Here is a 53,945-nt window from a genome sequence, read left to right as displayed (position 1 = left end):
TGGATCTCATTGCGAGCAAACACCTTCGCCGCGTTGACAACATCGCCAAAGCCGCCCGCGTTCGCAGGCACCACGCCCATGAGCTGCGGGGGCACGCGGTGGGCGGCCAGCTGGTCATCACGGCTCACGTTCTTGATGTTGAAAAACTCGTCCTTTGCAGCGGCCTCGCCGATGGGGATCAGCTGAATCCCTTTTTCTTTGCCGTTGGGCGAGTAGTAAAAGAGGTTGCGGAAGTTGCCCACGCCTTTGGAGCTTTTGAGGGCCGCGCGCATGGCGTCCACGTCATCCTGGTTCTGTGCGGGATCCGTGAGGTAAAGGATGAAACCCGCGTGGCTGCCGTTGTTGTAATAGCGGCGCCGAAACAGCGTCGCCGACTCATTCAGCCAGGCCGACTGCAGCGCGGCCAGGTACTGGGGCAGCCCATAGATCTCCTGATTCACATCCGGCTCGATCACATGGCAGATGGAGCCCGCTGGGAATTCGTGTTCCTGCTGCCAGCCGCGCACGAACCAGTAGCTGCCCGCCGCCTTGCCGCGTCGCGTGTACCGGGCCAGCGAGTGGCGAAACTCCATCGTGTCGCCCAACCGGCTGGGCACCCGTTCAAGGTAGCAATTGCCAAAGGTGATGAAGTCCAACGCCAACTTGTGCACCGTGCCACGCGACAGCAGTTTGTGCGGGCGGAAAGTGCTCGCCAACACCTGGGCCTTGAAGTGCACCGCGCTGCCGTGGTGCGTTGCAGCCCGCAGGCTGCGCGCCAAGCCATCGAAAGAAATCGGAGTTTCGTACCAGTTGCCGTTCAGCCAGCACTCCACGTAATCGAGGATCTCGCGGCGATCCATCACCGCTTCGGGCTCACCAAAGGTAAAGGCCTGCGGCGCCGCTGAGTTTGTGGCAGAAACTGGCTGTTCAGCCTTTGCAGGCGTGTGTTCAGTGCTCATCTAGTTGATCTCCAAAATGCTGCGAACAGCCCCGCCCGTGGCGGTGACTTCCAGCGGTTCCATATCCAGTGCGTTCATGCAGGCCCAAGCCAGATCAGCGTGGCCCGCGTCATTGCTGCGCCCGGCCGCGTAGGTAACGCCGCGCCCGCTGCCCGTCACCTCGCGTTTGATTGCCATGAAGCTGCGCTGCAGATCCACATCGCCCGCGTCAAACTGCAGGCGACCCGCACGAATAACGCTCTGCGCCTTCAACACAAGGCGCGCCTTGGAATCCGCCGAGTAGCGCAGGCCACGCACGGCCGGGAAAAACTGCTTCACGATCTGGAACACCCCTTCGCCCAGGCCAGTGGTATCGATCACGATGTTTGCCACGTTGTAGCGAAGGGTCACCTTCCTGATCTCTGCGGCCTGAGCCTCGAAATCGGCGCCCTTGAACTGCATGCGCTCCAGCACCCGAAATTTCCCACCCGGCTGCTCTGGCGGCGCCAGTACCACCAGGCCCGCCGCGTCGCCCGTGTGGCTGGGGTCATAGCCAACCCACACCGGCTTCCACGCCAGCGGGCGCTGGGTGTGCGGCTTCCAGTCAGTCCACGCTTCCCAGCTGTCCACATGACAGCGCAGCAGTTCGGCCAGGGGAAACGAAGAAAACGATTCGTCCACGAACCCGCACATCAGCAGGTTGTCGAACTCCTCGTCGCTGTACTCAAAGCGAAGTTCGTCCAAGTCAAAAAGATCGCAGCCGCCCGCCTCTGCGTCCAAGATCGTGACGATCTGGCGCCAGATCTTGTCCTCGCCGGTGAATCCCCTGGACAGCCTGTCGTGGGTGATGTCGATTTCGATGCGGTCAGCCTTGGAGCGCTTGCGGTTGATCCGCTCGCCGCTCCAAAACTCATACGCCTGGTGCTGGATGCTGCTGGGCGTGGAGAAGTAGGTTTTGCGCCACTTCTTGTGCATGGACATGCCGCTGGCAACCTTGTTCAGCTCTGTGAAATTGTGGGTCCAAAAGAACTCATCGAAGTAAAGATTCCCGTGGTAACTCTGCGCAGTGCGGGCGCTGGTGCCCAGGAAGTGCAGTTCCGCGCCGTTGCTCAACACGATGGGATCACCAGCCAGCTCAACATCACAGACTTGATGGGCAAACGACCGGATGTATTGCTTGAAGACGTGGGCCTGGGCCTTGCTCGCAGATAGAAAAATCTGGTTGCGCCCAGTCTCTAGCGCATCTATCAAGGCCTCGCGCGCAAAGTAGAACGTGGCCCCGATCTGGCGGCTTTTCAGAATGGCCCGCGTGCGCTGCAGGATGTTCTGCCACCAGGTCAGCTGATAGCCGAACAGCTCATCAAGGAACGCCTCTTTCAGCTTTTCCACCTGGTCTTCGGTGAAGTGGTTGCGCTCTGGCCGCTTCTTGGGTCCATCGTTGCGCTTGCGGATCTCCGGGTTCAGGTCCGATTCCTTGCCCGTTTTTTCGTAGTGGTGCACCCGGGCCATGCGCTCGATCTGGCGGCCCAGTAAGTCGATTTCCTTGAAGTCGCCGCCCGTCTTGCCATCCTTGTTGATAAGCGCGCACAGCCGGGCTTCCAGCGTGCCTTCCACCCTTTCCAAGGGCTTCGCCTCTGCCCACTTTTCCGACTTCGCCCATTCATGCAGCGTGGTGCGGGGCACGCCCAGGTAATCGGCGATGTGGGTGATTCGCCACCCCATCCAGTACAGGGCGCGGGCATGCCTGCGCGACCCTGCGCCACCGTCCACCAGATCGCTGAGCAGCTGCGCGCCCGCCGGGTCAGAACCGGCAGAGCCGACATCAGCGGGAAACGGAAATGGATTGGCGTGGGCGCCCGGGGCGGCCGTGGTGGCAGTCATAAGCCATGGAGCGTAGGGCGCACCCCGCGCGCGCGCACCCCCTTAGCACTGTGCAAAGCGCAGCCACAGGGCAAAGCGATTGCCGCAGCACAGGGGCCGGGCAACCATAGACACCTGCCCGCAAACCGCAACGTGTGGGCCATTTAGCAACCAACTACCGGACCCACCAACATGGCAAGCAAGTCGAAATTTTTCCGCGTGGCAACCGAGGGCGCCACCACTGACGGCCGCAAGATCGAACGCAGCTGGATCGATCAGATGGGCAAGAACTTCGACCGTACAAAGTACGGTGCCCGCGTTTGGCTGGAGCACTACCGGGGCACCGTTCCCGGCGGCCCGTTCGACGCCTTGGGCGACGTGATCGCGGTTGAAGCCCGCACCGTTGAAGACGGCAAGCGCGCGCTGTTCGCACAGATCGAGCCGCTGCCCGCCCTGGTGGAGCTGAACAAGAAAAAGCAGAAGCTCTACACGTCCATCGAAGTCCACCCCGAGTTTGCCGACAGCGGCGAAGCCTACCTGTCCGGCCTGGCCGTGACGGACAGCCCCGCCAGCCTGGGCACCGAGATGCTGGCGTTTGCTGCAGGCGCCAGCGCCAACCCTCTGGCCGCCCGCAAGACCGACAAGGCAGCGCTGTTCAGCGAAGCGGTGCCCCTGGAGCTGGAATTTGAAGACGCGGCACCGGCAGGCGAAAGCGGCGCACTGGCCGCAGTCGTCGCCATGTTCAGCAAGACACTGGAAAAGATCACCGGCACCCAGCCACCAGCGGACCCCAAACCCGTGCAGCACAGCGCTGGTGTGGTGGATGCCAACGTGCAGGCAGCACTGACGCAGGCCACCACGGTGATGCAGGCATTTGCTGAACAGCAGGCCAAAGACGCCACTGCGCTGAGCGATCTGACCGCGAAGTTCAACAAGCTGCAGTCCGACTTCACCGAGACGGTGAAGAAGCTCAACAACACCCCCGGCGGTGCAAGCCGCCCAGAAGCCACAGGCGGTGCAGGTTCCGTGCTGGCCGACTGCTGAAAACCCGAACCACCCAATCGATTCACTACCCGAGAGCACCACACATGCGCAACCCTACCCGCCTCGCCTTCAATGGCTACCTGGAACAGCAGGCAAAACTCAACGGTGTGCCCAGCGCCACTGAAAAGTTCGCGGCCTCCCCCAGCGTGCAGCAGAAGCTGGAAACCCGCATTCAGGAATCCAGCGAGTTCCTGAAACGCATCAACATCATCGGCGTGAGCGAACAGACCGGCGAAAAGCTGGGCCTGGGCGTGTCCGGCACCATCGCCAGCCGCACCGACACCAGCGGCAACGGCACCCGCACCACGCAGGACGCCACCTCGATTGCCGATGATGGATACGCCTGCAAGCAAACCAACTACGACACGCACCTGCGCTATGCCACGCTGGACGCCTGGGCAAAGTTCCCTGACTTCCAGAACCGCGTGCGTGATTCGGTCCTGCAGCGCTGCGCGCTGGATCGCATCATGATTGGTTTCAACGGCACCAGCGCAGCCGCCACCACCAACCGCGCCGCGAACCCGCTGCTGCAGGACGTGAATATCGGCTGGCTGCAGAAGCTGCGCGCCAACGCCGCCGCCCGTGTGATGAAGCAAGGCGCTGTCGCCAACAAGGTGACCTACGGCACTGACCCGAGCGCGGACTACAAGAACCTCGATGCGCTGGTCTACGACGCCTACAAGCAGCTGCTGGATCCGTGGTTCGCAGAAGACCCGCTTCTGGTAGCCATCGTGGGGCGCGACCTCATGCACGACAAGCTGTATCCGCTGGTGGCCGACAACGACGCGCCCACCGAACGCCTGGCCTCTGACATCGTCATCAGCCAGCGACGCCTGGGCGGCCTGCAGGGCATGGTGGCGCCTCATTTCCCGGCGGGCAAGGTGCTGGTAACGCGCCTGGACAACCTGTCCATCTACTACCAAGACGGCGCCCGCCGCCGTGCAGTGGTGGACCAGCCAGAACGCGACCGCGTGGCGTTCTTCGAGTCCAGCAACGACGCTTACGTGATCGAAGACTACGGCCTGTGCGCCCTGGTGGAAAACATCGAAGTGTTGGACGCACCGGCCCCCTGAGCCGGTACCGCCTGACCTGATCGCCATCTGAAACCCTGGGCCGCTTGCCACCTGTGCGGCGGCCCAACCTGTGAGAAAGCCCTATGCGTCAAACACCAGCACAACGGCACCGGCTCATGGTGCTGGCCGCTGCGGCCGCCGCCACTGGCGCCGAAGATCCACACGGCGAGCCAACCGGCACCGCCTACGAACTGATGAAAGCCCAGCTGTACGCGCACATGCGCACGCTGAAAAATATCCAATCGGTGGAACGCAAGATCGAAGCCAAGCGAACCATGCTGGGCGACTTTGAAGCGTACCTTGACGGGGTGCTGCAGGCCGACGCTGGCGGCCAGGATGTGGTGGTAGGAACCCTGCTGGTGTGGCACATCGACGTGGGCAACTTCGCGCAGGCGCTCGCCCTTGCGGAATACGCGCTGCGCCACGCCGTGGCCCTGCCAGATCAATACCAGCGCACGCTGCCCACCCTGCTACTGGACGAAGTGAGCGAAGCCGCCATTGCTGGCAAGTTGACCGGCCCCGACGCGCTGGCCTACCTCGCCAAGGTGGACATGCTCACCCAGGACCATGACGCGCACGACCAGGCCCGGGCGAAGCTGCACAAGGCCATCGGCTGGGCCTGCATGGGCAAGACCAGCACGAACGACGCAGACCCCAAGGATCTGCCGCCAGACGTTGCCGGTATCGCCCTAAAGCACCTGCGCCGCGCCATGGATCTGAACGACAAGGTGGGCGTGAAAAAGGATATCGAGCGCCTGGAGCGCGCCGTGGATCAGCTCAAAAAAGCTGACTCCCCCCCCAACGATGGAGGGCCGGACAAGGGCGCCAGCGCCTGAACCCGGCCATCCCAAAAGAGCGTACCCCGCACCCTGGCGGCTCGGGGGCCGCGCAAGTGCCAGCACCCCGGTGCATCAACACCTGCAAGGCCCCCGACCACCGCCAACCTGATTCCCCATCATGTCCTTTGTCGCAACGATCAACCCACCCAAGCCAGCAGCAGAACCCACCGTGCAAAACGATGGGTGGATGCCTGACATGGACCCCGCTGCAGTGCGTGCCGCGTGCCTGCTGGATGGCACCGTCACGACTGCCAGGCTGATTCCCGCGCTGCAGGCTGCAATGCTGGCCGTGAACGGCGAGCTGCAGGCCTGGGCCACCGAACAGCGCACGCGCTGGGGATATGCGGCCCTGGCTGATGTGCCTGCCCCGCAGGTGGGCGGCGAATCGGCACAGGTGCTGCGCTACCGGCGGGCCGTCCATGCGTGCCTGCAGGCAGACCTGGCAGAAGCCAACCGCGCACAGGACACCTTGCCCGCAGGCATGGGAAAGGAAGCCCGGGTGCTGGAGTCCCTGCAGGTGCAGATCGATGAACACCGCCGCCGCCAGCGGTGGGCCATCAGCGACATGCTGGGCATTGCGCGCAGCACCATCGAGCTGATCTAACCCATGGCAAGCGCCACCACCCCCACCACCACCGTGCGCGCGCATGAGCACGACACGCTGGCAGGCCTGTGCCATCGCCATCTGGGCCGCACCGCTGGCACGGTGGAGGCCACGCTGGCCGCAACGCCAGGCCTTGCCAAGCGCGCCGCTGGGCTGGGTGCAGGTGAATCCGTCACGCTGGTGGCCGCGCCCGTGGCCCCTCGCAAACTCATACAACTTTGGGATTGACCCCATGGCAAGAGAAGTAATCAAGGACGCGCTGACCGAGGGCGTCAAAGCTACCCCCCCGCTGGTGGTTCTGGGCAAGTCCATTGCGGAAGGCTGGACCATCAACCACACAGTGGCGGCCCTGACCATCGTTTATCTGCTGATGCAGATCGGCTGGCTGGCATGGCGCTGGCGCCGGGCTGCGCAGGGCGTAGAAGTGAAGGCCGAGTGATGGACGGGAACTGGAACAAGTGGTGGCTGTGGCCGCTTGCGCCCTTCATCCTGCTGGTAGTCGGCCTGCTCTGGATGTACGACTGGATCAAGCCCACCAAGGGGGGTAAGAGATGACCACGAAACAAGCCATTGCACGCATTGCCGTCGCTGCCCTCACCCTGTCGGCCGCAGGCTTTGCGGCATGGCAGCAAGAAGAAGGAGACGGCCCCACCAGCGTGCGAGCCGATGGCGCAGTGGTGCATCACCCCTACGTGCCCACAGCAGGCGACGTGCCAACCATCGGCCACGGGTCCACCCGCTACGAAGACGGCACGCCCGTGCGCCTGTCAGATGCCCCCATCACGCGCGAGCGTGCCCAGCAGCTGGCGCGCAACCTGCACAGCGAGGAAGAAACACGGTTCAAGGCCAGCTTGCCCGGCGTGTCGCTCTACCCGGGCGAATATGACCTGTATCTGGACTTTGTCGGCCAGTACGGCATTGGCAACTGGCGCACCAGCTCCATGCGCCGCCACCTGCTGGCCGGGGAATACGTGCGCGCCTGCCAGGCCCTGCCCGCTTGGCGGTTTCAGAACGGCCGGGATTGCCGCCTGCCCCAGAACTGGGGGCCGAAGGGCTGCAAGGGCGTGTGGACCCGGCAACAAAAGAGGCATGCGGACTGCATGGCGATGCAATGAAAAAAATCCTCAAGACCCTGGCAGTAGTTGCCCTGGTGGTGGTGGTGCTGGCTGCCACCGCCCTCACGGCTGCCTATTTCACATTCTGCGGCGGCCACCCGCACGGGATCTGCTGACATGCTCACCACCCTACGCGCCAACGCCTGGAAATATACCGCGCTCGCCCTCGGGCTGGGCCTGGGGTTCGCCTTGGCAATGCAGAGCATCCGCCTGGCCGAAGCACGGCTGGAAACCGCCCATGCAGAACGCACCCTGCATGCTGAGCGCGCGGCCACCGCCCAGGCAGCGCTCACCACATCGGAACGCTATCGAAAACTCGGAGACACCCACCGTGATGAAGTTGCCCAGATCCACGAAGATGCACAGGCCGCCCTTGTTGTTGCTGATGCTGGCCGCGTGCGCGCTGTTGATGCTCGCAACCGGCTGCAGCGCGACCTTGCCGACTACCTCACCCAGCACCGTGCCGCCGCCCAGGCTCGCGCCGCTGCAGGCCAGTGCACGCCAGACACCGGCCCCGCCGATCTGCTCGCCGAGCTGCAGCGACGCGCTGACGACAGAGCGGGAGAGCTGGCGCACATCGCTGATACCGCCCGCGCCCGTGGCCTCGCCTGCGAGCGCGCCTACGACAGCGCCCGCGCAATGATCGAGGCTGCAAATGCTCAAGCTCAATAGCTTGAAAGCACTGCTAACCCAGTGCCTGCCAGATCTCGCCAGAGATCCAAACCGCTTGATCGTGCTGGCGGAAAACGGCACTGTAGTGAGCACAGGAACCACCAGCCTGTCATTCGAGTGGCGGTACACGGCCCGGGTGATCGTGCTCGACTACGACGGGCATGCAGACGCGGTGATAGTGCCCATCATCGCCTGGATGAAGCGCAATCAGTCCGAGCAGATGGACAACCCCGAGCGCTGGGGCAATGCCATCAAGTTCCGGGTGGAGCCGCTGACCCCCACGACGATGGACTTTGGCATCGAGCTGCAGCTGACCGAGCGGGCCATAGTCAAGCCGGATCCAACCGCCCCACCAGACGCCCCCCACCGCCTGGTGGTGGAACACCCAGAAGAGCCTTGCCACATCGGCACGGTGTGCAAGCCAGAGCACTGGGAACTGTGGCTGCGCGACGAACGGATGCTGGCCGCGTGGGATCTGACACCGCCACCCGCTAAGTCCTGGTTTAGCCCATGAGTGGCGCAACATCGATGCAGGCGCTGGAGCACTGGGCGGGCGCGCTTCTGCAGCGCCTTTCCCCAGTAGAGCAGCAGCGCCTGGCATTGAACGTGGCCCGGCAGCTGCGGCGCAGCCAGCAAAAGAACATGCGATCCCAGCAGGGGCCAGACGGCACCGCCTGGGAGTTGCGCAAAACGCCCGCCAAGACCCTGCGGGACGCCAAGACAGGCCCCATGATGCGCGGCCTGGCCGCCGCCAAATACCTGCGCGCCCAAGCCACACCGAGCGAGGCCACCGTGTCGTTTGCCGACCGCGTGCAGCGCATTGCGCGCGTGCACCACTACGGCGAAACCGACGCTGTGAACCACCCGGATCCGCCGCAGTACGACTACCCCGCGCGCCCGCTGCTGGGCATATCCGACGCCGATCTGCAGGCCATCACCCAGCTGCTGATGAAGCACCTGCAGGGCTGACCATGTGCAGGCGCCTGCCACACGCCTAAGCGCTGGCGCTATCACGCGCGCGCGGACACCATCAGTGGATGGATTCGCCCACCCCACAACCCGAAAGCCCGTATGAAACCCAGCGGCGCATGGAAAACATCGTGCGCAAAGGAACGGTGGCGGCCGTGCGCCTGGCCGCACCTGCTCGCGTTCGCGTCAAGACGGGCGACAACACCACAGACTGGCTGCCCTGGATCGCTCTGCGCGCTGGTGGCGTTGCAGGTGGCCGAACTTGGAATCCAGCTGTTGTAGGCGAACAGTGCACCGTGCTGGCGCCCGGCGGCGACCTGGCCCAGGCCGTGGTGCTGTTGGGCCTGTATAGCGACGCCATGCCACAGGGCAGTGAGCAAGCCGCCTGCGACCGCACCGACTGGGACGAAGACAACTATTTCGAGTGGCTGCGCGGCGCGCTGACGGCGTACTGCATGGAGTCCATCACCCTGAGCACGCCGAACACCAGCGTGCACATGGAAGGATCCACCGTGACGATCACCGGAGGCGGCGCGGTCCTCACCATCGGCCCCGACCGGATCACATCGAACGTGGATATCGTGGCCCAAGGCGTGAGCCTTGTGCACCACAAGCACACCGGCGTGACGAAGGGCTTTGACCTGACAGGGGCCCCAACATGATGGACCGCACCACCGGCAAGGCCATCGGCGAACTGGCACACCTGCGCCAAAGTGTGGGGGACATCCTCACAACCCCTATCGGCTCGCGCGTGATGCGGCACGAATACGGCAGCCAGGTGCCCATGCTGGTGGATCAACCGGACAACCAGATCACCCAGCTGCGCCTTCTGTCAGCTGCCGCCAGTGCCTTGATGCGCTGGGAACCTCGCCTGGCCGTGTCGAACATCGAGATCGAGCGCGAGCCATCCACCCCCGGACGCGCGCTGGTCACCGTGTACGGCAGCTACCTAAGCCGTGCAGCTGCTCGACCCCAGGCGCTGAGCCTCACTGTGCCAGCAGGGGGTGCGGCATGAGCAGCATTCTGGACACCAGCGCCCTGCCATCCCCCGCAGTGGTGGAGCTGCTCGACTTCGAGGCCATCGTGGCCGATATCAAGGCGGATCTGCTGGCGCGCTACCCAGAGGCAGCCACGGTGCTGGATCTGGAATCCGAACCTCTGGTGAAGCTGCTGGAGTCGTTCGCGTTCCGCGAGCTGCTTTTCCGCGCACGGGTGAACGACGCAGCCCGCGCCCACCTGCTGGCATTTGCGACCGGCGCCGATCTGGACCACCTGGGCGCCCTGTTCGGGGTCTCGCGCATGCCGGGCGAGCACGACGAGCGCCTGCGGGTGCGGATCCAGCTGCGCATTGCCGCCCTTTCGGGCCAGGGCACGGGAGAGCACTATGCACTGGTGGCAATGACCGCCAGCGCCAACGTGCGCGCAGCGTATGCCATCCAGCCCCGCCCGGGCTATGTGCACGTGGTGCTGTGGCTGCACTCCATGGACACCGAAACACCCGCCGCCGTAGCGGCTGCGATCAACTCTGCAGGCACCCGCATGCTGGGCGTGGTGGTCACGGTGGGCACGGCAACGCCCCGGCCGGTGAACATCCATGCGCGGATCTGGCGTACAGCCGACGCATCCCCAGATCTGCTGCAGAAACTGCAGCAGCGCCTGGCAACCGGCTTTGCAGAACGCGCAGCCCTGGGCCGCAGTGTTGCCCGCAGTTGGGTTACCACCTTGCTGCATGCCGATGGAGTGGCGGCCGTGGACTATGTAGGCGAAGACGCGCCACCAGCCAGCACAACCCTGTTCAGCGATCAATTCCCGACCCTGGGAACTGTGCAGCTGATCGACGCGGGGCTGATGTAGCCATGGCTCGACACATCCTGCCCCCACAGTCCACCGAGCTAGAACGCGCGGTTGATGAATCCATGCCGTCCTGGGGTGACATGGCAGACGCCATCGAACCGGCAAAGGTGCGCGCTGACCCGCAATTCCAGCCATGGCTGGCAATGCAGTGGCAGGTGGCAAAGTTCGCCCCCTACTTCCCCAGTGTGGATGCGCTTTTAACAGCAGGCTTGCCCTGGCTGCTGGAACGCGGAACGGCTGCCAGCGTGCACCGTGTGCTGGGCTGGGTGGGCTTTCCAGACGCCCGGATCAGCGAGGCCGGTGCATTCCTGCACATCGACCTGGGCAGGCCTGCCACGGCCGCAGAGATCTCCCGCATCGCCCACGTGGTGCGCGCTTCGGTTCCGGCCCATGTGCGCTTCTGGCGCGTGTACTGGGCGCACGACCGGCGCCCGCTGCGCCTCGATGGCGGCCAGCCGCTGGACAAAGCCCAGCTCGATGAATCCTCGGGCGTGTGGATCAGCGTGGAAACCGGCGAACCGGTAAAGGCCAGCTTTGGCATCCGCCACACCGGCACCACCACCAGCACTGCAGGCCAGCCGCAGGCCGGTGCCCTCGCCGCCTATGTCGCCAAGCTCACCCGCAACGACAAGGCCGTGCTGGACTGCTGGCGCCTGGACTCCCGGCTGCTCGCCAATGAGTTCGGCGGCCTGGGCGAGCTGATGCGGGGCGAGGCCCCCGCCTATGTGCGCGTTCAGGGTGAAGGCGGTGTGCCAGGCATCGCCACCCAGGACGAAACCCCATGGAGCGCCCCGCCTGCCGAGCTGGCAGGCACCGCCGACGCCATGGACGAACTGCCCCCCGCCCTGCCCCAGCCGCAGGGCTGGAACGGAACCTGGGGCGCCATGCGCTGGCGCCCTGTCTTCATCGAATCGAAATCAACGGAGAGCAACTGATGGCAACCCTGCAAGACGATGGGCGCATTGCCCTGGCCATGGCCATGGCCGCACAGCCCGTGCATTTGGCCTGGGGCCGTGGCCTGCCCGCCTGGGACGCCGTGGCCGAGCCCGAGCCCAGCAACGCCACCGCCCTGGTGGATGAGGTGGGCCGCCGCCTTGCCACGTTTGTGGGCTACGTGGAGCCCAACCCGGCCGGAGAAATCGAGCTGCCCAGCGGCAGCAAATACGCGGTGGTGGCTGGCCCCACCCGGTGGCTGTACGTGCGCGTGGTCTTCAATTTTGAAGACGCGGACGGCGAAACCATCCGGGAACTGGGCATCACCTTCGGCGCGGCCCCGGTGGGCGGCCTGCCTGCGGGCCAGCGCTACTTCACGCCCGCGCAGATCGCGCAGCCCGGCCGCCTCTACACCCTGGAGCGCGTGCCTGCCTTCACCCGCAATGGCGCCGTGCGCCAGACCTTTGAATACGTCCTGCCCTTCTGACCATGAGCGCAAACCCACTCGCCATCTATGACCGGTTCGACCCGGCCAAGAACTACGACCGCCACCTGTTCCGCGCCGACAAGGTGCTGCAGAGTGCCGAGCTGAACGAAATGCAGCGCGCCATGCATGCCCGGCTCGCGGGTATCGCGGGCATCCTGATGAAGGAAGGTTCCATCATCAGCGGCGCGGGCATCATCGTGAACCACGACACGGGCGCCACCACCTGCGAGAGCGGCGCCATCTACGTGGCGGGCGCCGTGCGCGGCGTGCCACCGGCCGCGCTGGTGATCGCCACCGTGGGCGTGGTGTTCGTGGGCGTGTACCTCACCCGCGATGTGGTCACCGAGCTGGAAGACCCCGAGCTGCTGAACCCCGCCGTGGGGACTGACGGCTACAAGGAACCCGGCGCCGCACGCGAGCGCGTGCAGCTGGCCTGGGGCGTGCAGGGCAGCGGCCAGGCCGGGGAGTTCTTCCCGGTGTGGACCGTTGAGGATGGATGGGTGCGGCCGAAGGAAGCGCCACCCAACATCGACGCGGTAACGACCGCGATCAAGGCCTATGACGTGGCGAGCACGGGCGGCACCTACATCGTGCGCGGCATGGAGCTGCGCATGGCGGCCGACCTGCCCACGGGCGAACAGGTCTACAACCTGGGCGAAGGGGCAGCCCGCATCAACGGCGCCGCGCTGGAGCTGCCCAGCGGGCGGCGCGTGGTGTTCAACGCCCTGCCAGACCTGCAATGGATCGACAGCGAACCCCACCTGTCCACCACGGACGGCGCGCAGCGCATCGACTTCGACCGCTGGCCCATGGTGGGCGTGCCGCAGGTGCGCATCATCAAGCGGCGCACGGTGGACGTAGTGCACGGTGGCTTTGTGGGTGCGGCCGACCCGCTGCCCGACAACAGCGTGCAGCAGATCGAGCTGATCCAGCAAGGCGGCACCACCTTCGCCAACCCCGCCGACTACAAGCTGACGGCCGGGCAGGTGGACTGGGCTGCAGGCGGTGCAGAGCCTGCACCTGGCAGCACCTATCAGGTGACTTACCTCTATATCGCCGTGGTTGCGGCCACCGAGGTGGACTCGCGCGGCCTGACCGTTACCGGCGCCGTAGCGGGAACCACCGTGCTGTTGTCCTATAACTTCGCGTTGCGCCGCATCGACCGCCTCACGCTGTCGGCCGATGGGGATATTGCGTGGGTGCGCGGTGTGCCTGCCCCCTGGATTCCCATCGCCCCCCAGGTTCCCGGCAACGTGCTCACCATCGCTTCGGTGTACCAGACCTGGGACGCGCAGCGCCGCGTCACACTGGACGGCGTGCGCATGGTGCCCATGTCGGAGATTGCGGACTACCGCGCCATGATCTCGCGCATCCTGCTGGACCAGGCCGAGCTGCGCCTGGCCGTGGACATCTCGGGCCGGTACTCGGGCATTAAAAAGGGCCTGTTTGCAGACCCCATGCTGTCCAACGCCATGCGCGACGCAGGCCAGCCGCAAACCGCGCTGATTGCGGCCAGCGCCCTGCGCCTGCCGATCAACTTCACGGTGCACCAGATCGGCACGGCCATCAAGACCCGGCAGAGCCCGGCCTATGCCCACCGCGCCGCCCTGTCGCAGCTGGCGCGCACGGGTTCCATGTTGGTGAACCCTTACAGCGCGTTCGACCCGCTGCCCCGCCCCGTCACGCTCACGCCTGCGGTGGACCGCTGGACGGACGTTTACGACACCTGGGGCCTTCCCACCAGCGTGGCGATCAACTGGTTTGCATCCACCGCGGGCATGGACGAAGCCAAGGTGCGCAGCCAGACCACATCGCCGCTGGAATACCTGCGCCAGATCGATGTGCGCTTTGATCTGAACTTTGGCCCCGGCGAAACCCTGCAATCCGTCACGTTCGACGGCGTAGCGGTGGTGCCCGAGCCACTGCCAGGCGGCACGTTGGTGGCGAACGCACAGGGCGTGCTGTCGGGAACCTTCCCCATCCCGGCCAACGTGCCCGCTGGCACCAAGGCTGTGGACTTCCGGGGCACGGGCGGCAGCGCGGCTTCTGCCCTGTTCACCGGCCAGGGCGAGCGCACCGACCGCGAAATGTCGCAGATCATCTACTTCCGCGTGCAGCCCGTGGACCCGCTGGCACAGACGTTCATGCTGGACGCGCCCGCGCACAACACGGGGGTGGACCTGTGGTTCACTGCCAAGGGCACCACAGGTGCGCTGGTGCAGGTGCGCGAGGCAGAGAACGGTTTCCCAACGGCGCGCATCCTCACCGAAACCCGCCTGCTGCCCGCCGCCATCAAGACGGACGGCACCGCCACCCGGGCAGAGTGGAGCCCTATCGTGCTGCAGGCCGGGCGCGAATACGCCCTGGTGGTGCTGAGCGACGACGACACCACGGCGCTGAGCCTGGCGCAGTTGGGCGGCTGGGATGCCAACGCCCTGCGCTGGGTCACATCGCAGCCCTACCAGGTGGGCGTGATGCTTTCCAGCTCCAACGCCAGCACGTGGACGGCGCACCAAGACCAAGACCTGACCTTTGCCCTGCTGGCGGCCAGCTACAGCGAGGCGGAACGCGTCATCGACCTGGGCACCGTCAACGTGGTGGACGCCACCGACCTGTGCGTGCAAGCCTATGCCCACCAGCCCAGCACCGCCGCCGCGTGCGTGTTCGACATTGCCGCCACCGGCATTGCCCACACCGTGCAGGCCGCCCCCGGCCAGGTGGTGGAGCTACCCAGCCGCTACACCGGCCCGGTGAATGTGAAAGCCCGCCTGCGTGGGGACGCCAACTTTGCCGCCGTGCTGGAACCCGGCATGCAGCTGGTGGTGGGCTCGCTGCAGGATGCGGGCGACTACATCAGCCCGATGCTGGGCGCGGGCGGCATGGTCACGGTGCGCGCCACCTTGGAAGCCTATCTGCCCGCAGGCACCTCGCTGCAGGTGCATGCCAAGGCCGACGCCCCCGGCGCCGCCTGGGTGGAAGTGCCCTACCTGTCATCCAGCGCGATGACGGCCGGGGTCATGGAGCTGACCTACGAGCTGCAGGACTTCGCAGCCGAGCGGCTGCGCCTGCGCGTGACGGTGCACGGCGGCTTCAACGCCCGGCCGTGGGCGACCAACCTGCGGGCGGTGGTGCTGTGATGACCGATGACCGCACCCCCGCCCTTGGGCTGCAACTGCCCCACCCGCAGAACCTGCTGGAACAGGACGTGTTGCGCCTGCGCGCTGCCTTCGCATCGGTGGACAGCGCCTGTGACACCCTGGCAGCGCTGATCGAAGGCCGCGTGACGGATGCCGAGCTGGCCGCCGCCGTGGCCGCGCTGCAGGGCAGCATCGGCAACCTGAATACCACCGTCACATTCCTGACCGCCAGCAAGGTGGGGGTGGTGAACGGCCAGCCAGGCCCGGCCGTCACGCTCAAGCCTTCGCACCTGGGCCTGGGGCCAGCCAACGGCCCCAGCCTGCAGACCATCACCCGCGACGGCCTGGGCCGCATCGCCACCCTGTCCACCACCGTGGGCGGCCAGGTGGCGCTGCAGACGCTTGCCTATGACGCCGAAGGCCGCCTGGCCACCGTGGTGACGGTCTATGACGGCCGCACCCGAACCGAAACCCTGAGCTACACGGGCGGCGCCCTGTCGGGCCTGACCGCCGTGGAGGAAATCACCCCATGACCATGGACATTGCAAACCTGTCGGAAACCATGCGCCAGGGCGAGGCCACGCGCGCCGCCCTGGGCGTGCAGATGCGCGCCCGGCCACTGTGGAGTGGCGCAGGCCGGTTCACCGGCGTGTCTGTGCGCTATGTGGCCCCCTATCGTCTGCGCGGCGCGAACTCGCCCGAGTTGCTGTACGAGAACATCCAGCACAACGGGGCTTTGTACGTGGCCGAAGGTGGCTCAAGCCTCAACGTGTACACGTCAGCGGACCTCAAGGCATGGACTGCGCGGCCGGTGGACGCGTCCAGCGCGCTGCAGGCCGGAAAACTCACGGCGGTCGGTTCGCTCTTGATGACAGTGACACAGTATTCGAACAACTACGCGTTGCGTACTTCAATCGACAACGGCGTGACGTGGGTCTATCAGGCCAGCGTCGGCGCCAATGAATCCACTTGTTCGGCAGGTGGAATCGGGTATGTCCTGAGCGGCTACGGATACAGCACATTCCGCACCCACACGCCCGCAAACGCTGCAGGAACCGCCCGAGACTTTGGAGTGGCACAGATGTGGCGCAAGGTACTGCACAACGGCGCGCGCTGGCTGGTGGTCAACGAGGCCGGAACCCTGGCACTGTGGAGCGCAAACGGCCTCGACGGGTGGGCCAACTCCGCAGGGCTGGTTGCAGCAGTCACCAATCTGCCAACAGGCACGCGCCATAGCTTCACGCTGGGCGGCCGGTTCATCGTGGTGACCATGGCAGAGGGCACGCTGTCGGCCATCTATTCCGACGATGCCAACGCCTGGACGGTGGGCACGGTGGGCGACATGGAGCCCACCGGCCTGCGCGTCACTGCGCTGGGCGCGAGCGCTGCAGAAATGGGCGGCGTGCTTTACATCCCCGTCAAGCTGACCGATGGCACCAGCTACTGGACTGCGCTAGTGGCGACTGATGGAACCAAGTTCAAGTGGTTGCCCGCCTTTTGGCGCGGCCTCGAAGCGTTGCCCACTATCCGCACGCGGGTGGGCGGTGGCGGCCTGATCTTTAACGGGACGAGCCAAGCGGGCATGCCCGCAGCCGCGCGCTTTGAATCTAACCCCGACGCACAGGAGGTGTACCTTGCCGTTTGAATTCGACTTGCACGGCTGGTTCGCGGGTGGCACTGCCGCCGATGGCCTGCGCTCCGTGCCGATGGCGCCGCCATCGCAATCCACCACCACCACCGAAGGCCAGCCGCGCGCCAACTGGACCGGGACGGCCTGGGTGATGCGGCCCTACGTGGCGCCGCCACCAGAGCCCGAGCCGCAGCCGGTGGAGGTGTCGCGCATCGTGTCGGTGTTGGGATTCCGGCGCCGCTTCACCCCTGCTGAGAAAGCCGCCATCGAGTGGGCGGCCGTGGACCGCCCCGACCAGCCCGAGGCCCAGCGCATGCAGGCCGCCGCGTTGCGCGCCACGCTGGCAGACCAAGCCGCCGCCCAGTTCATCCACCTCGACGACCCCGCCACCGTGGCGGGTGTGCAAGGCCTGGAAGCGCTGGGAATCATCGAGCCAGGCCGCGCCCTGGAAATCCTCACCGCCCCCATTCAACCGGAAGAATTGCCATGAACCTGCTGTTGTGCCTGTCCATCCTGGCCGCTGTCGTCGTCATCTGGTGCACCGTGCCCGCGCTGTGTGTGCTGTGCCTGCCCGATGTGCCCACGGCGCACCGCCGCGCCGCTGCCCTGTGCTTCGGCCGTGCATCCCTGCGCGGCCTGGTCATGCTGCCCGCTGACCTGCTGGCGCCGCTGGTGGTGCCCTTCGCCCTGCTGCGGACCCGGTGGGAGGATGACGAGCTGCCGCGCTGGGCCAGGTGGTGGGGCAATGACGTGGGCATCAACGGCGACAAGTTCACGTGGGTGATTGACCCGGCCACCGGCCAGGGCGTAGCCCTGCCCATCCCGCTGGATGACACGCCCGAGGCGCGCGCCCTGTGCTACTGGGCGCCAGACCACCACCCGCGCAGCCGGTGGGCGCGCTGGGTGTGGCTGGGCCTGCGCAATCGTGCGTCAGCGCTGGCGGTGCAACTGGGCCACCCGACCGACTACGCCAAGCCCGTGGACGTGTGGGGCGACCCAGCCACCAGCCGCAGCCGCGCGGGCTGGGTGCTTCGCCACCACAATGGCGTGTACCAGCTGCACGCCACGCGGCGCCTGGGGCGGTTGTGCCTTCGCACCAATTACGGGTACAAGGTGGACTTCACCACCTGGCAGCGCGGCACCATGCCGGTGGTGTGCATCGCCATCAGTGCGCTGTCGTGGAAGGAACCGGATCCACTGCCCGCCAGCTGACACAGCACGTCACCAACCAACGCCCGCCCGGCAATGCGCCCGGCGGGCGTTTGTACGTGTGCAAGCGCGCCCCACAGGCACCACCAGTGGCTTTGCGCGCGCGAGTGGGTGACCATCAGCAGATCGCCCATCAGCCCACACAGAAAGCTCCATCATGTCCCTCGCTGGCTACCACCACGGCGTGCGCGTTTCGGAAGTAAACACCGGAACGACCACCCTGCGCATTGTCTCGACGGCCGTTATCGGCCTCATTGCCACAGGCCCAACGGCCGACGCTGCCGCGTTCCCATTGAACACCCCTGTGCTGTTCACCAACATCGCCAAGGCGCTGGACAAAGCGGGCGTGGACGGCACCCTGCCCGTAGCCCTGCGGGCCATCGCAGAGCAGGCCCGGCCCGTGGTGGTTGTGGTACGGGTAGGGGTGGGCGTTGCCAGCGGCGAAGGTGAAGACGCTGTGACGGCCGAAGCCGCGCAAACCAGCCTAGTGATCGGCACCAACACCGGCGGCAACCGCACGGGCATTCAGGCCCTTTTGACCGCCCAGCAGAAACTGGGCGTGAAGCCCCGCATTCTGGGTGCGCCTGGCCTGGACACCAAGCCGGTAGCCGACGCCCTCACCAGTGCAGCCGAGCAGCTGCGCGCTATGGCCTACGTGTCGGCACACGGCGCGGAGGATGTGAGCCAGGCCCTGGCCTATGCAGAAGGGTTTGGCAAGCGCGAAACCATGGTGATCTGGCCGGACTTCAAGGCCTGGGACACCGAGGCAAACGCAGCAGTGCCAGTGCCTGCCGTGGCCTACGCGATGGGCCTGCGCGCCAAGATCGACCGGGAACAAGGCTGGCACAAGAGCCTGTCGAACGTGCCCCTGAACGGCCCGGTGGGTATCACCAAAGACGTGTACTTTGACCTGCAGAACCCTGCAAGCGACACCACGCTGCTGAACGAAGGCAACGTGACCACGCTTATCAACTACCAGGGCTACCGCCTGTGGGGGAGCCGCACCTGTTCCACCGAAGAACTGTTCCGGTTCGAGACTGCCACCCGCACCGCGCACGTATTGGCCGATACGGTGGCAGAAGGGCATTTCGAGTTCATCGACAAGCCACTGCACCCCAGCTTGGTGAAAGACATCATCGAGGGCATCAACGCGCGGTTCCGTTCGCTCAAGGCACAGGGCTACATCCTCGACGGCAAGGCCTGGTTTGACACCGAGGTGAACACCACCGAGACCCTCAAGAGCGGCAAGCTGGTGATTGACTACGACTACACACCCGTGCCGCCCCTTGAAGACCTGGGCTTTCAGCAGCGCATCACGGACAAGTATTACGCCGACTTCGCGCTGCGCGTGGCAACCGGCCAATAACCACCCAACTTTAGGAGCACACCGCCATGGGACTGCCACGCAAACTTACCCACTTCGCCACCTTTGTGGATGGCACCAACTACATGGGCGAAATGCCCGAAGTGACCCTGCCCACCCTCACCCGCAAGATGGAGGAATACCGGGGCGGCGGCATGAACGGCCCCATCGATCTGGACATGGGCCAGGAAAAGATGGAGGCCGAGCTGAAAGGCGCAGGCTGGATCAAGGGCCTGATGAGCAAGTGGGGCGCAGGCAAGCACGACGCGCTGATGCTGCGGTTTGCTGGCGCAGTGCAGACCGAAGAGGACGAAGCGCCCACCGTCGTGGAAGTCGTCATGCGCGGGCGCCTGTCCGAAATGGATCCCGGCAGCGCCAAGGCTGGCGAGCTGATCGAGCAGACCTACAAGTACGCGCTGACCTACTACAAGCTGACAGTGGACGGGGAGCAGATTCTGGAAATCGATCTGGTGAACCTGGTCGAAATCGTTCACGGCGAAGACCGCCTGAGCGCCGTTCGCGCGGCGCTGGGCGTGTAAAGGCACAGTTTTCAGGGGGGCCTTTGTGAGAAGGCCATTTGCCGCTGCCCTGTAGCCAACGCGGGGCAGCGGCCTTTTTTTGATTGCATGAAATGACCACCAACACCGACACCACCGCACCTGCAGCACCGGCAAACACCGCCGCCACTGTCACGCTGGAATTCCCCATCACCCGGGGCGCCAGCACCATCACCCAGCTGCACCTGCGCAAGCCCAAGGCGGGCGCACTGCGCGGCATCAACCTGGCCGAGCTGCTGCAGCTGCGCGCCGAAGCCGTGATGCTGCTGCTGCCTCGCATCACAGAACCGCCGCTGCTCAAGCACGAGGTGGAGGCCATGGAACCTGTGGATCTGATCGCCTGCGCAACGGAGGTGGTTGATTTTTTGGTACCGCAGGCGACTCTGGCGAAGGCTCACGCCGCCCAGAAGGAAGCGGCATTCCTCAACGAGTAGAGGAAGCCATGGCCGATATTGCGGCCGTGTTCCATTGGCGCCCGGCTGACATGGATCCCATGGAGCTGGGCGAGCTGATGCACTGGCAGGCACTGGCTATCGACCGATTCCAGCAGATGAACACCACCAAAAGCTGAGCACCATGGACAAACTCAAATTGCAGGTGCTGCTGGACATGGCAGACCGCGTTTCAGCCCCCCTCAAGCGGATTGGATCCGGCGCCCGTACCCTGGGCCGCGATCTGGACGAGGCACAGAAGGCCCTGCGGGGCCTGGAGCGCCAGCAGGCTGCCGTCGCAAGATATCGGGGCATGCAAGAGGGCTTGCGCGAAACAAAGGCCCGGCTGGAAGCTGCGCGCACTGCCCAGCAGGCGCTGGTGGCAGAACTCAAGAAAGGCGGCGACGCGGCCAAGGCCGTGGGCGCCCAGTACCGAGCATCGAACGACGCGGTGAACAAGCTCACCCAGGCCTATGCCCGCCAGCTCGATCAGACCCGGCGCATGCGCCAGGGCTTGGCAGGCATGGGCATTACCAACGCGGCAGCGGACGAAAAGCGCCTGGCCGACGCGGTGGACCGCACGACAAAGGCCATAGAGCGCAAGCGAGCGGCCCAGGCACGCCTGGAGCGGCTGGAGGCGTCCACCAAGAAGGGCGCGGCCATTGGCGCCGGGATGGCCGCAGCGGGCGGGGCAAGCATCTATGCAGGCCGCCGCACCATGGAGGCGGGGGCAGCGCCCGCACGGTCTTTCATGGCGCACGAAGACGCCATGCTGGGCGTTGCGCGCCAGGTGCCAGGGGCGCGCGATGAGATGGGCAAGCTGACGGCTGTGTATTCCGCCATCGAAGAACAGGTGCGCGCGCTGTCGCACAAGATCCCGCTGGCAACAACGGCAATTGCATCGATGTTCACGGCCGCCGCCCGCATGGAAGTGCCGACCGACAAGCTGAGCGAGTTCGTGCTGATGGCCTCAGAGATGGCAACCGCCTTCGACGCGGTGCCGGATGAGATCACAGAGTCCATGGGCAAGGTTGCCAAGAACTTCAAGATCGAGCTGACGAACATTCGCGGCCTCGCCGACACGATCAACTATCTGGATGACAACGCCATCAGCAAGGGCGCGGACATCATCGATTACCTGAACCGTACCAGCGGTGTTCTGTCCACGGTTGCCATGAGCGCCCAGAACGCCGCCGCCCTGGGCTCCACCCTGCTGACACTGGGCGAACGGGCCGAAACAGCCAGCACGGCCACCAACGCGATCATGTCCAAGTTCGCGGCCGCCACCAAAGGAACCAAAAAGTTCCAGTCGGCTATGGGCGAGCTTGGGCTGAGCAGCGAGGCTATCGAGCGCTCTATGACCAAGGACGCCGCCGCCACGCTGATGCAGGTGATGGAAGCCATCGCCAAGGCGCCCGAGGCAAAGCGCATGGGCATCATGGTGGAGCTGGTGGGCATGGAGCACGCCGACACCCTTGCAAAGTTGGTGGACAAGCCGGACGAGCTGCGCCGCCAGATGGCCCTGGCAGGCAGCAAAGAAGCTGCCGGATCCATGGCCCGCGAGGCATCAGCGCGCAACGCCACCATGAGCGCGCAACTGACCATGTTCAACAACCGCATGTTCAACCTGAGCGCGATTGTGGGCAGCAACCTGAAAAGCGCCTTCGCGGATCTGCTCACGGTGGTGAACCCGGCTCTGGAACGCCTCACCGCCTGGGTGCAGGCGAACCCGGGCCTGGTGGGTGGGGTTTTGAAAGCCACCATCGTGCTGGGCGCCCTGATGGCCGCAATGGGCGCCATCCTTGTTCCCCTGGGCCTGCTCTGGGCAAAGGCTGCACTGTTGCGTTTTGTGCTGGTTAAGTTGGGCATGAGCCTGAGCGTGCTTGGACCGGTGACCCGGTTTGCTGGTGCTGTCCTGGGACAGCTGGCGCGGCTGGGGCCAGTGCTCGCTGCTGCATGGCGCATGGCGCTGCCGGTGATCTTCATGGTGGGCCGGGGCCTCATGGTGCTGGGCCGCTTTCTGCTGGCTACCCCTTTGGGCCTTGCGCTGTCGCTGCTCGCCACGGCCGCATACATGGTCTACAGCCGGTGGGCCGACATGAAAGGCGGCGCTATCGCGCTGTGGACAGATCTGGTAGCCCTGAAAGATCGGTTCTTTGCAGCTGGCGCGGATCTGATCGGAGGCCTGGCAAACGGCGTTACGTCACGACTGGCCGCGCTGCGCGACACGGTGGTGGGCGTAGCCAGCAGCGTGGCTGCGTGGTTCAAGGAAACGCTGGGCATCAACAGCCCGAGCCGGGTTTTCATTGAGTACGGCGGGTGGATCTCCGAGGGGGCCGCCATCGGCATGCAAAAGGGCCAGCACCTGGCCGCAGCTGCGGCCGTGGGCCTGGCAGCCACCACAGCGGCCCCCATGGCACTGGCTGGGGGGTCAGCCTTGGCAAGGCCTTCAGGTGCCGCCATGGCCGCGCCAGCGGCTGGCAGCACCTACCAGATCACCATCAACGCCGCCCAGGGTATGGACGGGCAGGCCATAGCCCAAGCTGTACGCGCGGAAATCGAGCGCATGGAGGCGGCAAAGCGCCGCAGGGTGAACAGCCAGATGAGCGACATGGAGTAAGCGCACATGAGCACCATGATGGCCCTGGGCCAGTTTGTTTTCGGCATGGATACGCTGGCCTATCAGGAGCTGCAGCGCAGCACGGAGTGGCGACACCCGACAAACAGCCGGGTGGGGGCGCGGCCCGCACGCCAGTTCATTGGAGTGGGTGAAGACACCATCACCCTCACCGGCTTGCAGGTGCCTGAGTTTCGCGGGAACCGGCGCAGCCTGGACGATGTGCGCGCCATGGCCGATGCAGGCAAGGCTTACGCACTGGTGGGCGGCACGGGGGTGGTGTTCGGGGCCTGGGTGATCCAACGCGTTCAAGAAACGGGGAGTGTGTTCATTGCCGAGGGCATCGCCCGGCGGACTGACTTCACGCTGGAGCTGGCCCGGGTGGATGACTACCTGGCCGACCCAGCGGGCGGGGCAGGATCCGGCGGCAACCCCGATGCCGACGACGACGACTTTTGGCAATGGTGGATGCTGTGACAGCTGCTGCACAAAAACCGGACTACCACCTGGTGGTGAACGGCCAGGACATTACCCCCCGGCTTTCGAGCCGCCTCATAGATCTACGCCTGCGGGAGAGCCGGGGCGACGAAGCCGACCAGCTGGAGATCACGCTGGACGATTCAGACGGGCGCATGGCGATCCCGAAAAAGGGGGCCACCATTGCCCTGCGCCTGGGATGGGAGGCAACCGGCCTTGTGGACAAGGGCACGTTCATCGTGGACGAAACCGAGCATCAGGGCACGCCCGATCAGATCCACATCACGGCACGCAGCGCGGACATGGCGAAGACCCTGCGCACCCGCGCGAGCGGCAGCTGGCACGACACCACTGTAGGCCAGGTGGTGCGGGACATTGCCGCGCGCAACAACCTGCCCGCGCGCATTGACCCGCAACTGGCAAGCCGCAAGGTGCAGCACATCGACCAGACCAACGAAAGCGATCTGCACTTCTGCACCCGGCTGGCCCGCCAGCATGACGCCGTGTGTACCGTTAAAAAGGGCACGCTGGTGTTCCTGCGGACAAACTCACGGACCAACGCCAGCGGCCAGGCCTTGGAGGCTTTGACCATCACCCGGGCAAGCGGCGATCAGCACAACTACCACACGGCCGAACGCACCACCTACACGGGCGTGCGGGCGTACTGGCATGACGCGGGCCGGGCCAGGCGCCGGGGAGTGCTGGCCGGTACCGACGAGGATGTGAAGGTGCTCAAGGACACCTATGCGAGCGAAGAAGACGCGCTGGCCGCAGCGCGCGCGGAAATGCAGCGCGTGGACCGTGGAGCGGCAACGCTGCGCCTTACGCTCGCGCTGGGCCGCCCCGCGTTGATGCCGCAGTCACCGGTATCAGTGGAGGGCTTCAAGCCCGAGATCGACGGCAGCGACTGGCTGGTGAAGACCGTGGAGCACGCCCTGGGGGATGGCGGCTTCACCACATCGCTGGAGCTGGAATTGCAGGGCAGTGGCGACGCCACGGCCGGGGCCGATCAGGACTCGGGCGGCGACGACACGAACTAGGCTTTCTCGCCAGCGGCCTGCACAGCGGGCAGCAGCTGCACCGTGGTTTCCACCAGGTGTTTCGCAGGCTCACCCAGTTGGGCCCATCGCTTGACCAGCTCCGATGTGCGCTGATCCAGTTCATCACGTTTCATCGATGCGGACGCGGTGCGCTCGCCCGTCAACACGTAGCCGATATCCACGCCCACTTTCTCCAACTTGTAGAGATAGTCCACGCTGGGCGAGGCAACGTCTTTTTCGTAGTTGATTTGTGTGAACTTGACCACGCCGCCGTGGGCAGCAAATAGCGATTGTGTAAGGCCCAGCCGCCCGCGCTCTTCCTTCAAGCGTGCGCCAAAGGTCATAATTAACTCACTCCAGGGTGTTGACAGGTCATTTTTTATTGACTAGGATTGAGTCACTTCTAATCAATCCGAGTCAATCATAGATGACCAAGCCAGCCAGAGGCGAGGACGCCGACAAGATTTGCCATGGAAAGCCAATTAGTTTGCGCCTTCCCGAAAAATATGAAGCTCTGACGCGCGAAAAAGCGAAGGCCGAGGGCCGACCGCTTACGAATTTCGCTCGCTGGGGGTTCATCCAGTGGCTGGAAAGCACCTACGGAGAAACTGCAGCGCCTCGCCGTGGTCGCTGATGGTGGAACCCTGACCATGTTCCCCCAGCCCAGCACCATGACAGCGCGCAGCAGGTGTGCCACCACCACCGCAGGGGCTTCGCGCGCCATGTCATTTACGGCCAACCATCCACAACGCAAAGTGCGCCGCGAGTCGCGGCGGATCAACTGCCCGCACTGCAAGTGGCCTGCCACGGTGCGCACATCCGAAACGGTGTCTGAGCTGACGCGCCAGACCACGTACAGCTGCAGCAACTGGGAATGCGGGCACAACTTCAAGACGCTGGAAGAAATCGTGTGTTCTCTCACGCCATCCAGCACGCCCAACCCATCGATTCACCTGCCCCTGTCGTCGCATGTGCGGCGCGGCCTGCTGCAACGCCAGCTTGAGCAGGAACGCATCGTCACCCACACGCCCGAGAACAGCGCGCCCAGCACGCTGGATCTGTTCGAGGACGGGTGATGAACGCCCTTAGCGGCTAGCCCGCCCCCTTCCCCTTTTCCATGCCTGCCGATGCCCGTTTTTTTGGGCATCGCGGGGATTCGTTCGCCTTGATTTTCCTTACTCACCGAAAGGACCGAGCCATGACAGAGACAACCACCGCACCTGCACAACGCGAACTGGGCGATCCATTTGAAGCGCTATCCCACTTCTTCATGCTTGCCACGGAGCATGACCACAGCGGTGCCGGTGCAGCTGCCCGGCTGCTGCTGGGCCTCTACAACGGCAAGCGCTTTCCGTTCGATCTGCAGGATCTGCGCCGCTTCGATGACAAGAACCTGCGCCGCGCTTTTGCGCTGTTGAAGCTTGATTCACGACCAGAGCGCGAGGTGCATGAATGGCTCAATCGGCTGTATGGCCGCACGGACTTTGGTGCGCGCTTTGAGCACTTGGCCCACCGGTGGCGCCTGAAAGGCAAGTGCAAAAAAGAGTGGCTTGCTGACGTTGAGCCACTGCGGTTTGGAGCCGACTCGCAATGAGCTGCTACCGCGTCACACACGTGGACATGCAACACCGCCGCCGCCGCGTGGCCGTGCGCAATGTCGCCAATCGGCTGGCCGCCATCGCTTGGGTGGAGCAGCTGTACGGCCTGGGCTGGTACGTCGCCGCAATTCGCACGGGGGCGCGCTGATGCACAACGATGATTTGCTGCCCGAGATCAGCCAGCGCCTGCAGGATGACTACCAGTTCAAGCCGACCCAGGACGGCAAGCACCTGCGCAAGGGCACGTGCCCAGGCTGCGGCAAGCGCTCGCTGTGGACCTATGCAGCCAGCCCCTGGGTGGTGCGGTGTGAGCGGCTGAACAACTGCGGTTATGAGGCCCACGCGAAAGAACTGTACGCCGACCTGTTCGAGAGCTGGAGCGAACGGACCCGCGTGATCGAGGAAGCGAAGCCGCCAGAGCAGCGCAACCCGAACGCCGCAGCAGACGCCTATCTGACCCAGCATCGCGGGTTCGATCTGGCGCGGATCCGTGGCCTGTACGCACAGGAACACTACTTCGACCAACGGGCAGACCGGGGGCGCGGTGCAGGCACCGCCACGGTGCGATTTGCAGTGGCAGATACGTGGTGGGAACGCCTGATCGACAAGCCCGCCCGGTTCGGCAAGAAGAAGGCCAACTTCAAGTTGGGCGGAACCTACGCCGGGCACTGGTGGGCAATGCCTGATCTGAGCTTTGCAGCGCCACGGCCCGACCAGCCAGACGCCCCGACGCCCCCCACAGAGCTGTGGCTGGTGGAGGGGATTTTTGACGCCATTGCGCTGGCCCACCATGGCCTGGCCGCCGTGGCCTTGATGAGCTGCAACAACTACCCGGCGGCAGCGCTGCAGGCCATCCGCGAGCAGATCCAGCGCGAGGGCAAACAGGTGAAAGAGCCTGTGCTGGTGTTCGCGCTCGACGGCGACAAGGCCGGGCGCGAATACACGCTGCGGCATGTGAAAAAGGCCAGGGATGACGGCTGGGTGGTCAGAGCCGCGCAGATCGTGCAGCCACGCGGCCAGAAGCTGGACTGGAACGACCTGCACCAGCGCGGCAAGCTGGAAGAAAAGGACCGCGAGGAATACCTGTATCAGGGCGCATTGCTGCTGGCCGATTCGGCCCAGGACAAGGCCCTGCTGATCTACAACAGGACCAACCGCACCGAGTTCGAGCTGGAGTTTTCAAACCGGCTGTATTGGTTCAAGCTGGATCTGGCCGCGTACAGCAAGGCCAAAGATCAGATCGAAAAGGGCATCAGCGACGGCCCCACCCCGTACATGACCGAAGCGGAGATTCGGGACAAGGCGTTAGAGGCGTCAACGGTGCTGCAGCCCATCGCCAATTGCGTGCCCAAGGCGCTCTACTACCAGCGCAACGAGATCACGCAGGAGGCCTGGTATTACTTTTCGATCAGCAATCCACACGATGGCCCCGCCATCAAAGGCACGTTCACAGCGGGCCAACTGACCACCGCCAGCGAGTTCAAAAAGCAGCTGCTGCACCTGGCCCCCGGCGCGATCTACAGCGGAAGCAGCGGGCAGCTGGAGCGCATGCTGCTGCGCCAGCTCGACAACATCAAGGTGGTGCAGACGGTCGATTACATCGGCTACAGCGCGACACACAAGACCTATTTGCTGGGCAACTACGCGGTGCACGGCGGCCAGGTGCTGGAGGCCAATTCCGAAGACTATTTCGAGATCGGCAAGCTGTCGATCAAGAGCCTGCAGAAGTCCATCGCCCTGCAGATCAGCACCGACCGGGAGACGCAAGACAAAACCTGGCCCGTGCACCTGTGGAACGCCTTTGGCCCCCAGGGCTATGTGGCCCTGGCGTACTGGATCGGCAGCCTGTTTGCCGAGCAGATCCGCGCCGAGCAAATGAGCTTCCCCTTTCTGGAGATCGTGGGCGAGCCGGGCAGCGGCAAGACGACGCTGATTCAATTCCTGTGGAAGCTGTTCGGCCGGGACTATGAGGGCTTCGACCCCAGCAAGTCCACGGCAGCGGGCCGCATGCGCACGTTCACCCAGGTGTCGAACCTGCCCATCGTGCTGATCGAGTCCGACCGGGAGACAAAGACCGGCGGCAGTTCTCACGTGAAGAGCTTCGACTGGGACGAGCTGAAAGACGCCTACAACGGCCGCAACGTGCGCACCACGGGCGTGCGCACCGGGGGCAATGAGACATACGACCCGCCGTTTCGGGCGTCCATCGTCATCAGCCAGAACAACCAGGTGCAGGCCAGCCAGGCCATCATGGAACGGATCTGCCACATGACCTTCACCACGAAGGGCCACACACCGCAGACGTTCGACAGCGCCAAAAAGCTGGAGGGCTACGAGATCCCCAACCTGTCGGGGTTTCTGCTGGCCTGCCTGCGCCTGGAAGACAAGGTGCTGGAGACGCTGAACAAGGAAACCGACAAGGCCACCGCCTGGCTGCTGCAACAGGACGGCGTGCACAAGCCGCGTATTGCCAAGAACCACGCGCAGCTGCTGGTGATGGTGAATGCCATGCGCGAGCTGATGCGCATGGACGAGCCGCAATACCTGGCCGTGCGTGCCCAGATCGTCGCCATGGCGCGTGAACGGCAGGCCTCGATCAGCGCAGACCACCCGCTGGTGCAGGAGTTCTGGGAGTCGTTCGACTACCTCAACTGGCTGCCAGCAGCCGGTGCGATGGGCCCCAAGGAAGGCCCACACCTGAACCACAGCCGCGACCCGGCCCTGATCGCCGTGAACTTGAACGAGTTCGTGGAGCGGGCCGCAATGCACCGCCAACAGGTGCCCGTGCTGAGCGAGCTGAAAAAGGTTTTGCGCACCAGCAAGACCCGCCGCTTTGTGGACGTGAAGACCGTCAACAGCGCCATCCGCATCAAGAAAGACGACACCGAAGGCGGCCTGGACGTAGGCCGGACCGTGCACTGCTGGGTGTTCGAGGCCCCCCAGCGCAACCACCGCTAACCCACCGGAGGAAAAGCCATGCCAGTGACCCGCGTTGAACCCTCAACCAAGCTATTCGACCCCGCGCGCACGTTCCGCTACACGAACGCCGCCAACACCGACATTTCCAAGCGCTTCAAGGCCATGCAGGCCAAGGCAAAGGCAGACGCCAAGGCCCGCGAGCTGGCTGCCGTTGACAGCCGCCAGCAGTGCCTGGACATCGAGGCCCCCACGGTGCTGCAGCTGCCCCAACGCGGCAGAAGGGGCGCCGCATGAACCTGCAGGCCCTTGCCCAACTGGTGCCGCCCCTGCATGGCTGCACGCTGTGCGCGCACAGCATGGAGCGGAATGGCGTGCGCCACTGCTACGCCCCCGCCGTGCGCGAGGTGTTCGGCGTGCAGCCGGTGAACGTGATCCGCGCCAGCTCCGAGGCCTGCGGCCCCGGTGCGAGCCACATGCACATGCACACCTGGGGGGCCATCGCATGAGCGCCCCGACCGCTGCAGAGCTGCGCGCCGCATGGGAATCCATGCGCATCCGCTACGCCTTCCGCCATTGGCCCAGCGACTACGACGCCGTGATGGCCGACCCCGTGGCCTGCCGCCTTGTGCGTCTTGAAGCCACCGGCCGACGCAGGCGACGCCCTGGTGCGGATCCGCCCCTGAACACCGGCCGGGCCAGCTGCTGGCCGCCAACCCGGGCCGCGCCCCCTGGCGTGGATTTCAAGAGCCGAGCCGCAGGAGAACACGGCGACGAATGACAGCCATATCAACCGCAAACCATTAACCATCAAGCGCAAACAGCTATCAATTTTGATATGAACAACACACAACACCCCCTGAACGCAGCACCCAAGCTGCTGAACGCTTTCCAATCCGTTCGCCCACGAGGCGAGAACAAGCCCAGCGCATCAGCAGCGCCTGCGAACGTGGGCCGCGCGCCCATGAAGCTGCCCGGCTCCATGCCGCGTGTGCTGGACCGCAACGGCAAGGTGAATGCCTCGCTGGCGCCGCGTGCCTATGGCTCGATCACCATCGAAGGCAGCGCGGCCGGTGCCGCCAGTGCGGCGAAGCGTGCTGCCATCGTGAAAGGTGGCCTGTGATGAACGCAACCCCTCTGGCTGGCATGTTTTTCAACGGCGCACAGATCCGCGTTCCCAAGCCCGGCGCCTGTGCTGAAAGCCCGGATGTGCCGGGATCCTGGCCCGTCGCCACGCTGCACACTGATGCGCTGCACGATGCGCGCCAGTTCGCGGTGACAGGGCGGGCCATGGCCGCTTCCAGCGAACTGCTCGCGGCTCTTTGGAACCTGCGCCGCTGCATGCTCGCGCAGGATCTTGCAAGCCAAGATGCGAGGCCATCCGAAGCCGACTATTTGGCGTGCATGGCCGCCGCGAAAACCGTGCTTGACAAGGTGCTGGGCGAAGGCAGCAGCGAGGTCGTGGCAAACCCAGCGCAGGAGCTTTGGGCAGTAATGGCCCCCTGCGGCCAGGGTGTCCTATTCGACAACAAGAGGGACGCGCGCTGGACCCTTACCGGCAAGGGAACAGGGGCCGATGGCTTCGGCCATCCCACTATCGGGGAAGCATTCCGGGAGTGCTATGCACCAGCTCTAACCCTGCATCGGGTAGTGCTGATGGCACAGGAAGGCGGTGCAGCGTGAAGCCGCAGGAAGTGACCCATTTCCACCTGTTCGGCGGCTCTGGCAGCGGCGCAGCTGGCTTCAAGGATGCAGACCCGACCATCGGCACCATCAAGGGCAAGATGGTGCTGCTGGGCGGCATTGACGTGGACGCCCGAGCCTGCAGGGACTTCTACACCCTCAACGGGGTGACGCAGGCCTGCGTGGATCTGTTCAGCCTGGAACAGTACCTGGCCTGGCATGGTCACATGCCGCCCGAGGGCTGGCGCGAGGCGACGGCCGACACTGTACGCGCTGCCGCGCAGTGGCAGTTCCCGGACATCGTGTTCCTGTCGGCCCCGTGCAAAGGCTTTTCGGGCCTGCTGCCTGCCCTGCATGCCTCGACCCTGAAATATCAGGCGCTCAACGAACTGACGCTGCGCGGTGTGTGGCTGATGCTGGAAGCCTTTGGCGACGACTTGCCCGGGCTGATCGTGTTCGAGAACGTGCCGCGCATTGCAACCCGTGGGCGGCACCTGCTCGATCAGATCGTGAGCATGCTGCAGCACTACGGCTACGCCACGGCCGAGACGACGCACGACTGCGGCGAGCTGGGCGACGGATTGGGGCAGAGCCGCCGCCGCTTCCTGCTGGTGGCCCGGCTGGTGCGCAAGGTGCCGCCCTTCCTGTACGAGCCGCCAAAGCGCGGGCTGCGCAGCGTGGGCGACGTGCTGCAGCATGTGCCGCTGCCGGGCGACGCGGTGGGCGGCCCCATGCACCGGATCCCGGCCCTGCAGTGGAAAACCTGGGTGCGGCTGGCCTTTGTAGAGGCGGGCAGCGACTGGCGCAGCCTCAACAAGCTGGCAGTGGAAAACGGGCACCTGCGGGACTTCCTGATCGTGCCCGACATGCACAGCGGCATGCTGGGCGTGCAGGACTGGGGGAAACACTGCGGCACCATCACCGGCAAGGGGCGCCCGAGCAATGGCAATTTCGCCATCGCGGATCCGCGCTTTGCACCGTCTGCGGCCTGGAAGGATGGGCAGGCGCTGGGCGTGCGCCAGTGGGGGCAGCACACGGGCGCCGTGCCAGGTCAAACGGGGCCGCTGCAGGGTGCCTACAGCGTGGCAGATCCACGCCATGGTGGCCCGGCCAAGCACTCCAACGAATTCCGCATCGTGTCCTGGGAGGGCGCTGCGCGCGCGGTGACAAGCGCGCACGGCACCGGCCAGGCCGTGGCGGATCCACGGGGTGGGGAGGATCCGGCGGGCCTGCACGGCAAATACCACGTAACACCCTGGAGCGAGCACACCCGGGCCGTGATCGCTGGCAACGCCAACGGCGCGGCGGTGGTGGCGGATCCGCGCCCCAACATGCAGCGGGGCAAGGGCGATGCGTACCTGACCGGCGGGCACTACGGCGTTGTGAGCTACGACGACCCGGCCGGGGCCGTGAGCGCATCGGCATGCCATGACAACGGCCCGTGGAGCGTGGCGGATCCGCGCGCCGCTTCCGGTTTTGCCCCCGGAAATGAGGCGCTGCCCGGCCCGAACGACAAGCTGGTGTGCCGCATAGAGGCGCGGGACGGCACTTGGCACCGCCCCTTCACCACCCTGGAACTGGCGTGCCTGCAGAGCTTCATCGACCCGGAAGAGTATTTCGCCCCCACCGGCCCAGCCAGCCGGGGCGAACGCTTTGTGCTGGACGGTGAAAGCGATCAGCGCTGGCGCGAAGCGATCGGCAACGCGGTGCCGCGCAAGTCGGCAAAGGCGATCGGCACGGTGATGGGCCAGAGCATCCTGCTGGCACGCAACGGCGAAACGTTCGTGCTGGGCAGCACGCCCATCTGGGTGCGGCCGATGGTGGCCGCGCTGGCTGTCTCTACCGGGGCCGGTTCGTGATGCGCTCTATTGCCCTCGCCACCCCATCGTCAAAGGAGAGCAGGCCGAGCTGGTGCTCTGCCTGCCACTTCATGGCGGTTTCCCGCAGTGCTGCGATGGACGCCGGGCCCAAAGCCTGCGCCTGCTTTTCTGCATTCAGGACCGTTTCCAAGTTCAGTGTTTCCATTTTTCAACCTCATGCCGGGCAACAGCGCCCGCTGCGAATTCTTGCGTCACGACTACCCCGCATAGAACTGGCCTTCAAGGAATTTTTCATGCCAACCATTCAGACTCAAGCCGAAGCCAACGCCTTCTGGGCGGACAAGGACTACAAAAAGTACGTGGTGGAGTTCAAGGCGGGCTCGCTACGAAAGCCCAAGCGGTGGCAGGTGAACGTGGGTGCCGCGAACACGACCGGTGCGCGGCGCGCTGGCCTGGCAGCCGCAGATCTGCTGGGGTACATCTGGTGCCGCAGCGCCATGTCCACGGTGCGGCTGGCGACAGCGCAGGATCTGGGATGTGTGGCAACGGCGGAGAAAGGCGGTGCGAAGTGAACGGCCTGCCTTACATCGAGATCTCTGCCGCCCTGATGGGCGTGATCGGCACCCTGCTGCTGGCCGGGCGCTCGCGCCTGGCCGGGTGGGGGTTCGTGGCCTACCTCGCCAGCAACGCGGGGTGGCTGGTGTTCAGCTGGGATCAGTCGCTGTGGGCACTGTTCGCGCAGCAGCTGGTCTTCACCGTGTGCAGCCTCTACGGCGTGTGGACTTGGCTGGTTCGGCCCGCCCTGGGTGGGCCAGAAGGGGGTGCCCAATGATCCCCGCGCTGAGCATCCGCCAGCCTTGGGCCTGGCTGATCGTCAACGGTCACAAAGACATCGAGAACCGCGACTGGCCGACCGTGTTCCGGGGCCGCATGCTGATCCATGCGGGCCTCACCATGTCCCGCAGCTACTACGACGAAACGGTGGCCTACCTCTACGACGAGGGCATTCTGGCCCGCGATATCGAAATCCCCCCCTTTGAGAAGCTGGAGCGCGGCGGCCTTGTCGGCTGGGCGGATGTGGTCGATTGCGTGACCGATCACAACTCGCGGTGGAAACAGGAGGGTTCCTACGGGTTCGTCCTGCGCAACGGCCGCACCTTGCCTTTCGTTCCGTTCAAGGGGCGCCTGGGCTTCTTCAACGTGCCAAAGGAGGCGATAGCCGAATGATGCAGCCGCGCTTCATCCGCGCCGGCCAGGCGCCGGCCTATCTGGGCATGGACCGCAACAGGTTCACGGACGAGGTGCGGCCTTCCCTGACAGTGATCCCGATTGGCAAGCGTGGGAAAGCCTTCGACCGGCTGGAGCTGGACGAGTGGGCGAACCGGTATAAAGAGTCTCGTGGGCGCCCTGGTCGCACCGAGAAAGGAGCGATTTCATGCGAACTAGGACAAAAGGAATCCAGCTGGCCAGCGATGGCAGCCGGAGCGTCGATAAGCAATACAAGGGCTCGCGGATCTTCGAGCGGCTCGGGAAGGTCTCCCAAGATGAGGCAGAAAGCTGGCTCAGGCAGCGCCAGGCCGAGCTTGATGCCGAACGGGAAAACCAACTTCGAAGCGGCGATCAACAGCTGTTTGCAGCTGCTGCGCAAAAGTACCTGATCGAGAGCGAGCGCAAGAAATTGCGCTCGCTGGAGACGGTCGCCTATCACGTGGCCCTGCTGCTGCCCTATATCGGCAGCATGGCACTGGTGGACATTTGCAATGACTCCCTGCAGCCCTTCATTGATGAACGACTGGACGAAGACGAGGTGAAGCCTTCCACGGTGAACCGGACGCTGGAGGTGGCGCGCACGATCATGAATCGAGCTGCTCGCCTGTGGCGAACCAACGGCAAGCCGTGGCTGGCGACCGCGCCGCTGATCGAGATGCTGGACGAGAAGGCCACCAGGCGCCAGCCCTACCCCATCACCTGGCAGCAGCAGGCAAACCTTTTGCCGCGGCTGCCGGTGCACCTGCAGCGAATGGTTCTGTTCGCCCTGAGCACGGGGGCACGCGATGCCAACGTGTGCAGGCTGCGGTGGGAGTGGGAACGGCCGGTGCCCGAGCTGGGACGCAGTGTGTTTGTGATTCCGCCTGCAGAGTTCAAGACCAACCGCACTCACGTGCTGATCTTGAACGATGTGGCCTGGAGCATCGTGGAGGCCTGCAGGGGCCTGCACCCGGACTTTGTGTTCACCTACCGGCGGGAGAGGGTCAAGAACCACCACCTGGCCCCGGCGATGGACTACAAGCCCGTCGCAACGATGAACAACACTGCGTTTCAGAACGCCAGGGCGGCCGCAGGGCTGGAGCGCATGCGCGTTCACGATCTGCGGCACACCTTCGGCCAGCGCTTGAGGGATGCAGGCGTGCCGGAAGAGGATCGGGCGTTGCTACTGGGCCACGCCATCGAGGGAATGCCGCAACACTACGCCACGGCCACGATTGCCAGGCTGGTGGAGATGGCGAACAAGGTGAAAGAGACCTTCGACAGAACCACCCTGCTGCGGGTGGTCAACGGCTAGAAAGGCTGCGTGGCTTGGGAAAGTCACGCAGAAACTCACGCAGCGCGTGAGCCAGGCACCCGAGGCCTGAAAAGGAAAAAGCCCTGATACCTTTCGATATCAGGGCTTACCTGTTGGTGCGGCTGGCAGGAATCGAACCCACGACCCCTTGGTTCGTAGCCAAGTACTCTATCCAGCTGAGCTACAGCCGCTAAGCTTCGAATTATAGCATGATTTCTTGGCAACCCTTGAAATTTGCTTTCTTTCTGATTGCTTTCCTGGATCAGGCCATACAAACAGACAGTCAATTCAACGCAAGCCGAGATTGTAATGCACGATGAAGGCTCCAAAAACAAACTGAGCGATTTGGATCACAAAACACATCGTTTGCCGATACATGCACCCTGCGAGCTAGGGTGGTAGGGCGTGTTGGACTTGAACCAACGACCAAAGGATTATGAGTCCTCTGCTCTAACCAACTGAGCTAACGCCCCCAAGCCATGCTCCAGCGCTATACAACGGGGCAAGCGCCGTATTGTAGGGGCTTACTTGCGGTGGCTGAGCGCGTTGGACACCAGCTTGGAGGTGATGTCCACAATCTGGATCATGCGGTCGTATGGCATGCGCGTAGGACCAATCACGCCCAAAGTCCCCACCACCTTGCCATCAACCTCATAGGGGGAGCTGACGATCGAAAGCTCTTCAAAGGGCACAACCTTGCTCTCGCCACCGATGTAGATGCGCACCCCCTCCGCTTGGCTGGAGATGTCCAGAAGGCGAAGGATTTGTGTCTTCTGCTCAAACAAGTCAAATGCCCTACGCAGGTTGCCCATGTCGCTGGAGAAATCACTGACGGACAGCAGGTTGCGCTCTCCAGAAATCACCACCTCGTCCTGCGCCTCGGACAGTGCCTCTGAGCCTACGTTGACTGCCGCCTGCATAAGCGATGCAATCTCTCCGCGCAATACATCGACCTCGGACTTCAAACGTTCTCGCACCTGCTCCATTGCGAGTCCGGCGTAGTGGGCATTCAGGAAGTTGGAGGCCTCTACCAGTTGCGACTGGGAGTGATCCACCTCGGTGAAGATCACGCGATTCTGTACGTCACCTTCCGGCGACACGATGATCACGAGGAAGCGCTTTTCGGAGAGTCGAAGAAACTCTATGTGGCGAAATACCGAGGTACGCCGAGGTGCCATCACCACTCCAACGAACTGGGAGAGGTTGGACAACAGCTGTGCGGCGTTGGCGATGACTTTTTGCGGCTGTTCAGGTGCCAGCTGGGGCGGCATGACAGACTCCCGCTGCACCGTGAGCATCGTGTCCACAAACAAACGGTATCCACGCGCTGTAGGAATACGGCCAGCGGAGGTATGGGGACTCGCAATCAGCCCTAGCTCTTCCAGGTCCGCCATCACGTTTCGTATCGTGGCAGGCGACAAATCCAACCCGGACGCGCGGGAAAGGGTACGCGACCCTACGGGCTGCCCATCAGCGATGTAACGCTCGACCAGGGCTTTGAGCAACAACTTGGCACGGTCATCGAGCATGGAATGATTTTAATGATGTAATTTCGCGATGACGTCCAATTTCCGCCATGTCGCACTTATAGGCAAGTACCAGACTTCAGCTGCAGGCGCCCCCGGTGATGGCTCTCGCCGGGCTTTGGAGGATATTGCGCATTTCTTGGAGCGCCAGGGATGTGAGGTGGTGCTGGAAGCGGAGACCGCCAGCAATACCGGATTGACACACTACCCTTCCTTGAATGTAGACCAGATCGGTGCACGGTGCGATTTGGGGCTGGTGGTGGGGGGGGATGGGACGATGCTCGGCATTGGCCGACGCTTGGCGCGTTTTGGAACGCCGCTGATCGGCATCAATCAGGGCCGGCTCGGATTCATCACTGACATTCCCTTCGACACCTATCAGACCACATTGCCACCGATGCTGCGAGGTGCATACGAAGAAGACCAGCGGCCTTTAATGCACGCAACAGTCGTTCGCGATGAACGTGTGGTGTTCGAAGCCTTGGCCATGAACGATGTGGTGGTCAACCGTGGCGCGACATCGGGCATGGTGGAATTGCGTGTCGAAGTTGGTGGGCAGTTTGTGGCCAATCAAAGGGCCGACGGCCTCATCATTGCTTCCCCCACCGGATCGACCGCATATTCGTTGTCTGCGGGCGGGCCCATGCTTCACCCATCCATCCCGGGCTGGGTGCTGGTTCCTATAGCGCCACATACGCTGTCCAACCGCCCCATCGTGCTCTCCGATGCGACTGAGGTGGCTGTCGAAGTAGTGAGCGGGCGCGATGTCAGCGCGAACTTCGACATGCAGTCCCTTGCGTCCTTGCTGCATGGCGACCGCATCCTCGTCAAACGCTCTGAGCATCGCGTGCGATTTCTACACCCTCAAGGCTGGAACTACTTCGCGACTTTGCGCAAGAAGCTGCGCTGGAACGAAGGGGGCTCATGACCATGGCACTGCGGCGGATAACACTGCGGGATTTTGTGATCGTTCAAACGCTGGAACTTGACTTGCGCAGCGGCTTTACCGTGTTGACTGGTGAAACCGGGGCGGGCAAGTCCATCTTGATTGACGCATTGCAACTGGCACTGGGAGCACGCGCGGATGCCGGGGTAGTACGGGAAGGATGCAGCAAGACCGACATTTGCGCGGAATTCGAATGCCCTGCCCATGCCCGCCCATGGCTGGAGGAAGCCGGGTTTGAAACCGATGACTGGCTGCTACTGCGCCGTACCGTCGACACACAGGGCAAGAGCCGCGGTTGGATCAATGGGACACCAGCGACAGCTTCACAGTTACGTGCCTTGGGCGAGATGCTTCTCGACATCCATGGTCAGCACGCATGGCAAAGCCTGACCCGCCCAGAGTCGGTGCGCGGCTTGCTGGACGCTTTTGCCGGTGTGAATACCCGCGATACAGCATCGCGTTGGACGCAATGGCGCGCTGACCTCAAGGCATTGCAGCAGGCACGCGCAGCACAGGCAACGCTTCAGCAAGAGCGCGAGCGCCTGCAGTGGCAAATCAGCGAAGTGGACAAGCTCGCGCCAGGCGACCTGGAGTGGGAGGATCTTGACGCGCAACACAAGCGCCTATCGCACGCGCAGGCGTTGCTGGATGGGGCCCATGGAGCGCTTCAAGCTTTGCAAGAAGACGACGCGGGAGCCGTTTCCGCACTGACCCACGCACATTCGCTGCTTCAGGCGCAAGAACACATTGAGCCAGAGTTCGCCAATCTGGCCGATATCCTGGCGTCGAGTCTGGCGCAGACGACAGACGTAGTGCATTCTCTGCACACCTATTTACGCCATGCGGACATTGACCCCCAACGTTTGGCAGAACTGGACGAACGCATGTCCTTGTGGATGGGACTGGCTCGCAGGTACAAACGCCCTCCTGCAGAACTACCCGCTCTGCTCAAGGACTGGAAAGCATCCATGCGCCAGCTTGATGCCGCCACCGATCTGGAAAAGCTGCAAGCCAACGAATCCGCCAGCGCCAAGGCGTACCAAGCGGCGGCGCGCGCACTGTCTCTGGCTCGCGCCAAAGCAGCACCAAAGCTCTCCGTGTCCATCTCTCAGGCCATGCAAGGTCTTGGGATGGAGGGCGGCAAATTCGAGGTGTCAGTGACGAAGGCGTCAGACCCCTCTCCCGACGGGATCGATGATGTCGTGTTTTTGGTTGCGGGACACCCCGGCATGACCCCCAAGGCGGTCGGCAAAGTCGCCTCCGGCGGGGAGTTGTCCCGCATTTCGCTGGCTATCTCAGTCACAACCAGTGAATTGGGCTCAGCCCCCACACTCATTTTTGACGAGGTGGACTCCGGCGTGGGTGGCGCAGTCGCCGAAACCGTGGGACGTTTGATGCAGCTGCTGGGACGCGACCGCCAAGTGCTGGCAGTAACTCACCTGCCCCAAGTAGCAGCATGTGCGCATCACCACCTCAAGGTGGCAAAAAACAAAAGCGCTCAAGGCACAACCAGCACCGTGCTGGTTGTGCAGCAAGACGAGCGTGTGGCAGAAATCGCCCGCATGCTGGGTGGGGAGCGCGCTACCGAGACCACGTTGGCGCACGCGCGCGAAATGCTGGGTACTGCGGCACCGGCATTGGTCACTACGCCTATCCCACCCGCCCCCTCATCTAACGCCGCTAGGAAACGCTGATGGCCCTTGAAATTGTTGTCATCACGGGCATGTCGGGATCTGGAAAATCCGTCGCCTTGCACGCACTGGAAGATGCTGGCTACTACTGCGTAGACAACCTGCCGCCGGAGCTACTGCCAGCCTTCGTAGCGCTCGAACACAAACACCATGGCAACCGCGTAGCCATTGCAGTGGATGTCCGCAGCGCAACGTCCTTGCATCAAGTGCCTCAAGAGTTGAGCCGTTTGCGCAGTCAGGGCGTGGCCGTGAAATCCCTTTTTCTGGATGCCACGATCGATACCCTGGTGCGGCGTTTCTCCGAGACGCGCCGCCGCCATCCCCTGTCGCACGACGACCTCCAGCAAGGACGCAGGGCCTTAGTTCAGATCATTGAGCTGGAGCGGGAGTTGCTGGCTGAACTGCGCGAACAGTCACACGTGATCGACACCAGCACCATCCGCGCCTCCCAGTTGCAAAGTTATGTCAAAGGCCTGATGTCCACGGCGCAAGGGCAATTAACCTTGGTTTTTCAGTCATTTGCTTTCAAACGCGGGATTCCCATGGATGCCGACTACGTCTTCGACGTCCGCATGCTGCCCAACCCACACTATGAGATCGCGCTCCGGGACCTCACAGGACTGGACCAGCCGGTGGCTGACTTTCTGGACCTGCAACCCGAGGTGGACCTGATGCGGGCCCACATTGAAAAATTTTTAGCACACTGGCTGGACATGCTGGATCGCAATCACCGAAGCTACGTCACCGTAGCCATCGGCTGCACCGGTGGACAACACCGCTCTGTCTATTTGGTGGAGAAACTGGCACAAGCGTTCAGCGACCGATGGACTGCATTGAAGCGGCATCGTGAACTGGATGGGCGCTGACCATTGCCTTCACAAGCGAGCTCTTGGAGCCAAACTTCTGGGGAACAAGTTGTGGAGCTTGGCGCCAACGAAACGAGACGAGCCCCCCGCGACTGAGAGAGCGCCGCCGTTTGGGTTCACCATAGCGAAGATTGCGTGGTGTCCAGCAACTTACGAATGGGCGCCGGCAACCCCACCAAGGACCACTGATCTTGCCCCAGCCACTCTCCGCCCTCCACAGGAGGCACCATTCCGTCGGTCTGTATCAACAACGGGTGAAGATGCAAGTCCCGGTGCGTGAGGACATGCACAAATGGCTGCAGCTCTTGCTGCGCGTACTGCCCATTGCTACCCAAAGCACTCACAAAAACATCCCGCGACTCAAGGTCAGCGAACACGGGCACGCAGTGCATTCCCGCCCAGATCCCAGTGGGTGGGCGGCGTTGCAGCCAGATGCGCCCCTTGCCATCGCGCAGGATCACCAATTGCCATGATTCAGCCCGGCGTGACAGTTTGCGGGTTCTGACGGGATAGCGTTCAGGATCCCCCTCCTTGAAAGCTGCGCAATCGCCCACCAAAGGGCAATCGGAACATTTTGGAGAGCGGGGTGTGCACAGGGACGCCCCCAAGTCCATCAAGCCCTGGGTGTAACGGGGCATCGCCACATCAAGATCGCGCACTGGCAACAGCGCATCGGCATGCTCCCATAGAAGGCGTTCGTTCTTGGCAGAAGCCAGATCTTGGCCAAAGCCCAGCAGGCGCGTGAGCACCCTCCGCACGTTGGCATCCAGAATGGGCACGCGCTCTGAAAAACAAAACGCGGCAATAGCGCCTGCGGTTGAACGCCCAATGCCCGGCAAAGACGCCAATAGCGACGCCTTTCGCGGGAAGGCGCCACCATGGTCGGTCATGATCTGCTGAGCGCAGCGATGGAGATTGCGTGCACGACTGTAGTAGCCCAAACCACTCCACAAGCCCAGGACCTCATCTTGAGGGGCTGCCGCCAGTGCGCTCACATCAGAAAATCGGCCCAGAAAGCGGGCGTAGTAGTCCAGCACTGTGGTGACCTGAGTCTGCTGCAACATGATCTCCGACAACCAAACCCGGTATGGATCGCGGGTCTGTTGCCAGGGCAGATGGTTGCGCCCATGTACAGCTTGCCAAGCGACTACCCGCGCGGCCACACCCTCCCGGGATTCAGCACTCATGCGGAAACCGGATGCGCGTCAGTCAATGCCGGTGCAGCCCCTGGCAGAGCCACCAACTTGGAAGTCAGCTCATGCAACTTGTTCTCCAACTGGCCGAGTTCCTCCTCGCCAGCCTCGATCTCCGAGATGCGCTCCACCAAGCCGCTGGCAGCCTGTTGTATGCGGTCTACGGCCTCCATGCGGCGAGCAAAGCTGCGACGCCGTTCTCGCAGCTGTGCGTCCAATTGCGCAGTGGCTGATTTGCTCCACAGTTCCAGATCATTGGCCGCTGACTCGTACACCGTGCGCAAACGCATGGCCAGCGCGCGCACTAGGCGCTCCGCAAACTCGGGTTGCGCCAACTTGAGAGCATTGCCCATACCCAGGTACTGCAAATGACTCTGCTCGATCTGGTGCAGGTCTTGCGCAAAGTGTTCAAGCTGCGGCGGCGTGGGCACCTGCAAAGAAAAACCGAACTCTGCATTGAGCTGCCTGAAGGTCCCGCTGAGCATGGCCTGAATCTCGGTACCAGAGGCTTGCGCCTTGTCCAAGGTGCCGCGCAGTTTGTCAAAGGTCTGGACGTATATTTTCTTCACGCCCAGCTTGAGCCCCTTTTGCTGCAATGTCTGGGCCAGCTCAGCCAGCTCTGCTTTGAGCGCCTTGGCGCCCAACTGCTGAAAAACGTCACGCAGCAACTTGAGGTGAACCGCACGCACCGCCTGGATCTTGGCAGTGCTGAGATCAAACTCACGCTGCTCCTGCTCAATGCGATGGCGCATGGATTCGATCACCGATGCGTTCTTACCCCGCAGACTGCGCAACTCGGCCATTTGGTCATCGAGGTCGCGGCGTCGGATATTGATGACCCGCGACGTTTCTGTACGCAGGCTCGCCACCCCTGCCGCTACCGCAGCGCGCAGTATGGACTGCCGTCTGCCCATGATGCCTTTGGCAAGGGCCTCTTCCAACGCTGGCAGTCCACTGGTTTCCAGCAAAACGTCGTCCGCAGTGATCTTGGCCACCAGGCCTTTTTGCGCAGACACAGGCACCACACGGTCTAGAGACACGCCGAGCATCTCGGCGGAAGTCGCGCACTGGCGCTCCATCTGCGCCTGGACCTGCTCGGCGGTGTTGAGCGTATCCCAGAGGGTGTCGATCTTGTTCAGCACCACCAAACGCGCTTCCATGCTCTCGGGCGAGATGGCCAGGTGCTCGCGCCAGATCGACAGGTCAGAGCGCGTCACCCCGGTGTCGGCACTCAGGATGAACACCACTGCATGCGCCTGGGGGATGAGGTTGACCGTCAGCTCGGGCTCTGCACCCACTGCGTTCAGGCCAGGCGTATCCAGAATCACCAAACCCTGCTTCAGGAGCGGATGGGGGATATTGATGATGGCGTGGCGCCACATGGGCACCTCTACCAAGCCCTGCGCGTCAGGCACAGGGTTTTCATCTGTCAGATCGTCATGCCAGAAACCCAGCGCACGCGCATTGTCCAGACTGACCTTGCGAACCTCGGCCACTTTTTCCAGTGCTTTGGCAATCTGGTCGGCGTTGCCAACATCCAGCGGGATTTCCTGCCAACGGTCGGTCTTGACCCGCCACTCCGCCAGGCTCTGCATCTGAAGTCGAGTCTCAATGGGCAATAGCCGCAAGCTGGGTGCAACATTGGCGTCATACCCCAGTTCGGTGGGACACATGGTCGTGCGGCCCGCACTGGCAGGCATGATGCGGCGACCATAGTCAGCAAAAAAGATCGCGTTGATCAGTTCGGATTTTCCACGCGAAAACTCCGCCACAAACGCCACCATGACCTTGTCGCTGCGTACCTGCTCTTCCAGCCGCTGCAGGCGCTCTTGCACTGCTGCATCCATCAGGTCGTGCGTGGCCATCCAATCGGCCAGCCGTTTGAGCTGCTGGGCGAACTCCCGTCGCCAGACGCCATGCTGGTCAAACTGTTCGTTGAATGAAGGTCCCACTTTGCTCCCAGAGATCTATGGATGGCCCGCGAGGCAGGTATATACAAAATATAGCATCGACCGTCCGCCAGCTGTCACAAACCGTCCATCGGACGGCAGCATCTATGGGTGCTGGCACTGGCGGCAGAAGTAAGTGCTTCTCTGTCCCTGGCGAATCAGCTCGATGGCTGTACCGCATACATGGCAAGGCTGACCATCGCGGCCATACACGTTCGCGGCCGTCTGAAAGTGGCCAGCCATTCCTTCGGCATTCGAAAAATCGCGCAGCGTGCTACCGCCCATCTCCACAGCGCGGGCCAGCACCGAGCGAATGGCCTGATGCAGCTTATGTACTCGTACCGGACCAATGCGTGATGCAACGGTAGTAGGACGGATGCCAGACAAAAAAAGCACCTCAGAGGCGTAGATATTCCCGACCCCCACGACCACGCGCCCCGCCAGAAGCAACTGTTTGATAGGCATCCGGCTTTTCTTGAGTCCTGCCTGAAAAGTCGGAAGTAGAAACTCCTCAGACAAGGGTTCCATACCTAAGCCGCCCAGCAATTTGGCGGCTACCGGCGAGTTCTCTGATGGCGCATAGACCACCGCGCCAAATCGGCGCGGGTCATGAAGGCGCAGCGTGCCCCGGTCGGTGACAAGGTCAAAGTGGTCATGCCCCCCCGCTTCTGGCATGTCTGCAGCAAAACGCAGGCTACCCGACATCCCCAAATGCAGAAGCAGAACGCCTTGGTTCATATCGAGCAACAGATACTTGCCCCGCCGGCGCAATCCGACCACTTGTTGGCCTCCCAGCAACTGCGGGTCACAACCCAGAGGCCACCGCAGGGGCTTGCCCATCATCACAGCCTCGATCCGGGCTCCAGCGATCGCGGTAGCAAAACTGCGCCGCGTCACTTCCACTTCAGGCAACTCAGGCATACAAACAACCGGGCAACGGCTTAACAGGCATGGATTATTATGGCCCGATGGTGTTATCCCACAGCTTTCGTACCGTCGCCTTGGTCACCGTGATTGCGGCGTCCGCCCACTCAGCTTGGGCCCAAAAGCCCGCCGGTGAAAGCCGCCCCCCGAGCGAGCCCCCTCCGGTAGAGTCCAACCCCGCGTTGGACGCAGAGCTGTTCTACGAAATCTTTCTGGGCGAGATCAGTGCACGAACTGGGGACCCAGGCGCAGGCTACGCGTTCATGCTGGAGGCTGCGCGCCGAAGCGCTGACGGGCAGCTCTACCAAAGGGCTGCAGACATTGCCTTGCAATCACGATCAGGCGAATACGCCCTGGCTGCAGCCCGAGCCTGGAAGGAAGCCCTGCCACAGTCGCGCGAGGCCAATCAGTATGTGCTGCAGATCCTGATCGCATTGAACCGCATCGCCGAAACACCGGACTTGCTGCGCCAGGAACTTGCACAAGCCTCTCCTAGGACCAAGACGTCAGCGCTGGCATCTTTGCCACAACTGTATGGACGCGCGAGTGACAAAGCGCTGGCCGCCAAGGTGGTGGAACAGGCCCTGGTCAATGAACTCACCAACCCTGCCACCGGACCCGAGGCCTGGGTGTCGCTGGGTCGATTGAGGCTTGCAGCGGGCGACAAGGCCGGTGCGCTCGACGCAGCACGCAGGGCACAGAGCCTGGACAATGCCAGCGAAAGCGCGGCCCGGCTGGCGCTGGAGCTGATGGACGAAGGCCTGTTGGACGCAGAGCCCATCGTGATGCAAACGCTGTCCAGACAACCCATCCCGGACCTGCGCATGGCGTATGCCAGGGTATTGCTGGGCCTTCAGCGCTACCCAGAGGCCAGTCGCCAGTTGGAGACGGTCACCAAGGAAAAGCCTGACTTGGCAGAGGCGTGGTTGGTGGCCGCCACCTTGCAGTACCAGGACAACCGCCTGCCTGCCGCAGAGGCATCGCTGCAACGGTTCATGGAACTGGCATCTGCATCTGGTGACACCGACCTGCGGCGAAAGAGCCTCACGCAAGCGTACTTGCTGCACGCGCAGATTGCCGAGAAAAAGAAAGACTTTGCAGGCGCAGAAGCGTGGCTCGCACGGATCGACAACGCAGAAGAAGTCTTTGGTGCGCAGACGCGCCGCGCATCATTGCTGGCACGCCAGGGCAAGCTCGCCCAGGCGCGGGCCTTGTTGCGCAACCTGCCAGGCAATTCAGCAGACAGCCAACGCATGAAGCTGATGGCCGAAGTGCAGCTGTTACGCGACCAGCGCCTGTACCAGGAAGCCTACAAGGTACAAGTCGAACTGGTGGCCCTGGCCCCGGACGACGCCGAACTGGTCTACGACCAGGCCATGCTGGCCGAAAAGGCGGGCCAGCCAGACACGATGGAGAAGCTGTTGCGTCAGGTGATCGCACGCCAGCCAGAGTACCACCACGCCTACAACGCCCTTGGCTATTCGCTCGCAGACCGCGGAGTGCGGCTGGACGAGGCCAAACAGCTCATCCTGAAGGCATTGGAATTCGCCCCCAACGATCCCTTCATCCTAGACAGCCTTGGCTGGGTGGAGTTTCGCCTCGGCAACAAGGCAGACGCCCGCAAACACCTCGAAGTAGCCTTCAAGGCACGGCCCGATGTGGAGATTGCTGCACATCTGGGTGAGGTGCTCTGGAGCATGGGCGACAGGGACGGTGCAACACGCGTCTGGAAAGAAGGTCAGCGTGCCAGTCCTGACAACGACACCCTCAAAGAGACCCTGAAACGCCTCGGGGCCTCCCTCTGATGCAAGGCCTTTTCAGCGCCACTTCAAACAGTCGGCCACGGACTCCTCCCCAACGGTGGGCATGGTGGCTGGTGTTGTGGGCGCTGTGGCTCGCAGGTTGTGCGCAGCCGATAGCCAAAGCCCCCCTGGACGAAGACAGCTGGAGTGGGCGCATTGCCCTGCAGATCGACGGGCAGGCCTCGCAGTCTTTTTCTGCCATGTTCGAGCTGCGCGGCACCGCCCAGGCGGGGGGACTCGTTTTGCTCAGCCCCTTCGGCAATCGCATTGCGCAACTCGACTGGAAAGATGGTCACGCGCAGCTGCTTAGCGGTCAGGACACCCGTACCTCTGATTCCTTGGACACGCTGCTCCAGGACGTGACCGGCACTCGCATTCCCGTGACCGCCTTGTTCAGCTGGCTCAAGGGCACCCAGGCCAGTGCGACGGGGTGGCAAGCAGACCTTACCGGCATTGCAGACGGGCGGCTGACGGCACGCCGCAGCGACCCGCAGCCTACCGCCACGCTGCGCATTGCGCTGACTCCCTGACGGCCTGCAAACTGCTGCGGCCAGCAGAGCCGTTCGCACAGCAAAACCTCGCTCCCCACTCTTTCGCCCCATGCAAGCCTTGTATGACGTGCCAGCCCCGGCCAAGCTCAATCTTTTTTTGCACATCACCGGACGGCGTGCTGACGGCTATCACCTGCTGCAGTCCGTGTTCATGCTTGTGGACTGGTGCGACACCCTGCACTTTCAACGCCGCACGGATGGATTGATTTCGCGGGAAGACCTGTCCACAGCGCTACCCGAGGTGGACCTCTCGGTCCGCGCTGCACATGCACTGCAGGCCGCAACGGGCTGCCGTGAGGGCGCTCACATTGGCGTTCTGAAACGCGTGCCTGCGCAGGCAGGCATGGGAGGCGGCTCTTCGGATGCCGCCACCACGCTGCTGGCTTTGAACCGGCTGTGGGGGCTGAACCTGCCAAGACACGCATTGGCAAAGATCGGTTTGCAGCTGGGCGCTGACGTCCCGTTTTTTTTATGCGGCCACAACGCTTGGGTGGAGGGAATTGGTGAGACAATCATGCCGCTTGAGAAAGTGCACCAGCTACCGCAAGCGAGCTTTGTGATCATGAAGCCCGCAGCAGGTTTGGAGACAAAAGAAATTTTTTCGTCACCAAGTTTGAAACGCGATTCAGATAGTGCTACAATCTTAGGCTTTGCTGCAGCATACTTTGACTTCGGTCGAAACGACTTGCAGCCAGTTGCTCAGGCTCTTTGCCCCGATGTTTTGCAAGCCATTGAATGGCTCAAAGATCGCGGCCTCAAAGGCAGAATGACAGGCTCAGGCAGTGCGGTGTTTGCGCATATGTCACACGCAGTTGACTTGAGCGGAGCCCCCGAGGGCTGGCAAGTGAAGGCATGTGAAAATCTGATGGTTCATCCTCTGGCAGGTTGGGCATCAGGAGAAATTTAAGGTTGGTTGCCCTCGGCAATTGACCTGTGTAGGGGAGTCGCCAAGCTGGTTAAGGCACCGGATTTTGATTCCGGCATGCGAAGGTTCGAATCCTTCTTCCCCTGCCAAACGCTTTCCGCGTACGGGCTTTTATTTCAGACTGCTGGGACGCTCATGCAAGCCAACCACCCCGACTTCATGGTTTTCACCGGCAATGCCAATCCTGGCATGGCAGCTGAAATTGCCCAACACCTCGGCACCACCCTCGGTGCGGCTGACGTGGGTCGATTCTCTGACGGTGAAGTCACCGTCGAAATCAAACAAAACGTGCGCGCACGTGATGTTTTCGTGGTGCAGTCCACCTGCGCACCCACCAACGAAAACCTCATGGAACTGCTGATCATGGTCGATGCGCTCAAGCGCGCGTCGGCTGAGCGCATCAGCGCCGTGATTCCTTATTTCGGTTACGCCCGCCAGGACCGTCGCCCCCGCTCTACCCGTGTGCCCATCACGGCCAAGGTGGTGGCCAACATGCTGCAAGCCGTGGGCGTGGCCCGCGTGCTGACCATGGACCTGCACGCTGACCAGATCCAGGGCTTCTTCGATATTCCCGTGGACAACATCTATGCGTCGCCGGTGCTGCTGGGCGACCTGCGCCAGAAGAACTACGAAGACCTGATCGTCGTCTCCCCCGACGTGGGCGGCGTGGTGCGCGCACGCGCCCTGGCCAAGCAACTGAACTGCGATCTGGCCATCATCGACAAGCGCCGTCCTAAGGCCAACGTGTCGGAAGTGATGCACGTGATCGGCGAGATCGAAGGCCGCAACTGCGTGATCATGGACGACATGATCGACACCGCCGGCACGCTGGTGAAGGCTGCCGAAGTGCTCAAGGAGCGCGGTGCCAAGAAGGTGTACGCCTACTGCACGCACCCCATTTTCTCGGGTCCTGCCATCGAACGCATCGCCAAGGGCACAGCCCTCGATGAAGTCGTGGTGACCAACACCATCCCGCTGAGCGACAACGCCAAGGGATGTTCCAAGATTCGCCAACTTTCCGTGGCCCCGCTGATCGCCGAAACGATCCAGCGCATTGCCAAGGGTGAGTCGGTCATGAGTCTGTTCTCGGACCAGGACAACCTGTTCTGACACGCTCCCCCGGGAGCGTTGCAGTCGGATTGCACGCAGGCCTCCTTCGGGAGGCTTGTCTGTTCGAGAGCAATGCGCAGGCCTGCCGCCATGAAGGCGTCACAGGTCTTTTTTAATCGGGGTACGACTGGTCGCGGTCTACCCTCTTCAGGAGCTAACTATGAACTTCGTCGCTTTTGAGCGCGCCAAGCAGGGTACGGGTGCGAGCCGCCGTCTGCGTAATTCGGGCAAGACGCCTGGCATCGTGTACGGTGGTGCTACCGAACCACAACTGATCGAGGTGGACCACAACGCACTGTGGCACGCCCTCAAGAAGGAAGCGTTCCACTCCAGCGTGCTGGACATGGAAGTGGCTGGCGCCACGTCCAAGGTTGTGCTGCGTGACGTGCAATACCACCCCTACAAGCAACTGGTGTTGCACATCGACTTCCAGCGCGTGGACGACAAGACCAAGCTGCACCTGAAGGTGCCACTGCACTACAGCGGTGCAGAAGAGTCCAACGCCGTCAAGGTGGACAAGTGCATGGTCAACCCGATCGTGAACGAACTGGACGTGACCTGCATGCCTTCGGACCTGCCCGAATTCATCGCTGTGGACCTGTCCAAGCTGGAAAAGGGTGCTTCCCTGCACCTGAAGGACATCAAGCTGCCCAAGGGCGTGGTGGCCAAGGTCCGCGGTGGCCAGAACAACAACCCCGTGCTGGTGTCCGTGGTGCCTCCAGTCGTGGTCGTCGAGACCCCTGCTGAAGCCGCTCCTGCTGCCGATGCCAAGGGCAAGGGCAAGGGCAAGAAGTAATTCGCCGGTCAACGACCTCGATCACTTCACCCGGTCAACCCGCTTTGCGGTGTTGACCACGAAACGGCCCACCTTGCGTGGGCCGTTTTCATTGGTGTGGCGCACTTTGCACGCCGCACCTCTCTCTCGCCGACTGCATCCTCAGGCAGCGGCAGCAATGCTGACGGCCTTTCTCCACCCCCAGCCACCGATAATCCCGCACATGATCAAGCTGTTTGTAGGCCTGGGAAACCCCGGGCCAGACTACGAGGACACGCGGCACAACGCCGGCTTCTGGTGGATTGATGCCCTGGCGCGCGAACTCAAGACCACGCTGGTGCCCGAGCGCAGTTACCACGGCCTGGTGGCACGCACCACGGTGCACGGCCAGAACGTGTGGCTGCTGGAACCGCAGACCTTCATGAACCTCTCGGGCAAGTCGGTGGCCTCGCTGGCGCGCTTTTTCAAGATCCTGCCCGAGGAAATCCTGGTGGTGCACGACGAACTGGACATCGCACCGGGCCAGGTCAAGCTCAAGCGCGGCGGCAGCCATGCCGGGCACAACGGCCTGCGTGACATCCACGGACAGCTGGGCTCGCCCGACTACTGGCGCCTGCGCATCGGCATCGGCCATCCGGGCGTCAAAAGCGAAGTCGCCAACTGGGTGCTCAAGAAACCGTCGCCAGACCAGCGCACGCTGATCGAGGACAGCATCGCCCACTCGCTCAAGGCCTACCCCGCTCTGTTGGCGGGGGACATGGAAAAAGCCACGCTGCTCATCCACACCACCAAACCGCCCCGCCCCAAGCCCCCTCGGCCTGTGGAGGACTGAGGGGCCACCAGCCCGTGCAGCCGTTGTGCTGTGGATATCGCTATCTATTCAATAGCGCCCAAGGCATGACCTACTAGCGCAAGCGGTCGGTTTGGCTCAAATTACGTCGGCGTGGACGCCTGCAGCCGCTGGAACTTCTGCCACAGGGTTTCGCGGCTTTCCACGTGCTGCGGGTTCACGGGAATGCAGGCCACAGGGCAGACCTGCACACACTGGGGCTCGTCGAAATGCCCTACACATTCTGTGCACTTATTCGGGTCGATTTCGTAGATCTCCTGCCCCAGGTAGATCGCCTGGTTGGGGCACTCGGGCTCGCACACATCGCAGTTGATGCACTCGTCCGTGATCATCAGCGCCATACAGCCTCCCAGTGCACAGGGCCAAAAACAGGGGCAACGGAGCGAGCGGCGCAGTTCATGCTCCGTATTATCCCGCGCCGGTGGCATGTGCCTTGCGTGCCACACTGCAACCCACCACCGCTGACGGGGACGTTTTTACCGTTATGCTGTGTATACACATTAATTTTGACGCCCCTGCGTCTGACCCACCTGCCAACGCACCCCACCCATGGGCCTGTTTTTTCTCAAGCGGTTTGTCACCCTCCTGGCCACGTTGATTGGCGCCTCCATCGTCGTGTTCCTGGTGCTGGAAATCCTGCCGGGCAATGCCGCGCAGATTCTGATGGGTCCCGATGCCTCTCCCGATGCGGTGGCGGCTCTGGCCACCAAGCTGGGTCTGGACCAGCCCGCCAGCCTGCGCTACTGGCAATGGGTGAGCGGCCTGGTGGTGGGCAACATGGGCGACAGCTACGCCTACAGCTCGCCCGTGCTCGACTTGGTGCTGGAGCGCCTGGCGCTTACCGTGCCGTTGGCCCTGATGGCCATGGTGATCACCACGGTGCTGGCATTGGCCGCCGGTGTGTACGCCGCGGCGCGCCACAACAAGCTGGGTGACGTGGGCGTGATGGGCCTGGCGCAGATCGGCATTGCCATCCCCAACTTCTGGTTCGCCATCCTGCTGATCCTGCTGTTCTCGGTGAAGCTGCAGTGGTTCTCGGCCGGCGGCTTTCCGGGCTGGACGGAAGACGCGGGTGGCAGCCCGCTCGAAGCCCTCAAGGCCCTGCTGCTGCCTGCCATTGCGCTGGCTGTGGTGCAGGCGGCCATCCTGGCGCGCATCACCCGCTCGGCCGTGCTGGAGGTGCTGCGTGAAGACTTTGTACGCACCGCCCGCGCCAAGGGTCTCACGCAGCGCGCCGCGCTGTGGGGCCATGTGCTGCGCAACGCCATGATTCCGGTGGTCACGGTGATGGGGCTGCAATTTGCCTCACTGCTGGCGGGCACCATCGTGGTGGAAAACGTGTTCTACCTTCCCGGCTTGGGCCGTTTGATTTTCCAGTCGATTTCCAACCGCGATCTGATCGTCGTGCGCAACTGCGTGATGCTGCTCGCCGCTATGGTCATCATCGTGAACTTCGTCGTGGACGTGCTGTATGCGGTGATCGATCCCCGCGTGAAGGCTTCCGATATCTGATCCCCATGAGCGCCGCCATTTCCTCCCCATCCCCCGCAGCTACCTCCGCCCCGAGCTGGCTGCACCGCGCGCTGCGCCACCGCAGCTTTGTCATCGGTGCCGTGCTGTCACTGCTTCTGGTGCTGGCTGCTGCACTGTCGCTGGTCTGGACACCCTGGTCGCCCTACGAAATGGACCTTGCCAACAAGCTGGCAGGGCCGTCCAGCACACACTGGCTGGGCACGGACGCCTTCGGGCGCGACGTGGTCTCGCTGTTGATGGTGGGCGCTCGCAACTCCATCTTGGTGGGCGTGATCGCAGTGGGCATCGGCCTCACCATCGGCACGGCGCTGGGCCTACTGGCTGCGGCCAAGCGCGGCTGGGTGGAAGAACTCATCATGCGGCTGGCGGACTTCACGTTTGCCTTCCCCGCGCTGCTGCTGGCCATCATGATGACGGCGGTGTTTGGCGCAGGCATCGTCAACTCCATCATCGCCATCGGCATCTTCTATATCCCGACGTTTGCGCGCGTCACCCGTGCCTCGGCCAACGCCGTGTGGGCGCGTGAATACATCCTGGCCGCGCGGGCTTGTGGCAAAGGGACCTGGCGTATCACGCTGGAGCATGTGCTGCCCAACACCCTGTCGGTGCTCATCGTGCAAACCACCATTCAGTTCGCGCTGGCTATCCTGGCCGAGGCCGCCCTGTCGTACCTGGGCCTGGGCACCCAGCCGCCCCAGCCCTCCTGGGGCCGCATGCTGAGCGAGGCACAGACGTTGATGTTCCAGGCCCCGCTGCTGGCGGTGTGGCCCGGCATGGCGATTGCGCTGGCGGTGCTGGGGCTGAACCTGCTGGGCGACGGGCTGCGCGATTTGCTCGACCCCCGCCTCTCCCGCAAACGCTGACAGCTCCGCACCGAAGACCACCTGCATTCCACGATGTCTCTGTTAGAAGTCTCCAACCTCCGCATCCGCCTGCAGACGCACCGGGGCCCCGCCGATGCCGTGCGCGGCGTGAGCTTTTCGCTGGCGCGCGGTGAAACCCTGGGCCTGATCGGTGAGTCCGGCTGCGGCAAGTCCATCACCGCCATGTCGCTCATGGGCCTGCTGCCCGAGAGCGCACAGGTCACCGGCAGCATCCGCTTTGATGGGCAAGAGCTGGTGGGCCGCACCGATGCACAGATGTGCAAGATGCGCGGCAACCGCATTGGCATGGTGTTCCAAGAGCCCATGACGGCCCTGAACCCCGTGCACACCATTGGCCGCCAGGTGGCGGAGCCGCTGCGCCTGCACCGGGGCATGAACGCAGCAGCCGCACGCACCGAAGCGATTGCCTTGCTGGACCGCGTGGGCATCCCCAACGCCGCACAGCGCTTTGACGCCTACCCGCACCAGTTCTCGGGCGGGCAGCGCCAGCGCATCACCATTGCGATGGCGCTGGCCTGCGGGCCCGACCTGCTGATCGCCGACGAGCCCACCACGGCGCTCGACGTGACCATCCAGCAGCAGATCCTGGATCTCATCAGCGACCTGGTGGCGGAGCGCAACATGGCGCTGATCCTCATCTCGCACGACCTGGGCGTGATCTCGCAGAACGTGGACCGCATGATGGTGATGTACGGCGGCAGCGTGGTCGAAAGCGGCTCCACTGCCTCGGTCTTCTCGGCCATGGCCCACCCTTACACACGCGGGCTGTTCGCCGCCCGGCCCCACCTGGGTGCCGTGCATGCGCCCGGGCAACGCCCGCGCCTGTCCACCATTCCGGGCACGGTGCCCGAGCTGGTGGACCTGCCCGCTGGCTGCCCGTTTGCAGGGCGCTGCAGCTACACGGTGGATGACTGCCACCACAAGCAGCCCGAGGCCACGCTGGTGGCCACCGATGCCGATGGCGACCACCTGGTGCGCTGCCTGCGGCGCGAAGCCATTGCCGAGGCGCAGA

General features: G+C 63.5%; 62 protein-coding genes and 3 tRNA genes (2 of these 65 running past the window's edge). 54 read left to right on the top strand and 11 right to left on the bottom strand.

Translation table 11 applies throughout. The features are described 5' to 3' along the window. Together AC07X4_RS02405 and AC07X4_RS02400 are read right to left on the bottom strand one after the other, a co-directional pair. Nucleotides 1-938: the 5' portion of a phage portal protein gene (locus AC07X4_RS02405; protein WP_494739107.1), read on the bottom strand. Its footprint begins 121 nt before the window's first position; only the first 938 of its 1,059 coding nucleotides appear in the window; the start codon lies at nucleotides 936-938; its stop codon lies beyond the left edge, outside the window. Further along, the gene (locus AC07X4_RS02400) at nucleotides 939-2,798 is read right to left on the bottom strand and encodes a terminase large subunit domain-containing protein (protein WP_494739106.1); all 1,860 of its coding nucleotides are present in this window, start codon (nucleotides 2,796-2,798) and stop codon (nucleotides 939-941) included. Between the two features lie 171 nt (nucleotides 2,799-2,969). On the opposite strand from AC07X4_RS02400, the gene AC07X4_RS02395 reads away from it, so the two are divergent. The 27 genes from AC07X4_RS02395 to AC07X4_RS02265 all read left to right on the top strand — a co-directional run bounded on the left by AC07X4_RS02395 (nucleotide 2,970) and on the right by AC07X4_RS02265 (nucleotide 24,828). Next, a complete protein-coding gene (locus AC07X4_RS02395) occupies nucleotides 2,970-3,821 on the top strand; it encodes a GPO family capsid scaffolding protein (protein ID WP_494739105.1) in 852 nt (283 codons plus the stop codon). A gap of 44 nt (nucleotides 3,822-3,865) precedes the next feature. Beyond that, on the top strand, nucleotides 3,866-4,894 hold the full coding sequence (locus tag AC07X4_RS02390) for a phage major capsid protein, P2 family (RefSeq protein ID WP_494739104.1): 1,029 nt from the start codon (nucleotides 3,866-3,868) through the stop codon (nucleotides 4,892-4,894). Nucleotides 4,895-4,977: 83 nt separating this feature from the next. Continuing rightward, on the top strand, nucleotides 4,978-5,730 hold the full coding sequence (gene gpM / locus AC07X4_RS02385) for a phage terminase small subunit (RefSeq protein WP_494739103.1): 753 nt from the start codon (nucleotides 4,978-4,980) through the stop codon (nucleotides 5,728-5,730). 121 nt (nucleotides 5,731-5,851) lie between these two features. After that, nucleotides 5,852-6,337, top strand: a complete 486-nt coding sequence (locus AC07X4_RS02380; protein WP_494739102.1) for a head completion/stabilization protein — start codon at nucleotides 5,852-5,854, stop codon at nucleotides 6,335-6,337. Between the two features lie 3 nt (nucleotides 6,338-6,340). Then, nucleotides 6,341-6,565 (top strand): tail protein X, encoded by a 225-nt coding sequence (locus AC07X4_RS02375; RefSeq protein WP_494739101.1) that lies wholly within the window; start codon nucleotides 6,341-6,343, stop codon nucleotides 6,563-6,565. Nucleotides 6,566-6,569: 4 nt separating this feature from the next. Next, entirely contained in the window at nucleotides 6,570-6,776 is a 207-nt protein-coding gene (locus tag AC07X4_RS02370) for a hypothetical protein (protein WP_494739100.1), read from the top strand. A gap of 112 nt (nucleotides 6,777-6,888) precedes the next feature. Next, nucleotides 6,889-7,452 carry a glycoside hydrolase family protein gene (locus AC07X4_RS02365; protein WP_494739099.1) on the top strand — a complete coding sequence of 188 codons (564 nt, stop codon included), beginning with the start codon at nucleotides 6,889-6,891 and terminating at the stop codon, nucleotides 7,450-7,452. A gap of 117 nt (nucleotides 7,453-7,569) precedes the next feature. Continuing rightward, complete coding sequence (locus tag AC07X4_RS02360) at nucleotides 7,570-8,124, top strand: DUF2514 family protein (protein WP_494739098.1); 555 nt, start codon at nucleotides 7,570-7,572, stop codon at nucleotides 8,122-8,124. Then, entirely contained in the window at nucleotides 8,108-8,638 is a 531-nt protein-coding gene (locus AC07X4_RS02355) for a phage tail protein (protein WP_494739097.1), read from the top strand. The genes AC07X4_RS02360 and AC07X4_RS02355 overlap by 17 nt, the downstream gene beginning before the upstream one ends. Continuing rightward, nucleotides 8,635-9,093 carry a phage virion morphogenesis protein gene (locus AC07X4_RS02350; RefSeq protein WP_494739096.1) on the top strand — a complete coding sequence of 153 codons (459 nt, stop codon included), beginning with the start codon at nucleotides 8,635-8,637 and terminating at the stop codon, nucleotides 9,091-9,093. Before AC07X4_RS02355 ends, AC07X4_RS02350 begins: the two co-directional genes overlap by 4 nt. 68 nt (nucleotides 9,094-9,161) lie before the next feature. Further along, nucleotides 9,162-9,755: a phage baseplate assembly protein V gene (locus tag AC07X4_RS02345; RefSeq protein WP_494739095.1), complete on the top strand. Its 594-nt coding sequence runs from the start codon at nucleotides 9,162-9,164 to the stop codon at nucleotides 9,753-9,755. Beyond that, nucleotides 9,752-10,108: a GPW/gp25 family protein gene (locus AC07X4_RS02340; RefSeq protein ID WP_346408284.1), complete on the top strand. Its 357-nt coding sequence runs from the start codon at nucleotides 9,752-9,754 to the stop codon at nucleotides 10,106-10,108. Before AC07X4_RS02345 ends, AC07X4_RS02340 begins: the two co-directional genes overlap by 4 nt. Further along, on the top strand, nucleotides 10,105-10,947 hold the full coding sequence (locus tag AC07X4_RS02335) for a baseplate assembly protein (protein ID WP_494739094.1): 843 nt from the start codon (nucleotides 10,105-10,107) through the stop codon (nucleotides 10,945-10,947). Before AC07X4_RS02340 ends, AC07X4_RS02335 begins: the two co-directional genes overlap by 4 nt. 2 nt (nucleotides 10,948-10,949) lie before the next feature. After that, nucleotides 10,950-11,882 (top strand): phage tail protein, encoded by a 933-nt coding sequence (locus AC07X4_RS02330; RefSeq protein ID WP_494739093.1) that lies wholly within the window; start codon nucleotides 10,950-10,952, stop codon nucleotides 11,880-11,882. Further along, complete coding sequence (locus tag AC07X4_RS02325) at nucleotides 11,882-12,367, top strand: BW3TFN family phage tail fiber component (protein WP_044402177.1); 486 nt, start codon at nucleotides 11,882-11,884, stop codon at nucleotides 12,365-12,367. The genes AC07X4_RS02330 and AC07X4_RS02325 overlap by 1 nt, the downstream gene beginning before the upstream one ends. Nucleotides 12,368-12,369: 2 nt before the next feature. Continuing rightward, on the top strand, nucleotides 12,370-15,504 hold the full coding sequence (locus AC07X4_RS02320) for a DUF4815 domain-containing protein (protein ID WP_494739092.1): 3,135 nt from the start codon (nucleotides 12,370-12,372) through the stop codon (nucleotides 15,502-15,504). Further along, a complete protein-coding gene (locus tag AC07X4_RS02315; RefSeq protein ID WP_494739091.1) occupies nucleotides 15,471-16,037 on the top strand; it encodes a hypothetical protein in 567 nt (188 codons plus the stop codon). The genes AC07X4_RS02320 and AC07X4_RS02315 overlap by 34 nt, the downstream gene beginning before the upstream one ends. Continuing rightward, on the top strand, nucleotides 16,034-17,149 hold the full coding sequence (locus AC07X4_RS02310) for a hypothetical protein (protein WP_494739090.1): 1,116 nt from the start codon (nucleotides 16,034-16,036) through the stop codon (nucleotides 17,147-17,149). The genes AC07X4_RS02315 and AC07X4_RS02310 overlap by 4 nt, the downstream gene beginning before the upstream one ends. Then, on the top strand, nucleotides 17,139-17,624 hold the full coding sequence (locus AC07X4_RS02305; protein WP_494739089.1) for a hypothetical protein: 486 nt from the start codon (nucleotides 17,139-17,141) through the stop codon (nucleotides 17,622-17,624). Before AC07X4_RS02310 ends, AC07X4_RS02305 begins: the two co-directional genes overlap by 11 nt. Next, a complete protein-coding gene (locus AC07X4_RS02300; protein ID WP_494739088.1) occupies nucleotides 17,621-18,346 on the top strand; it encodes a DUF7338 family protein in 726 nt (241 codons plus the stop codon). The genes AC07X4_RS02305 and AC07X4_RS02300 overlap by 4 nt, the downstream gene beginning before the upstream one ends. Before the next feature lie 154 nt (nucleotides 18,347-18,500). Beyond that, on the top strand, nucleotides 18,501-19,709 hold the full coding sequence (locus tag AC07X4_RS02295) for a phage tail sheath protein (protein ID WP_494739087.1): 1,209 nt from the start codon (nucleotides 18,501-18,503) through the stop codon (nucleotides 19,707-19,709). A gap of 26 nt (nucleotides 19,710-19,735) precedes the next feature. Further along, nucleotides 19,736-20,245: a phage major tail tube protein gene (locus AC07X4_RS02290; RefSeq protein WP_044402167.1), complete on the top strand. Its 510-nt coding sequence runs from the start codon at nucleotides 19,736-19,738 to the stop codon at nucleotides 20,243-20,245. A gap of 92 nt (nucleotides 20,246-20,337) precedes the next feature. Then, nucleotides 20,338-20,697, top strand: coding sequence for a phage tail assembly protein (locus AC07X4_RS02285; protein ID WP_494739086.1), 360 nt, complete (start codon nucleotides 20,338-20,340; stop codon nucleotides 20,695-20,697). Nucleotides 20,698-20,705: 8 nt separating this feature from the next. Further along, nucleotides 20,706-20,834, top strand: coding sequence for a GpE family phage tail protein (locus tag AC07X4_RS02280; protein WP_494739085.1), 129 nt, complete (start codon nucleotides 20,706-20,708; stop codon nucleotides 20,832-20,834). 5 nt (nucleotides 20,835-20,839) lie between these two features. After that, nucleotides 20,840-23,314 carry a phage tail tape measure protein gene (locus tag AC07X4_RS02275; RefSeq protein WP_494739084.1) on the top strand — a complete coding sequence of 825 codons (2,475 nt, stop codon included), beginning with the start codon at nucleotides 20,840-20,842 and terminating at the stop codon, nucleotides 23,312-23,314. Between the two features lie 6 nt (nucleotides 23,315-23,320). Beyond that, nucleotides 23,321-23,788, top strand: coding sequence for a phage tail protein (locus AC07X4_RS02270; protein ID WP_494739083.1), 468 nt, complete (start codon nucleotides 23,321-23,323; stop codon nucleotides 23,786-23,788). Then, nucleotides 23,785-24,828: a phage late control D family protein gene (locus AC07X4_RS02265; RefSeq protein ID WP_494739082.1), complete on the top strand. Its 1,044-nt coding sequence runs from the start codon at nucleotides 23,785-23,787 to the stop codon at nucleotides 24,826-24,828. Before AC07X4_RS02270 ends, AC07X4_RS02265 begins: the two co-directional genes overlap by 4 nt. On the opposite strand, the gene AC07X4_RS02260 is transcribed toward AC07X4_RS02265, so the two are convergent. After that, on the bottom strand, nucleotides 24,825-25,172 hold the full coding sequence (locus AC07X4_RS02260; RefSeq protein WP_494739081.1) for a helix-turn-helix domain-containing protein: 348 nt from the start codon (nucleotides 25,170-25,172) through the stop codon (nucleotides 24,825-24,827). The two genes, AC07X4_RS02265 and AC07X4_RS02260, sit on opposite strands and share 4 nt — an antisense overlap. 306 nt (nucleotides 25,173-25,478) lie before the next feature. On the opposite strand from AC07X4_RS02260, the gene AC07X4_RS02255 reads away from it, so the two are divergent. The 10 genes from AC07X4_RS02255 to AC07X4_RS02210 all read left to right on the top strand — a co-directional run bounded on the left by AC07X4_RS02255 (nucleotide 25,479) and on the right by AC07X4_RS02210 (nucleotide 32,884). Continuing rightward, complete coding sequence (locus tag AC07X4_RS02255; RefSeq protein ID WP_494739080.1) at nucleotides 25,479-25,904, top strand: Ogr/Delta-like zinc finger protein; 426 nt, start codon at nucleotides 25,479-25,481, stop codon at nucleotides 25,902-25,904. Between the two features lie 41 nt (nucleotides 25,905-25,945). Beyond that, nucleotides 25,946-26,422, top strand: coding sequence for a DUF7673 family protein (locus tag AC07X4_RS02250; protein ID WP_494739079.1), 477 nt, complete (start codon nucleotides 25,946-25,948; stop codon nucleotides 26,420-26,422). Continuing rightward, a complete protein-coding gene (locus tag AC07X4_RS02245; RefSeq protein WP_494739078.1) occupies nucleotides 26,419-26,574 on the top strand; it encodes a hypothetical protein in 156 nt (51 codons plus the stop codon). The genes AC07X4_RS02250 and AC07X4_RS02245 overlap by 4 nt, the downstream gene beginning before the upstream one ends. Continuing rightward, nucleotides 26,574-29,384: a toprim domain-containing protein gene (locus AC07X4_RS02240; protein WP_494739077.1), complete on the top strand. Its 2,811-nt coding sequence runs from the start codon at nucleotides 26,574-26,576 to the stop codon at nucleotides 29,382-29,384. Before AC07X4_RS02245 ends, AC07X4_RS02240 begins: the two co-directional genes overlap by 1 nt. An 18-nt stretch (nucleotides 29,385-29,402) precedes the next feature. Beyond that, complete coding sequence (locus AC07X4_RS02235; protein WP_494739076.1) at nucleotides 29,403-29,639, top strand: hypothetical protein; 237 nt, start codon at nucleotides 29,403-29,405, stop codon at nucleotides 29,637-29,639. Further along, on the top strand, nucleotides 29,636-29,851 hold the full coding sequence (locus AC07X4_RS02230; RefSeq protein ID WP_494739075.1) for a hypothetical protein: 216 nt from the start codon (nucleotides 29,636-29,638) through the stop codon (nucleotides 29,849-29,851). Before AC07X4_RS02235 ends, AC07X4_RS02230 begins: the two co-directional genes overlap by 4 nt. After that, a complete protein-coding gene (locus tag AC07X4_RS02225; protein ID WP_494739074.1) occupies nucleotides 29,848-30,123 on the top strand; it encodes a hypothetical protein in 276 nt (91 codons plus the stop codon). Before AC07X4_RS02230 ends, AC07X4_RS02225 begins: the two co-directional genes overlap by 4 nt. A 57-nt stretch (nucleotides 30,124-30,180) precedes the next feature. Beyond that, entirely contained in the window at nucleotides 30,181-30,465 is a 285-nt protein-coding gene (locus AC07X4_RS02220; RefSeq protein WP_494739073.1) for a hypothetical protein, read from the top strand. Then, a complete protein-coding gene (locus AC07X4_RS02215; RefSeq protein WP_494739072.1) occupies nucleotides 30,465-31,025 on the top strand; it encodes a hypothetical protein in 561 nt (186 codons plus the stop codon). The genes AC07X4_RS02220 and AC07X4_RS02215 overlap by 1 nt, the downstream gene beginning before the upstream one ends. A 101-nt stretch (nucleotides 31,026-31,126) precedes the next feature. Beyond that, a complete protein-coding gene (locus tag AC07X4_RS02210; RefSeq protein ID WP_494739113.1) occupies nucleotides 31,127-32,884 on the top strand; it encodes a DNA cytosine methyltransferase in 1,758 nt (585 codons plus the stop codon). Here the strand turns inward: AC07X4_RS02210 and AC07X4_RS02205 are convergent. Continuing rightward, on the bottom strand, nucleotides 32,865-33,050 hold the full coding sequence (locus AC07X4_RS02205; RefSeq protein WP_494739071.1) for a hypothetical protein: 186 nt from the start codon (nucleotides 33,048-33,050) through the stop codon (nucleotides 32,865-32,867). The genes AC07X4_RS02210 and AC07X4_RS02205 overlap by 20 nt on opposite strands. A gap of 88 nt (nucleotides 33,051-33,138) precedes the next feature. Here AC07X4_RS02205 and AC07X4_RS02200 point away from each other — a divergent pair, with 88 nt between their 5' ends. The 4 genes from AC07X4_RS02200 to AC07X4_RS02185 all read left to right on the top strand — a co-directional run bounded on the left by AC07X4_RS02200 (nucleotide 33,139) and on the right by AC07X4_RS02185 (nucleotide 35,408). Next, a complete protein-coding gene (locus tag AC07X4_RS02200) occupies nucleotides 33,139-33,417 on the top strand; it encodes a hypothetical protein (RefSeq protein WP_494739070.1) in 279 nt (92 codons plus the stop codon). Next, nucleotides 33,414-33,677 (top strand): nicotinamide mononucleotide transporter, encoded by a 264-nt coding sequence (locus AC07X4_RS02195; RefSeq protein WP_494739069.1) that lies wholly within the window; start codon nucleotides 33,414-33,416, stop codon nucleotides 33,675-33,677. Before AC07X4_RS02200 ends, AC07X4_RS02195 begins: the two co-directional genes overlap by 4 nt. Next, nucleotides 33,674-34,072: an ASCH domain-containing protein gene (locus AC07X4_RS02190; protein WP_494739068.1), complete on the top strand. Its 399-nt coding sequence runs from the start codon at nucleotides 33,674-33,676 to the stop codon at nucleotides 34,070-34,072. Before AC07X4_RS02195 ends, AC07X4_RS02190 begins: the two co-directional genes overlap by 4 nt. A 208-nt stretch (nucleotides 34,073-34,280) precedes the next feature. Then, nucleotides 34,281-35,408 (top strand): tyrosine-type recombinase/integrase, encoded by a 1,128-nt coding sequence (locus AC07X4_RS02185; protein ID WP_494739067.1) that lies wholly within the window; start codon nucleotides 34,281-34,283, stop codon nucleotides 35,406-35,408. Nucleotides 35,409-35,522: 114 nt separating this feature from the next. On the opposite strand, the gene AC07X4_RS02180 is transcribed toward AC07X4_RS02185, so the two are convergent. From AC07X4_RS02180 to hrcA, 3 genes are all read right to left on the bottom strand, one after another. After that, nucleotides 35,523-35,599 (bottom strand) — tRNA-Arg (locus AC07X4_RS02180). A 205-nt stretch (nucleotides 35,600-35,804) separates the two neighbouring features. Then, nucleotides 35,805-35,881 (bottom strand) — tRNA-Ile (locus AC07X4_RS02175). 51 nt (nucleotides 35,882-35,932) lie between these two features. After that, entirely contained in the window at nucleotides 35,933-36,937 is a 1,005-nt protein-coding gene (gene hrcA / locus AC07X4_RS02170) for a heat-inducible transcriptional repressor HrcA (RefSeq protein WP_494739066.1), read from the bottom strand. 28 nt (nucleotides 36,938-36,965) lie between these two features. Here hrcA and AC07X4_RS02165 point away from each other — a divergent pair, with 28 nt between their 5' ends. Genes AC07X4_RS02165 through rapZ form a run of 3 tightly spaced genes read left to right on the top strand, consistent with a single transcriptional unit; the run spans nucleotide 36,966 to nucleotide 40,437 of the window. Beyond that, a complete protein-coding gene (locus AC07X4_RS02165; RefSeq protein WP_056060503.1) occupies nucleotides 36,966-37,862 on the top strand; it encodes an NAD kinase in 897 nt (298 codons plus the stop codon). 2 nt (nucleotides 37,863-37,864) lie between these two features. Next, nucleotides 37,865-39,574 (top strand): DNA repair protein RecN, encoded by a 1,710-nt coding sequence (gene recN / locus AC07X4_RS02160; RefSeq protein ID WP_494739112.1) that lies wholly within the window; start codon nucleotides 37,865-37,867, stop codon nucleotides 39,572-39,574. Continuing rightward, the gene (rapZ, locus tag AC07X4_RS02155) at nucleotides 39,574-40,437 is read left to right on the top strand and encodes an RNase adapter RapZ (RefSeq protein WP_056060499.1); all 864 of its coding nucleotides are present in this window, start codon (nucleotides 39,574-39,576) and stop codon (nucleotides 40,435-40,437) included. Before recN ends, rapZ begins: the two co-directional genes overlap by 1 nt. Before the next feature lie 116 nt (nucleotides 40,438-40,553). On the opposite strand, the gene mutY is transcribed toward rapZ, so the two are convergent. The 3 genes from mutY to mutM form a co-directional block, all read right to left on the bottom strand. Then, nucleotides 40,554-41,624 (bottom strand): A/G-specific adenine glycosylase, encoded by a 1,071-nt coding sequence (mutY, locus tag AC07X4_RS02150; protein ID WP_440597438.1) that lies wholly within the window; start codon nucleotides 41,622-41,624, stop codon nucleotides 40,554-40,556. Beyond that, nucleotides 41,621-43,582, bottom strand: a complete 1,962-nt coding sequence (locus AC07X4_RS02145) for a dynamin family protein (protein WP_494739065.1) — start codon at nucleotides 43,580-43,582, stop codon at nucleotides 41,621-41,623. Before AC07X4_RS02145 ends, mutY begins: the two co-directional genes overlap by 4 nt. A gap of 102 nt (nucleotides 43,583-43,684) precedes the next feature. Next, nucleotides 43,685-44,500: a bifunctional DNA-formamidopyrimidine glycosylase/DNA-(apurinic or apyrimidinic site) lyase gene (mutM, locus tag AC07X4_RS02140; RefSeq protein ID WP_494739064.1), complete on the bottom strand. Its 816-nt coding sequence runs from the start codon at nucleotides 44,498-44,500 to the stop codon at nucleotides 43,685-43,687. Nucleotides 44,501-44,529: 29 nt separating this feature from the next. Here mutM and AC07X4_RS02135 point away from each other — a divergent pair, with 29 nt between their 5' ends. The 7 genes from AC07X4_RS02135 (at nucleotide 44,530) to pth (ending at nucleotide 50,498) form a co-directional block, all read left to right on the top strand. Next, a complete protein-coding gene (locus tag AC07X4_RS02135) occupies nucleotides 44,530-46,308 on the top strand; it encodes a tetratricopeptide repeat protein (protein WP_494739063.1) in 1,779 nt (592 codons plus the stop codon). Between the two features lie 71 nt (nucleotides 46,309-46,379). Next, nucleotides 46,380-46,835, top strand: coding sequence for a lipoprotein insertase outer membrane protein LolB (locus tag AC07X4_RS02130; RefSeq protein WP_494739062.1), 456 nt, complete (start codon nucleotides 46,380-46,382; stop codon nucleotides 46,833-46,835). A gap of 70 nt (nucleotides 46,836-46,905) precedes the next feature. Then, nucleotides 46,906-47,763: a 4-(cytidine 5'-diphospho)-2-C-methyl-D-erythritol kinase gene (gene ispE, locus AC07X4_RS02125; RefSeq protein ID WP_494739061.1), complete on the top strand. Its 858-nt coding sequence runs from the start codon at nucleotides 46,906-46,908 to the stop codon at nucleotides 47,761-47,763. Nucleotides 47,764-47,793: 30 nt separating this feature from the next. After that, nucleotides 47,794-47,870, top strand: a tRNA-Gln gene (locus tag AC07X4_RS02120). Nucleotides 47,871-47,916: 46 nt separating this feature from the next. Beyond that, entirely contained in the window at nucleotides 47,917-48,891 is a 975-nt protein-coding gene (locus AC07X4_RS02115) for a ribose-phosphate pyrophosphokinase (RefSeq protein ID WP_056060480.1), read from the top strand. Between the two features lie 160 nt (nucleotides 48,892-49,051). Beyond that, a complete protein-coding gene (locus tag AC07X4_RS02110) occupies nucleotides 49,052-49,687 on the top strand; it encodes a 50S ribosomal protein L25/general stress protein Ctc (RefSeq protein WP_056060476.1) in 636 nt (211 codons plus the stop codon). A gap of 202 nt (nucleotides 49,688-49,889) precedes the next feature. Beyond that, a complete protein-coding gene (gene pth, locus AC07X4_RS02105) occupies nucleotides 49,890-50,498 on the top strand; it encodes an aminoacyl-tRNA hydrolase (RefSeq protein ID WP_056747313.1) in 609 nt (202 codons plus the stop codon). 101 nt (nucleotides 50,499-50,599) lie between these two features. Here the strand turns inward: pth and AC07X4_RS02100 are convergent, their stop codons facing one another. Continuing rightward, nucleotides 50,600-50,857 carry a YfhL family 4Fe-4S dicluster ferredoxin gene (locus AC07X4_RS02100; protein ID WP_056060470.1) on the bottom strand — a complete coding sequence of 86 codons (258 nt, stop codon included), beginning with the start codon at nucleotides 50,855-50,857 and terminating at the stop codon, nucleotides 50,600-50,602. Between the two features lie 208 nt (nucleotides 50,858-51,065). On the opposite strand from AC07X4_RS02100, the gene AC07X4_RS02095 reads away from it, so the two are divergent. The 3 genes in view from AC07X4_RS02095 to AC07X4_RS02085 are tightly spaced (at most 33 nt apart) and all read left to right on the top strand, a layout consistent with a single transcriptional unit that may run on beyond the window. Next, nucleotides 51,066-52,028: an ABC transporter permease gene (locus AC07X4_RS02095; protein ID WP_440597443.1), complete on the top strand. Its 963-nt coding sequence runs from the start codon at nucleotides 51,066-51,068 to the stop codon at nucleotides 52,026-52,028. Between the two features lie 5 nt (nucleotides 52,029-52,033). After that, nucleotides 52,034-52,912 carry an ABC transporter permease gene (locus AC07X4_RS02090; RefSeq protein WP_494739060.1) on the top strand — a complete coding sequence of 293 codons (879 nt, stop codon included), beginning with the start codon at nucleotides 52,034-52,036 and terminating at the stop codon, nucleotides 52,910-52,912. Nucleotides 52,913-52,945: 33 nt separating this feature from the next. Next, on the top strand, nucleotides 52,946-53,945 hold the 5' portion of the coding sequence (locus tag AC07X4_RS02085) for an ABC transporter ATP-binding protein (protein ID WP_494739059.1). 38 nt of this gene lie beyond the right edge of the window; the window shows 1,000 of its 1,038 coding nt (coding positions 1-1,000); the start codon lies at nucleotides 52,946-52,948; the stop codon falls past the right edge of the window.

Source organism: Acidovorax sp. GW460-11-11-14-LB4 (assembly GCF_059423685.1).
Note: the sequence above shows the minus strand (reverse complement) of the source record. Positions and strands in the feature narration are given on the sequence as shown.

What these genes read in the sequence shown, in the direction of transcription:
- AC07X4_RS02400 (WP_494739106.1), bottom strand. Translation starts at nt 2,798, where the DNA reads ATGACTGCCACCACGGCCGCCCCGGGCGCCCACGCCAATCCATTTCCG.
- AC07X4_RS02395 (WP_494739105.1), top strand. Translation starts at nt 2,970, where the DNA reads ATGGCAAGCAAGTCGAAATTTTTCCGCGTGGCAACCGAGGGCGCCACC.
- AC07X4_RS02390 (WP_494739104.1), top strand. Translation starts at nt 3,866, where the DNA reads ATGCGCAACCCTACCCGCCTCGCCTTCAATGGCTACCTGGAACAGCAG.
- gpM (WP_494739103.1), top strand. Translation starts at nt 4,978, where the DNA reads ATGCGTCAAACACCAGCACAACGGCACCGGCTCATGGTGCTGGCCGCT.
- AC07X4_RS02380 (WP_494739102.1), top strand. Translation starts at nt 5,852, where the DNA reads ATGTCCTTTGTCGCAACGATCAACCCACCCAAGCCAGCAGCAGAACCC.
- AC07X4_RS02375 (WP_494739101.1), top strand. Translation starts at nt 6,341, where the DNA reads ATGGCAAGCGCCACCACCCCCACCACCACCGTGCGCGCGCATGAGCAC.
- AC07X4_RS02370 (WP_494739100.1), top strand. Translation starts at nt 6,570, where the DNA reads ATGGCAAGAGAAGTAATCAAGGACGCGCTGACCGAGGGCGTCAAAGCT.
- AC07X4_RS02365 (WP_494739099.1), top strand. Translation starts at nt 6,889, where the DNA reads ATGACCACGAAACAAGCCATTGCACGCATTGCCGTCGCTGCCCTCACC.
- AC07X4_RS02360 (WP_494739098.1), top strand. Translation starts at nt 7,570, where the DNA reads ATGCTCACCACCCTACGCGCCAACGCCTGGAAATATACCGCGCTCGCC.
- AC07X4_RS02355 (WP_494739097.1), top strand. Translation starts at nt 8,108, where the DNA reads ATGCTCAAGCTCAATAGCTTGAAAGCACTGCTAACCCAGTGCCTGCCA.
- AC07X4_RS02350 (WP_494739096.1), top strand. Translation starts at nt 8,635, where the DNA reads ATGAGTGGCGCAACATCGATGCAGGCGCTGGAGCACTGGGCGGGCGCG.
- AC07X4_RS02345 (WP_494739095.1), top strand. Translation starts at nt 9,162, where the DNA reads ATGGATTCGCCCACCCCACAACCCGAAAGCCCGTATGAAACCCAGCGG.
- AC07X4_RS02340 (WP_346408284.1), top strand. Translation starts at nt 9,752, where the DNA reads ATGATGGACCGCACCACCGGCAAGGCCATCGGCGAACTGGCACACCTG.
- AC07X4_RS02335 (WP_494739094.1), top strand. Translation starts at nt 10,105, where the DNA reads ATGAGCAGCATTCTGGACACCAGCGCCCTGCCATCCCCCGCAGTGGTG.
- AC07X4_RS02330 (WP_494739093.1), top strand. Translation starts at nt 10,950, where the DNA reads ATGGCTCGACACATCCTGCCCCCACAGTCCACCGAGCTAGAACGCGCG.
- AC07X4_RS02325 (WP_044402177.1), top strand. Translation starts at nt 11,882, where the DNA reads ATGGCAACCCTGCAAGACGATGGGCGCATTGCCCTGGCCATGGCCATG.
- AC07X4_RS02320 (WP_494739092.1), top strand. Translation starts at nt 12,370, where the DNA reads ATGAGCGCAAACCCACTCGCCATCTATGACCGGTTCGACCCGGCCAAG.
- AC07X4_RS02310 (WP_494739090.1), top strand. Translation starts at nt 16,034, where the DNA reads ATGACCATGGACATTGCAAACCTGTCGGAAACCATGCGCCAGGGCGAG.
- AC07X4_RS02300 (WP_494739088.1), top strand. Translation starts at nt 17,621, where the DNA reads ATGAACCTGCTGTTGTGCCTGTCCATCCTGGCCGCTGTCGTCGTCATC.
- AC07X4_RS02295 (WP_494739087.1), top strand. Translation starts at nt 18,501, where the DNA reads ATGTCCCTCGCTGGCTACCACCACGGCGTGCGCGTTTCGGAAGTAAAC.
- AC07X4_RS02290 (WP_044402167.1), top strand. Translation starts at nt 19,736, where the DNA reads ATGGGACTGCCACGCAAACTTACCCACTTCGCCACCTTTGTGGATGGC.
- AC07X4_RS02285 (WP_494739086.1), top strand. Translation starts at nt 20,338, where the DNA reads ATGACCACCAACACCGACACCACCGCACCTGCAGCACCGGCAAACACC.
- AC07X4_RS02280 (WP_494739085.1), top strand. Translation starts at nt 20,706, where the DNA reads ATGGCCGATATTGCGGCCGTGTTCCATTGGCGCCCGGCTGACATGGAT.
- AC07X4_RS02275 (WP_494739084.1), top strand. Translation starts at nt 20,840, where the DNA reads ATGGACAAACTCAAATTGCAGGTGCTGCTGGACATGGCAGACCGCGTT.
- AC07X4_RS02270 (WP_494739083.1), top strand. Translation starts at nt 23,321, where the DNA reads ATGAGCACCATGATGGCCCTGGGCCAGTTTGTTTTCGGCATGGATACG.
- AC07X4_RS02260 (WP_494739081.1), bottom strand. Translation starts at nt 25,172, where the DNA reads ATGACCTTTGGCGCACGCTTGAAGGAAGAGCGCGGGCGGCTGGGCCTT.
- AC07X4_RS02255 (WP_494739080.1), top strand. Translation starts at nt 25,479, where the DNA reads ATGTTCCCCCAGCCCAGCACCATGACAGCGCGCAGCAGGTGTGCCACC.
- AC07X4_RS02250 (WP_494739079.1), top strand. Translation starts at nt 25,946, where the DNA reads ATGCCTGCCGATGCCCGTTTTTTTGGGCATCGCGGGGATTCGTTCGCC.
- AC07X4_RS02245 (WP_494739078.1), top strand. Translation starts at nt 26,419, where the DNA reads ATGAGCTGCTACCGCGTCACACACGTGGACATGCAACACCGCCGCCGC.
- AC07X4_RS02240 (WP_494739077.1), top strand. Translation starts at nt 26,574, where the DNA reads ATGCACAACGATGATTTGCTGCCCGAGATCAGCCAGCGCCTGCAGGAT.
- AC07X4_RS02235 (WP_494739076.1), top strand. Translation starts at nt 29,403, where the DNA reads ATGCCAGTGACCCGCGTTGAACCCTCAACCAAGCTATTCGACCCCGCG.
- AC07X4_RS02230 (WP_494739075.1), top strand. Translation starts at nt 29,636, where the DNA reads ATGAACCTGCAGGCCCTTGCCCAACTGGTGCCGCCCCTGCATGGCTGC.
- AC07X4_RS02225 (WP_494739074.1), top strand. Translation starts at nt 29,848, where the DNA reads ATGAGCGCCCCGACCGCTGCAGAGCTGCGCGCCGCATGGGAATCCATG.
- AC07X4_RS02220 (WP_494739073.1), top strand. Translation starts at nt 30,181, where the DNA reads ATGAACAACACACAACACCCCCTGAACGCAGCACCCAAGCTGCTGAAC.
- AC07X4_RS02215 (WP_494739072.1), top strand. Translation starts at nt 30,465, where the DNA reads ATGAACGCAACCCCTCTGGCTGGCATGTTTTTCAACGGCGCACAGATC.
- AC07X4_RS02210 (WP_494739113.1), top strand. Translation starts at nt 31,127, where the DNA reads ATGGTGCTGCTGGGCGGCATTGACGTGGACGCCCGAGCCTGCAGGGAC.
- AC07X4_RS02205 (WP_494739071.1), bottom strand. Translation starts at nt 33,050, where the DNA reads ATGGAAACACTGAACTTGGAAACGGTCCTGAATGCAGAAAAGCAGGCG.
- AC07X4_RS02200 (WP_494739070.1), top strand. Translation starts at nt 33,139, where the DNA reads ATGCCAACCATTCAGACTCAAGCCGAAGCCAACGCCTTCTGGGCGGAC.
- AC07X4_RS02190 (WP_494739068.1), top strand. Translation starts at nt 33,674, where the DNA reads ATGATCCCCGCGCTGAGCATCCGCCAGCCTTGGGCCTGGCTGATCGTC.
- AC07X4_RS02185 (WP_494739067.1), top strand. Translation starts at nt 34,281, where the DNA reads ATGCGAACTAGGACAAAAGGAATCCAGCTGGCCAGCGATGGCAGCCGG.
- hrcA (WP_494739066.1), bottom strand. Translation starts at nt 36,937, where the DNA reads ATGCTCGATGACCGTGCCAAGTTGTTGCTCAAAGCCCTGGTCGAGCGT.
- AC07X4_RS02165 (WP_056060503.1), top strand. Translation starts at nt 36,966, where the DNA reads ATGACGTCCAATTTCCGCCATGTCGCACTTATAGGCAAGTACCAGACT.
- recN (WP_494739112.1), top strand. Translation starts at nt 37,865, where the DNA reads ATGGCACTGCGGCGGATAACACTGCGGGATTTTGTGATCGTTCAAACG.
- rapZ (WP_056060499.1), top strand. Translation starts at nt 39,574, where the DNA reads ATGGCCCTTGAAATTGTTGTCATCACGGGCATGTCGGGATCTGGAAAA.
- mutY (WP_440597438.1), bottom strand. Translation starts at nt 41,624, where the DNA reads ATGAGTGCTGAATCCCGGGAGGGTGTGGCCGCGCGGGTAGTCGCTTGG.
- mutM (WP_494739064.1), bottom strand. Translation starts at nt 44,500, where the DNA reads ATGCCTGAGTTGCCTGAAGTGGAAGTGACGCGGCGCAGTTTTGCTACC.
- AC07X4_RS02135 (WP_494739063.1), top strand. Translation starts at nt 44,530, where the DNA reads ATGGATTATTATGGCCCGATGGTGTTATCCCACAGCTTTCGTACCGTC.
- ispE (WP_494739061.1), top strand. Translation starts at nt 46,906, where the DNA reads ATGCAAGCCTTGTATGACGTGCCAGCCCCGGCCAAGCTCAATCTTTTT.
- AC07X4_RS02115 (WP_056060480.1), top strand. Translation starts at nt 47,917, where the DNA reads ATGCAAGCCAACCACCCCGACTTCATGGTTTTCACCGGCAATGCCAAT.
- AC07X4_RS02110 (WP_056060476.1), top strand. Translation starts at nt 49,052, where the DNA reads ATGAACTTCGTCGCTTTTGAGCGCGCCAAGCAGGGTACGGGTGCGAGC.
- pth (WP_056747313.1), top strand. Translation starts at nt 49,890, where the DNA reads ATGATCAAGCTGTTTGTAGGCCTGGGAAACCCCGGGCCAGACTACGAG.
- AC07X4_RS02100 (WP_056060470.1), bottom strand. Translation starts at nt 50,857, where the DNA reads ATGGCGCTGATGATCACGGACGAGTGCATCAACTGCGATGTGTGCGAG.
- AC07X4_RS02095 (WP_440597443.1), top strand. Translation starts at nt 51,066, where the DNA reads ATGGGCCTGTTTTTTCTCAAGCGGTTTGTCACCCTCCTGGCCACGTTG.
- AC07X4_RS02090 (WP_494739060.1), top strand. Translation starts at nt 52,034, where the DNA reads ATGAGCGCCGCCATTTCCTCCCCATCCCCCGCAGCTACCTCCGCCCCG.